A 57,671-nucleotide genomic window follows, 5' to 3' on the forward strand; every position below is an offset into this window, starting at 1 on the left:
GACCGACAGCGGGAACATGCACAGCAGGTTGAGCGCGGCGAACTTGAGCGTGTTCACCAGCGCGGGGGCGAAGTACGGGTCGGCGAAGAGCCGCTCGAACCACGCGAAGCCCACGAACGGGTTCTCCCAGAACGGCCGGTAGGGGCTGTAGTCCATGAACGCGATGATGTTCCAGGCCGTGGGCCAGTAATGGAACACCGAGAGGTGGGCGACCACGGGGAGCGCCAGCAGCAGCAGGGGCCAGTCGTGCCGCAGCCGCTGGAGCACGGTCCGCTTGCGCCTGACGATGGGGCGGTTCGCGGGCCGCTCGGTGTCCGGTGGCGCGGTGCTCTGGAGTGTTGCCATCGTTTGGGATTCCAGTCGTCGTAGATCCAGGGTGCCGGTGGGCGGCCGGGCGGCCTCCGCGTCGGGAGGGCCCGCCCGGCCGCAGCGCGCGTCCTATTCGCCGTGGAGGGCCTTGTACGCGTCGGTGTAGTACTGGCGGGCGGCCTCGCCGCCGTTGTTCATGTACGTCTCGACCATGTCCGGGATCGACGAGAGTTCGGCGCGCCCGTAGGCGATGTCCTGCTGCTGGTCCCACAGGGTCGAGCCGGCGGCCTTGGCCTCGGCCGGGGGCTCGATCCGGACGCCCTCGAAGGGGTTCTCCATGCGGTACTCCTGGATGGAGGCGTCGTACGCGAACCGCTCGGCGACCATGTCGGGGTCGCCGGTGAGGAACGTCTGCACCTGGCAGGCCAGCGCCTTGTAGTGCACGGGGCCCTGGACGACCTCGCTGCCCAGCGTGGTGTAGACGGGGGTGCCGTCGGAGCCGAGCTCGAAGTGCTCGCCCTCGACGCCGTAGTTGAGGAGCTCGTACTCCTTGGTGCCGTACGGCGAGGCGCACCAGTTCGCGATGTCGAGGATCTCCTCGACCTGCTCCCTGGAGAGGCTCTTGTTGAGGAAGGTCCAGCCGCCGCTGCCGGAGGCCATCGCGACGGTGGGCGTGCGGCCCTTCGCGGCCAGCGGCGGGAGCGGGGCGACCCGGCCCTCCACCTCGCCGCGCTTGACCTTGAGGTTGAAGTCGTTCCAGCGGACGAGGTTGTCCTGCGTGAACATGACCTGCCCGGCCTCCTGCATCGCGGCGGCGTCGAGCGTGCCGGTGGGGGCGTCGGGGTGGATGAGCTTCTCGTCCCACAGGGTGCGGCGGAACTCCATGAGCTCGGTGAACTCGGGACGCTCGATGTTGTTGACCATCTTCTTCTGGTCCGGGTCCCAGTTCCAGCCGTCGGTGCCGCCGAGGCCGAACCACTGGCCGATGAACCAGTCGAGGCCGGTGGTGGCCCACCGGCCGGCGGCGTCGTCGGACCAGGCGCGGGCGACCTCGAGGAACTCCTCGACCGTGGTCGGCATCGCGAGGCCCTCGGCCTCCAGGAGGTCGACGCGGGCGAGGATGCCGTTGCCCTGGCCGCCGCTGTAGTTCATGGGGATGGCGTAGATGCCGGCGGTCTCGGGGTCGTCGGGGTCCTTCTGCCACACCGCGTACCCCCAGGCCTCCGACGGGATCGCGGCCAGCAGCGGCCAGCGCTCGGAGATGTCGCCCCGCACGATGTCGGTGAGGTCGTAGAAGCTGTTGACCACGGTCTCCTGGAAGTTGCTGAAGGAGCCGGTCATGTAGTTGAACAGCTGGATGCCGTGGCCGTACTCGTCGGCCTTGACCCACTGCACGGCCGTGTCGCCGTAGGTCATGCCGTCGCCTTGGCGCAGTTCGAGCTTCGTGCCGCCCCAGGCCTCGTACACGGCCGAGAAGTACGGGTCGTCCTTGGCGGGGGCGGGGCCCCAGCACGGCACGGTCAGCTCGTAGGTGCCGCTGCCCGAGGGCAGGTCGGTGATGGCCTGGACCGGCTCGGGGTAGGAGGTGAAGCCGGAGGGGTGGTGCGGCGGTTCGCCGACCAGGTCGGGCTCGACCGGCAGCGGCCACTCCTCGTGGGTCGGGAGGAAGTCGTAGCCGGTCGTGGCCTGCGTGCTGCCGTTGTTGGACTCGATGTCGGAGCAGGCGGCGATGACCGGGAGGCCCGCGGCCCCGGCGGCGCCGAGCCCGGCGGCCTTGAACAGTGAACGGCGCTTGAAGGGCGCCCGATCGGAGGGAGTAGCCATGTCGCTGACCTCGTCGTTGCGAAGGGATGGAGCGTGGGGCAGATCAGCTGCATCGAGGGATGTGGATACCTGACCTGGTGCGATGTACCGTACGCAGAACCGCGCAACTTTGTCAACACATGAAACCAACTTCGTTTCCAAACGGTGGCCCAGAATCGCGATGAAACGCCCGTATGGGGGCAGACATCAGTGCGGGCCGGTCCGGATACCGTGAACGGTGAACAAACCGAGGAGATCGCCATGGACAAGACCCCGTCGGCCGAGGGCCGCCCGCCGCGGGCCGCGCTCACCGGGCTGGAGCGCAGCACCCTGCGCGAACTGCTCATCCACGGCCCCAAGTCGCGCGCCGAGATCGCCCGCGACCTCGGCCTGTCCCGAGCGAGCCTCACCAGGGTCACGCGGGCGCTCCTGGCGGAGGGCCTGATCACCGACGGCGCGGTCGAGCTGCGCGGCGCCACCGGCCGGCCCAGCGAGGTCCTCCACCTCCGCCCCGAAGGCGCCCGGTTCCTCGGCGTGAAGCTGACCGGCGACCGCGTCTTCGCCGTCGTCACCGACCTCGCCGCGCGCGCCCTCGCCGAGTACGACGAGCCGCTGTCCTCCACACGCCCCGAGGACGTCGTCGCGCAGATCGGCGGCGCCTACGACCGCCTCGCGGCCGAGCACCCCGGCATCACCGCGGCCGGCGTCGGCGTCGCCGGCGACGTGGTGGCGGCCGGCGGCAGCCAGGTCGTCCGGGAGTCGCCCTTCCTCGGCTGGAGCGGGGTCCCCCTGGCCGACCTCGTCAGCGAGCGCCTCGGCATCCCCGCCACCGCCGAGAACGACATGCGCGCCCTGACCGCGGCCGAGCACTGGTTCGGCGTCGGCGCCGGGTACGAGTCCATGGTCCTCATCAGCGTCGGCGCCGGGATCGGCGTCGGCATCGTCGTCGACGGCAAGCTCGTGACGGGCGCCGGCGGCAGGGCCGGCCGCCTCGAGCACCTGCCCGTCGACCCCTCCGGGCCCCGATGCGAGCGCGGCCACCGCGGCTGCCTGGCCGCGTACGTCCCCAACTCGGCGATCGTCGGCGCGCTGCGCACGCCCGGCCTCGACTACGGGCAGGTCGTCGCGCTCGCCCGCGGCGGCGACCCCGCCGCCCGCCAGGCGTTCCGCGAGGCCGGCCACGCGCTCGGCCTCCTCACCGCGACGCTGGCGAACACCATCGACCCCGAGCGGATCGTCATCACCGGCGACGGCATCGCGGTGACCGAGCTGGCGCGCGACGAGCTCGACGCGGCGATCGCGCTCCACCGCGACCCGCCCGGCGCGCCCCTGCCCCTCGACATCCAGCCGTTCGAGTTCGACGAGTGGGCCCGGGCCGGGGCCGTCCTCGCGATCCGCGACTTCCTCCGGTTCTGAACCCCGTTCGTTTCCTCCGTTGACAAAGGCGGGAGCGTTGCCGATACTTGGACGGCCCCGCACCGCCCCAGTCCGACGAGGAGACCCCATGAACGACCCGAGCGCCGCCGTCGCCGAAGCCCCGCACTTCCGGCGGCCCGACCCCGAGCCGGTCGGGGACCCCGGCCCCCGCGCCGGCGGGAAGACCCGCATGCTCTGGGCCGGAGGCGTGTCCGTGGTCGTCCACCTCCCCGAGCGCGGCCTCCCCGAGGTCCTGCACTGGGGCCGCGATCTCGGCGACCTCGGCCACTCGGACTTCGAGCAGCTGCACCGGGCCCGGATGCGCTCGGTCTCGCCCAGCGCCCTCGACGCCCCCTGGCCCCTCACCCTCGTCCCCGGCGAACCCGACGGCTGGGAGGGCCGCCCCGGCTTCGCCGCGCACCGCGCCGGCCGGGCCGAGTACCCGCGCTGGACCGTCGCCGACGCCGACTTCGAGACCGACGCCGAGACCGGCACGCTCCACGTGCGCGCCGAGGCCCCCGGACTCCTCCTCCGCAGCGAACTGCGCCTCGACGACGCCGGCGTCCTGCGCGTGTCGCACGAGCTCGTCAACACCGCCGACGAGCCGCTCGCGCTCGCCGCGCTCGAAGCCGTCATGCCCGTCGACGACCGGGCCGCGGAGGTCCTCGACTTCACCGGCCGCTGGACCCGCGAGCGCGTCCCGCAGCGCGGCCCGCTCGCCCAGGGCAGCCGCGTCCGCGAGACCCGCCGCGGGCGCACCGGCCACGACTCGCCCTTCGCCCTCGTCCTGGGCACCCCCGGGTTCGACGCCGCCGCCGGGGAGCTGTGGGCGGTCCACCTCGCGTGGAGCGGCGACGCCGTCTACCGCCACGACGCCCTCCCCGAGGCGCGCACCCTCCTCGGGGCCGGGCCGCTCCTGCGCCCCGGCGAGATCGAGCTCGCCCCCGGCGAGTCCTTCCGCGCCCCCGACGCCGTGTTCGTCTGGAGCGACGGCGGCCTCGACGGTCTAGGGGAGCGTTTCCACCGTTCGCTGCGCGCCCGGCCCTCGCACCCGCGCGGCCCCCGCCCGGTGGTCCTCAACACGTGGGAGGCCGTCTACTTCCAACACGACCTCGGCCGCCTGGAGGCGCTGGCGCGCACGGCCGCCGGGATCGGCGTCGAGCGGTTCGTGCTCGACGACGGCTGGTTCCGCGGCCGCCGCGACGACCGCGCCGGACTCGGCGACTGGACCGTCGACCCCGCGGTCTGGCCGCAGGGCCTGCACCCGATCGTGCGCACCGTCCGCTCCCTCGGCATGGAGTTCGGCCTCTGGTTCGAGCCCGAGATGGTCAACCCCGACTCCGACCTCGCCCGCGAGCACCCCGACTGGCTGCTCCAGCCGGCCGCCGCCCGCGAATGGCGCGGCCAGTACGTGCTCGACCTCACCAACCCCGAGGCGTTCCGGTACCTGCTCGAGTCGATCTCGGCGCTCGTCGCCGAATACTCGCTCGACTACCTCAAATGGGACCAGAACCGCGACCTCATCGAGGCCGTGCACGACGGCCGCGCGAACGTCCACCGGCACACCGAGGCCGTGTACCGGCTCCTGGACCGGCTGCGGGCCCGCCACCCCGCGCTGGAGATCGAGTCGTGCGCCTCCGGCGGCGCCCGCGTCGACCTCGGCATCCTCGAACGCACCGACCGGGTGTGGGCCTCCGACACCAACGACCCGGTCGAGCGGCTCGCGATCCAGCGCTGGACCGAGCTGCTGCTGCCGCTCGAACTCATCGGCTCGCACATCGGCCCGCCGACCGCCCACACCACGCGCCGGGCGGCGAGCCTCGACTTCCGGATCGCCACGGCGCTGTTCGGGTCCGCGGGCGTCGAATGGGACGTCACCTCGTGCACGCCCGCCGAACTCGACCGGCTCCGCGAGGGGATCGCCTGCTACCGCCGCCTGCGCGGCCTCCTCCACACCGGGACGGTCGGGCACCCCGACACCGGCGACGACGGCGCGACCGCCACGTCCGTGGTCAGCGGCGACCGCGACCGCGCGGTCGTGCGCGTCGCCCGCCACGCCACCGGGGACCGCGCCCTGGCGACCGCGCTCCGCATCCCGGGCCTCGACCCCGAGGCCCGCTACCGGATCGCGCCGGTGCCCGAGCTCGCGGTGCCGCGCGGGCTCGACGAGGCGCCCCCGCCGTGGCTCGCGCACGGCCTGCGGCTGCCCGGCTCGGTGATCGCCGACGTCGGCGTCCAGCTGCCGCTGCTCGCGCCCGGCGAGGCGCTCGTCCTCGAACTCGCGCGCGAGCAGCGGGCCGGGTGACCGGCGGTCTAGCCCAGGCGCAGGAGCCGGGCGCCGTGGGCCGGCACCCGCAGCCGGATCCGGCCGTCCTCGACCGGGACGTCGGCGCCCTGCCACAGGTCGCGCGCGCCCGCGGCGCCCGCCTCGCCGACGTCGGCCAGGTGCAGGTCGACGTCGGCGTCCTCGTCGCCGAGCCAGAACACCGCGACCGCCGCGCCCTCGTCCAGGTCGGCCTTCCAGACCGCCAGCGAGTGGTCGCGGACGAGCTCGCGGCTGCCCCGGTTGCCGAGCACCGCCAGGACCTCGCGGTTGCGCAGCAGTTCGAGCGTGTCCGCCGGCGTGTCCGGGAGGTGCCCGCCGAACATGAGCGGCGAGCGCATCATGCACCAGAGCGTCATCATCGTCCGCTGCTCCTCGAGCGTCAGGCGCGAGACCCGGTCCTGGCCGACGTGGGCCCGGATGCCGATGCGCCCCAGCGGCAGCATGTCGGCGTCGCCCCACGCGCCCGGCACCTGGTGCGGCGCCCAGCGCGCCGCGCGCTGGAACATCTCGTGCAGGGCGCTCCAGTCGTCCCACAGGTCGTCGGAGATGCGCCACATCTCCGCGTGCTCGCGCAGGTGCTCGAGATGCGCGAAGGACAGCGCCTTGCCCGGCGAGAGGCTGAGCACGATCGGGCGCCCGCACTTGTCGATCGCGCGCGAGTACGCGGCGATGTCGGTGCTCTGGGTCGGCGGGTGGAGCACGTCGTCGAGCTTGACGAAGTCCACGCCCCACTCGGCGAACTGCGCCACCTGGGAGTCGTAGTACGCCTGCGCGCCGGGCGCGGTGTGGTCGATCCCGTAGTTGTCCGGGTTCCATTCGCACGCGTTGGCGCGGTCGGCGATCTGCGCCGCCGTCGTGCCGCCGCCGAGGACCGGGAGGTCGAGCTCGACGGCCTTCTTCGGGATGCCGCGCATCATGTGCACGCCGAACCGCAGGCCGAGCGCGTGCACGCGGTCGGCGAGCGCCTTGAACGAGCCGTCCGACGCGGACGGGAACCGGTTCGGCGCCGGGAGCTGGCGCCCCCACGCGTCGAGCACCGGGTCGGCGACCGCGTTGTACGCGTGCCGGCCCGGGTCCGGCTCGTACCACTGGATGTCGACGACCACGGTGTCCCAGCCGAACGGCTTGAGCTCGGCGGCCATGAACTCGGCGTTGGCGACCACCTCGTCCTCGGTCACCGAACCGCCGAAGCAGTCCCAGCTGTTCCAGCCCATCGGCGGGCGCTGTGCGGCGTGCTTTCTCGCAGAAGTCGTCATGCGACCACCGTAGGCCCCGCCGCCCGCCCGCGAATCCTGCCCGCTTGGCGGTTCTTCCGGGATCCTTCGCTCGGATACGATCGCCCCTCGTGAACCACGAAGCGGTAGCCGAGCTGGCGAACGCCCGGATCTGGGTCGCGCGCGGGAGCGCCCCGGCGATGCCCCGCGCCCACAGCCACGACGACATCGAGCTGAACGTCGTCACCAGCGGCGCCATCGAGTACCTGATGGGGGAGCGGCGCCTGCGCGTCGAGCAGGGCCGGGCGGCCCTGTTCTGGGCCAGCCTGCCGCACCGGCTGCTCGAGCCCGAGGGCGAGCCCGCCCAGGTCTGCTGGGTGCACGTGCCGCTCTCGACGGTGCTCACCTGGGACCTGCCCGCGCCCGACCTGCGCCCGCTCCTCGAAGGCCGGCCGGCCCTCGCCCCCCTGCCCGCCGACGTGGACGCCACCGGGGTGTGGCGGCGCTGGGAGGCCGACCTCCTCCGCGGCGACGCGGCCACCGCGCTCCTGGAGGTCCACGCCCTCATGCGCCGGACCCTGTCCGCCGCCCGGAACCCGGCCGCCGGCCGCGGCCCGGACTCGCGCCCCCTCGAGATGGCCGCGTTCATCATGGAGCGGTTCCGCGACCCGATCTCCGCCGCGGACGTCGCCGCCGTCGCCCACCTGAACACCGAGTACGCCATGACCGTGTTCCGCCGCACCTGGGAGATGACGATCGGCGACTTCCTGCTGCGCCGGCGCGTCGCCGAGGCCCAGCGGCTCCTCGCCACCACCGACCTCGACTGCTCGGCGGTCGGCTACGCGGCCGGATTCGGATCGGGCAGCAGCTTCTACGCCCAGTTCGCGAAGGCCACCGGCACCAGCCCCGGCCAGTACCGCACCGCCCTGCGCACCACGCGGGACGCGCACCTCGCCGGGAGATAGGACCGGGGCCCCCGGCCGGCGTCGCACCCTCGCATGACCGGCCGGAGACCCCGCGGTGTCCGGGCACCTGCTAGGCCCAGTCGCGAATCCTCATCTCTGTTCCTTTCCGCCGGAACGTGAAAGGGAACGCGCGCTCCGGCCCCCTGATCGTGCCCGCGCCCCCGGCGCCCGTGCCGTTCCCGAACGAAACCGAACGGCGGCGCGCGGGAGTGTCGCCGGGCCGGGCTACCGTTCCCACAGAGGAGGTGCCGTGCCCCAGCCGCCAAGCGACCCGCGAACGTTCCAGGTCCTCGACGACCTGGCCGGATACCTGCGCGAACTGCGCGCCGCGGCCGGCGGCACCCCATTCCGGGCCATCCGCGCCGGCATCCGCGACCTCCACCGGCAGCGCTCCGCGCCGGAGGAGCCCCCGTCCCTGTCCGCGCTCCACGGCTACTTCCAGAACGGCCGCACCCGCATGGACCCCGGCACCGTCCTCGACATCGCCCGCGTCCTCGGCCTCGGACCCGACGGGCTGCAAGCGCTCGACCAGGCCTGCCGCCGCGTCCTCGACCGCGCCAACCGCGCCCTCATCGTCGCCACCCGCGACGCCGTCCCCGCCCCCACCGCCCACTTCACCGGGCGCCGCGCCGAACGCGACCGCATCGGCGCCCTCGTCGCCGCCGCCCACGCGGCCGGACGGGCCGCCGTCGTCGCCGTCGAAGGCATGCCCGGCATCGGCAAGACCGAACTCGTCCACCAGGCCGCCCGCGACCTCGCCGACGCCGGCCGCACCGACGGCACCCACCTGTACGCCGACCTGCGCGGCCACGACCCCCTCGACCCGCCCGCCGCCCCCGACGCCGTCGTCCGCGGCTTCCTGCGCCACCTCGGCGTGCCCGGCCGCCGCATCGACGCCCTCACGCCCGCCGCCCGCGCCGCCCTCCTCCACGCCGAACTCGCCCCCCGCCGCGCCCTCCTCGTCCTCGACAACGCCGCCGACGCCGCCCAGCTGCGCCCCCTCCTGCCCCGCGGCCCCGGCGCCACCGCCCTGATCACCAGCCGCCGCCGCCTCGCCGACCTCGACGCCGACCGGCTCCACCTCGACGCCGTCGACCTCGAGGCCGCCCTCGACCTGCTCCGCCGCCACGACCCCACCGGCCGCCTCGACCGCGCCCCCCGCGAGGCCGCCGCCCTCGTCGACCTCTGCCGCCACCTGCCCCTCGACCTCGCCGCCCTCGGACGCCAACTCGCCGGCAAACCCGACTGGGACCTCGCCGACCACGTCGAGCGCCTCCGCCGCATCCCGCCGCACGAGCACAGCGGCCCCGCCCTCGCCCTCTCCTACGACGGCCTCCCCGCCCCCGCCCAGCGCCTCTTCCGCCTCCTCGCCGTCCACCCCGGACACCGCATCACCCCCGCCGGCGCCGCCGCGCTCGCCGCCGGCGCCGTGCCCGACGTCCCCGCCGCCCTCGCCCGCCTCTACGACGAGAGCCTCCTCCTGCGCCGCGGCGACGGCCCCTACGAGTTCCACGACACCGTCCGCGCCTACGCCACCGACCTCGCCCACCGCGAGGACCCCGCCAGCCGCCAGCGCGCCGCGATCGGCCGCCTCCTCCGCCACTACCGCGACCGCCTCGCCGACCCCGCGAACGCCTGGCTCGAAGCCGAGCGCGACGAACTCCTCGCCTGCCTCCACCTCGGCGGCCACGACGACGCCGTCGCCGACCTCGCGCGGCTCCTCAACCGGCGCCTGCGCCTCCTCGGCCACTACGGCGACGCCCGCATCTGCAACCGCCAGCTCCTGCGCCTCGCCCACCGCACCGGGAACCTCGCCTGGGAGGCCGACGCCCTCGCCGGCCTCGCCGAGATCGACCGCCTCACCGGCCGGTTCCGCACCGCCACCGCGGGATTCGAGGAGGCGCTGCGCCTGCGCCGCCTGACCGGCGACCGCGCCGGCGAGGCCGACGCCCTCCGCGGCCTCGCCCAGACCGCCTCCAACCACGACTACCCGACCGCCGCCCGCCGCTACCGGGCCGCCCTCCGGATCCACCGCGACCTCGGCAACCGCACCGGCGAAGCCGAGACCCTCTGGGGCCTCGCCGAGATCGCCATGTCCCTCGGCCGCCACACCGAGGCCGCCACCCACGCCGCCGCCGTCGCCGCCATCTGCCGCGGCATCGGCAACCGCGTCGGCGAAGCCTACGGCCTGCGCGCCCTCGGCGACGTCGCCGCCGCCCGCGGCCGCCTCGACGACGCGCGCGCCCACTACCGGCGGTCCCTCGCGCTCTGCCGCCGCACCGGCAACCGGCGCGGCGCCGCCAACGCCTGGCGCGGCCTCGCCGACACCGCGCTGCGCGCCGGACGCCTCGACCGCTCCGAACGCCTCCACCGGCGCGCCCTCGACGGCTCCCGCGCCATCGGCGACATCGCCGGGGAGGCCGACGCGCTCCGCGGCCTCGCCGAGACCGCCGCCGCCCGCGGCGACCTCGCCGCCGCGGCCGACCGCTTCCGCCGCGCCCTGGAGATCTACCGCTCCACCGACGACCGCCACGGCCAGGTCCACTGCCTCGAGGGCCTCGCCCGCGCCGCCGACCGCCCCGCCCGCGCCCGCCGCCACCGGCAGCAGGCCCTCGCGCTCGCCGAGGCCGCCGGCATCCCGCTCGCGGCCGACCTGCGGCGCGCCCTCGCCGCCCCCGAACTGTCCACCATAGACTGAACGCGCCCGCCGCCGCGGCTCACGACGAGCCGCGGCGGCGGGCGCGCCGGATCAGCCCAGCGTCCACCGCTGGTTCGCGCCGCCGTTGCACGACCACAGCACGATCTTCGTGCCGTTCACCGTGGCCGCCCCGGACACGTCGAGGCACAGCCCCGACGCCGCGTTCGTGATCGTCCCGTCCGCGTTCCGGTTCCAGCGCTGGTTCGCCCCGCCGTGGCAGGTCCAGATGATCACCTGGGTGCCGTTCGCGCTGCCGCCGCCCGAGGCGTCCAGGCACTTGCGGGTCGTCCCCGAGTACACGGTGAGTTCGCCTGCGGCCGTTGCGGTCCACTGCTGGTTCGCGCCGGTCCAGCAGTCCCAGATCTGGAGCTGCGTCCCGTTCGTCGTGGACTGGTTCGGCACGTCCAGGCACCGGTTCGACGCCGCCGACCGCAGCGCCCCGGTGGCCGGCGCGGGACCGCCGCCGTCCGGGCCGGCGGCCTCCATGATCGCCGCGGCCCCGGCCGGGACGCTGCTCGCGGAGAACACGGTGTTGTTGCGGACCACGTTGCCGCGCTGGCCGTCCGGGATGCCGGTGATCTGGGAGCTGGTGGAGTAGTTCCCGGTCAGCGTCAGGTTCCCGGTGTTGTGCCCGCCGGCGATGTTCGCGTGGGCCCACTGCCCGGCGGTGTTCATCATGACGTTCCCGGTCACGGTGAGGTACCGGGAGCCCTCGTCGAAGTACATGCCGAGCTGGCCGGTGCGGTCGCAGAAGTTCCCGCTCACGGTGCTGTTCGGCTGGGCCGAGAGCGTGTAGATGCACCCGGCGTCCCACAGCGTGTTCACGGTGTCGACGAGGTGGTTGCCGGTGATGCGCACGTCGGTGAGCGTCGTCGGCGTGCTGTAGACCGGCTGGAAGTCGTAGAGCCCGCGGTCGCGGTACTCCTGGCTGCCGCCGGGGTCGTTGGCGCCCCAGCCGTACCCGACGCCGATGCCGCTGTAGGGCATGTCGGCGATGTAGTTGTGGTCGATCGTGAGCCGGGTGGCGTAGGTGGCGAGGATCGCGTCGTTGTCGAGGTAGTCGAGCGCCGTGCTGTAGATGCTGTTGTCCGCGATCGTGATGTCGCGGTTGATCATCCGCGTGTCGGAGGGGTGGTGCGCGTCGGGCCGCACCCCGCCGACGGCGATCGCGCCCCCGGCGCTCTCGGTGAAGGTGTTGCCGAGGACGTCGATGTCGTGCGCGCCCAGGCCGGTGCCGGTGCCGTGCGCGTTGGCGTCGTTGCCGATGCCGAGCGCGATCGAGCCGAGGTTCCGGAACGTGTTGTCCTGGAACACGATTCGTTCGGCGGCCGAGACCTGGACGGCCCCGGGGGTCTGCGACCAGCCGTTGCGCGAGCCCTCGAAGCCGCGGCAGCCGCGGGAGCAGCTGGTGAACGCGTCGGACGGCCGGTGCGCCTGGACGCCGGTCATGAACGTGCCGGTCTGCTGGTTCGCGTACCCGTCGGAGGAGTTGGGGTGCAGCCACGAGGTGCCGGTGAAGGTGAGCCCCTCGAAGCGGAGGTCGTGCACCGGCTGGGCGTACGTGCCGCCGACCTGCACGAGCGACTCCAGCCGCGGCATCTCGACGCGCGCGTTCGCGAGGTTCTGGCCCTGGAGCGGCTTGTAGTAGAGCCGTCCGGCGCCCGCGTCGAGGTACCACTCGCCGGGCTGGTCGAGGAAGCGCTTCGCGTTCGCGAGGAAGAACCGCGGGCCCACGAACGGGTTCTGGACGGTGTCCCACCCGTACGTGTTGTTGTTCCACGCGGGCTGGCGCATCGTCACCGTGGTCCCGGAGATCGAGTCCACGGGCGTGATCCGGGTGGTCCACGTCAGGTTCGCGCGCAGCTCGATCCGGCGCTGGTCGGGCAGGGTCGAGAGCCAGTTCAGGCTCGAGTTGCGGATGGTGAACCCGCTCGCGGTCAGCGTGATGTCGCTGGGGGCCAGGCTCATCTCGGCGCGCCGGGCGAGGACGCCGTCCACATAGAGCTGCCGGGTGTCGAAGCCGGTGCCGACGTCGGCCCGGTAGATCCCGGTCGCGGCGTCGTCGAGCACCCAGCCGGTGACGGCCTGGGCGCCGGTGACGACGGGGGCGGCGCCGTCGGCGGCCCGCCAGGTGACGGTGTGGCCGTTCCGCCCGGAGTCGGCGGCGTCGAACCGCAGCGGCGCCGTCAGCCGGTAGGTGCCGTCGAGGAGGATGACGGCGACGTCGCCGTCGCCCGCGGCGGCGGCCTGGCGGGCGCGCCGCTGCGCCTCGGGGAGGGTCCGGAGCGGCTGGGCCGCGGTGCCGGCGCCGCTGTCGCTGCCGGTGGGGGAGACGTGGATCTGGTACTGGGCCTGCGCGTGTGCCGGGGACGCGCCCAGTCCGGCGAGGGCGCCGGCGGCCGCGATGAGGAGGGCCGCCGCGAGGGCGCGCAGGCGCCCGGGGGGTGAGTGCCGCATGTCGAGTCCTTTCTCGATTCGATGAGGCGGGTCAGGGGTCGGCGGGCACCCGTCCGGCGGCGTTCGCCGCCTCGGTCTCGAACGGCTCCGGGCGGGTGCGGGATCGGTCGGTGGCGGGATCGGTCTCGGTGGCGTGCAGGCGGAGTCCGGCGCGGGCCGGGCGCACGCCGGGGCCGGCGGGGTCGGGCGGGCCGGGCCGCAGGCCGAGGTCGGCGACGGCCTGCTCGCAGACCTTCAGGCCCAGGCCGGGGGCGTCGCCGAGGACGAACGCGCCGTCCTCGATGTCGAGGTCGGCGGTGACGCCGACCGGCGGCCACAGGTCCTGGAGCTCGCTGACGAGGTGGTTCGGCACGGCGGTCGCGGCGTGCAGCAGCCCGACCGGGACGTTCCCGATCGGGCTGACCGGCAGGTCGTGGGCGTGCGCGAGCGCGGCCACGCGCAGGAAGTGCGTGACGCCGTGGACGGCGGCGGTCTGGACGATGTCCACGGCCCCGGCGTGCAGGAGCGGGCGGAACTGCTCCAGACCGGTGAGGTTCTCGCCGGTCGCGACGGCCGCGCGCACGCCCCGCTGGACGACGGCCAGGCCCTCGGCGTCCCAGCGGCGCACCGGCTCCTCGATCCACGCGAGGTCGAGGGTGCGCTCGAGTTCGCGCACGTGCCGCACGGCCTGCTTGCGGCTCCAGGTCTCGTTCGCGTCGAGCATGAGGCCCGGCCGGGCCCCGCCGCCGGCGTCGGCGAGCACGTCCCGCACCAGGGTCAGCCGGCGACGGTCGGCCTCGACGTCGAGGCCGCCCTTGAGCTTGGCCGCGCGCAGGCCGCGCCCGGCGTAGACGCCGTAGGCCGCGGCGAGCTCCTCGTCCCCGAGGCCGATGTCGAGCCCGGACGCGTAGGCCGGCACGACCCGGTCGCGGCCGCCGAGGAGCCGCCACAGCGGCTCGTCCGCGAACTGCGCCTTGAGGTCCCACAGCGCGGTGTCGAGCGCGCCGATCGTCCCGAACACGGCCCCGGCGTGGCCGGCCTTGAACGCCGACCGGAGCATCCGGTCGTACAGCGCGGCGGTGCTCCGCGGGTCCTCGCCGTCGATGGCGGAGAAGACGTCGGCGATCCCGGCGTGCGAGCCGAGCCCGACGCCGGTGGCGCCTTCGTCGGTGTCCACCAGGACGATCGGGAGGACGGTGACGCCGTCGGCGAAGACGCCGTTGGCGTCCCCGACGGGCCGCGCCCACTCCTGGACCGTCGTCAGCGTGCGGTAGCCGGTGATCCGCATGTCATCCCTTCGTGGAGCCGGCGGTGACGCCGGAGGCGATCTGGCGCTGGAAGAACAGGTAGAGCAGCAGGACGGGGACGGCGGCGATGAGGACGCCGCCGGCGAACGTCGGGATGTCCGCGGAGTACTGGCCGCGGAGCGCGGTGACGCCGGTCATGAGGGTGCGGTGCTCGGGCGAGGGCATGAGCAGCAGGGCGATGAGGACGTCGTTCCAGCAGAACAGCGCGTCCAGGATGCCCACCGACAGGAGCGCGGGGCGCCCCAGCGGCAGCATGATCCGCGCGTACACCCCGTACGTCGAGTTCCCGTCGATGCGGGCGGCGTCGGTGATCTCGCCCGGGATGCCGCTGTAGTAGCTGGTCATGAGGAAGACCGTGAACGGCAGGAACTGCGCGGTGTAGGCGAGGATCAGCCCGGGGTAGGTGTCGACGAGCCCGGCCTGCCCCATGGTGCGCGCGAGCGGGACCATGATCACCTGGAAGGGGATGAACAGGGCCGCAAGGCAGCCCAGGAACAGCACCCGGGAGCCGCGGAACCGCAACTGGCTCAACGCGAATCCGGCCATCGAACCGAACAGCAGCAGGAGCGCCACCGAGCCGGCCACGACGATGAGCGAGTTCGCGAGGTAGCGGCCCATGTCGGCGCTGCCCCACGCGGTGGCGAACGCGTCCCAGCGCAGCGCCTCGGCGGGGGAGAAGCGGTCGAGGACGTACTCGTGGCGGGTCTTCATGGCGACGTTCGCGGTGAACACCAGCGGGTACACCGTGGCGGCCGCGAGGGCGGCCATCGGCAGGGCGACGAGCCAGCGGCCGGCGCGGAGCGGGGCCATCAGTCCTCCCTCCCGGAGCGCCGCAGGATCGCGAGCTGGGCGAGCCCGACCGCGAGCATCACGACGAAGAGCACTGTGGACGCGGCGGAGGCGAGCGCGGGGCGGCTCATCTGGCCCTGCTGGAACCAGATGTAGTACTCCGGCAGGTACGTCGAGCCCTCCGGGCCGCCGCCGGTCATGACGTACAGGAGCCCGAACATCGAGGTGAGCATCCCGATCATGGTGGTGACGACGACGAACTGGATCGTGCGGGCGAGCCCGGGGACGATCACGTGCCGGATCACCAGCGGCAGCGAGGCGCCGTCGACGCGGGCGGCGTCGATGAGCGAGGTGTCCAGGGTGGCGAACCCGGCGAGGAACACGACCAGGGCCATCCCGAACGTCGCCCAGACGTGGACGCCGACGACGGCGTAGATCGCCACATCGGGGTCGCCGAGCCAGTCGACCGGCCCGAGCCCGACGGCCCCGAGGAGGGCGTTCGCCGGGCCGTCGTAGGCGAGCAGGAGGTTGAAGATCGCGCCGATGATGACCGGGGAGAGCACCGCGGGGAAGAAGTAGACGCTCCGGTAGAGCCGGTGCCCGGGCACCCGCAGGTAGATGAAGGTCGCCAGGAGCCCCGGGATCGCCACCGCCACGGGGAGCAGCAGCACGAGCAGGCCCGTGTTCCGCATGGCCTCGGCGAACAGCGGGTCGCCGAACAGGGTCCGGTAGTTGTCCCATCCGACGTTCTGGCCGTTGCGGTCGCCGTCGCCGGTGAACGAGAAGTTGACGCCCAGCGCGAGCGGGTACAGCCGCAGCCCGGCGATGACGAGGACCGCGGGCGCGACGAGGACGTAAGGGGCGAGGCGTTCGGCGCGGGGGAATCGCAGGTTCCCGCGCCGAGGCCCCCGCACCGTTCGGGGTGCCGCCGCGCGTGCAGTCTCCCCGGCGGGGCCCGCCGCGGCGGGCCTGACGGAGGTCGGCGGCGTTCCGATCGGCATGTCTCAGCTCGCCTGGTCGCTCGCGGCGAGTTCGCCCAGCGCCTCGTCCACTGTGGTCGAGCCGCTCAGGAGCTCCTGGGACAGCCGCCCCATGAGCTCGAGGGTCTCGGCCGACAGCGCGACGTGCAGCGCCGGCTTCCCGGTCGGGATCTGGGCGACGATCGCGGCCGCGGCCGGCCCGGCCCCGGAGGCGTCGATGGTGGTGTCGGCGGCGATCGCGCCGGCGTCGGCGTAGAACGCCTCCAGCGCGGCGGTGGAGGTGAGCGACCGGACGAGGTCGGCGGCGAGCTCCGGATCGGCGGTCCACTCGGCGACGCCGTACCCGATGCCGCCGTCGTACGGCAGGGCCGGCGCGGCGCCCGCGGCGGCGACCGGGGCCGGCATGACGCCGACGTTCTCCGCGCCGATGAACTCCCCGAACTCCTTCCAGTGCCCCACGTCCGACATCAGGCCGACGACGTGGGCGGCCTCCCCGGCGTCGAAGAGCGCGAACTCGTCGTTGAACATCGCGGTGGAGTTGACGCCGTCGTTGTTGAGCCCGGCCTGCTCGGCCTCGACCCACAGCTCGAAGACCCGCCGGACGCCCGGCGAGGTCCAGTCGCGGTCCCCGGCGATCCACGCGTCGTACTCCTCGGGGCTGAGCACGCCCGGCCCGATCCCGGACAGGAAGAACTGGATGCCGTAGCCCTCCTTGTTGCCCATGGCGAAGCAGTCGGCGCCGGTGGCCTCGGTGATGGCGGCGCAGTCGGCGAGGAACTCCTCCCACGTGGCGGCCGGCGCCTCCGGGTCGAGCCCGGCCTCCTCGTACAGCGCCTTGTTGTAGTACAGCGGGTGGCCCTGGAGGGTGACCGGCGCGGCGTAGACCTGCCCGTCGGCGGTGAACGCCTCCCAGCCGGCGAGCCGGTCCATGTCCTCGGCGAGGAGGTCGTCCAGCGGCAGCAGGGCGTCGGCGCGGTCGCGCAGCTGGCCGCCGCCGTTGAAGAGCATGACGTCGGGTCCCTCGCCGGACTGGATCGCGGTCCCCAGCAGGTTGTAGTACTGGTCGAAGGGCTGGGCCACGAACTCGACCTCGACGTCGGGGTGCCGCTCGGCGAAGTCGGCCTTCGCGGCCTCGATGTAGGAGGCGGCGGTCGCGTCCCCGGACTTCCAGTCCCAGACCACGAGCGTCCCGTCGCCGCCCTCCGAGCCGGAGTCCGGGGCCGCGGCGCTGCCGCAGCCGTACAGCGCCAGCGGCGCGATGAGGGCGGTCGACCACAGTGCTCGTCGCTTCATTGCAGATCACTCTCCGTGGGGGTGGCCGGGGGCCCGGCGCGAAGGTCGCTCGTAAACATAACTCGTATGACGTCTTACGTCAATGGAGTGACGTATACTCGGCCGCGAACCGCGCCCGACCGGCGCCCGGGGCAGACGGAGGTCCGATGACGACAGTGCAGCGACCTGGCGCCGACCCGGCGCCCCCCGCCTGGTCCCGCCGCCCCGCCAACCTCGCCAAGGCCGTCACCGCCGAGCTCGTCCAGCGCATCGTCCGCGGCGACTACCCCTCCGGCGCCGCCCTCCCGGCCGAGCACGCCCTGTGCGACGCGTTCTCGGTGAGCCGCACCGTGGTCCGCGAGGCCGTCAAGGTGCTCCAGGAGAAGGGCCTGGTCCAGATCCGGCAGGGCTCGGGCACCCAGGTGCTCCCGCCGACCTCCTGGAACCTGCTCGACGAGCAGGTGCTGGCCGCGACCATCGACGAGGACGGGACCCTCGGCGTGCTCGACGACCTCGTCGTCACCCGCCGCCTCCTGGAGGCCGACATGGCGCACGTGGCCGCCCGCACCGCCGACCGGGACGCGCTCGACCGCATGCGGGACCTCGTCGACCGCATGGACGCGCTGGTGGACGACCCGGAGTCCTACCACGAGCACGACCGGGCCTTCCACGACGCCGTCATGCGCGCCTCCGGCAACCGCATCGCCCGCGCCGTCGTGCGCTCGCTCGAGAGCCAGGTCATCAACACCGCCAGGTACATGGGCCGCACCGAGCGGGCGCTGTGCGAGGCGTCGAACCGCGGGCACCGGCGCGTCTGCGAGCGCATCGCGGCCGGCGACGCCGAGGGCGCGGCCGCGGCGATGTTCGCCCACATCACCGAGGCCTGGCTGGTGCGGCGCGGCGCCGAGGGCGATCCGGACCGCCTCGCGCGCTGACGCAGGCCGCAAAGATCTGATGTCTGTGCCTGGACGGCAAGGACATTCAGGGGCGAACTTCGGATAACACTCGGGTCTTGACGGCATACATCCAATCTATATAGACTGACGTCGATATTCAAGGCGTTGCACGGCCCGTTCCCCCGACCCGTTCTGGGAGCGATTCCAGACTTCGGTGGGCCGCATCCTCCTTCATGGACCTCTCATGCGGCGCCGGTCCACAGTGCAGTCTCCACCGAGCCTGACCTCAAGGAGTAGCTTCCGATGTCGAGATTCAGATCCGCGTTCGCCTGTCTCGCGGCGGCGGCCGTCCTGGCGCTGGCCGGCGCCGCGACGGCGCAGGCCGCCGAGGCGCCCGCGGCCCCCGCCGCGGCCGACGTGAGCGCGACGGCGAGCTCGGGGTGCGGCAAGGCCCCCACGCTCACCAGCGGCACCCACACCATCCAGAGCAGCGGCCAGAACCGCTCCTTCATCCTCAAGATCCCCGCCGGCTACGACCGCAACAAGCCCCACAAGCTGATCTTCGGCAACCACTGGTGGGGCGGCACCGCCAACGACGTCGCCTCCGGCGGCAGCGACGGCGCCGTCTACGCCCACTACGGCCTCGACGCCCTCTCGGGCGGCTCGGCGATCTTCGTGGCCCCGCAGGGCCAGAACAACGCCTGGGCCAACTCGAACGGCATCGACGTCGTGTTCTTCGACGACATGATCCGCCGCATCGAGGCCGACCTCTGCGTCGACGAGTCGCAGCGGTTCTCCCTGGGCTTCAGCTACGGCGGCGCGATGAGCTACGCGCTCGCCTGCGCCCGCCCGAACGTGTTCCGCGCGGTCATCGCCATCGCCGTCCCGGGCCCGGTCAGCGGGTGCAGCGGCGGCTCGGGCGCCGTGGCCTACTTCGGCATCCAGGGCGTCACCGACAGCATGCCGAACGCCCGCGCGATGCGCGACCGGTTCGTGGCCAACAACGGCTGCGCCCAGCAGAGCCCGCGCGAGCCGGCCTCCGGCAGCGGCACCCACATCACCACCAACTACTCGTGCCGCGCCGGCTACCCGGTCCGCTGGGCCGCGTTCGACGGCGGCCACCAGCAGGGCCCGGTCGACGGCTGCACCGGCTGCGAGAGCGGCGCCCGCAGCTGGGTCAAGAACGAGGTCTGGAACTTCATCAGCCAGTTCTCCTCGACCCCGCCCGCCGAGACCGACCAGGTCCGCAACAACGCCGCGAACCGCTGCCTCGACGTCTCGGCCCAGTCCACCGCGAACGGCGCCACCACCCAGCTGTGGGACTGCCACACCGGTTCGAACCAGCAGTGGACCCGCACCGCCTCGCGGCAGCTGACCGTCTACGGCGGCAAGTGCCTCGACGCCGAGGGCGCCGCCACCGCACCCGGCACGCGGGTGATCATCTGGGACTGCCACAGCGGCGCCAACCAGCAGTGGAACGTGAACGCCGACGGCTCGATCACCGGCGTCGCCTCGGGCCTGTGCCTGGCGACGACCAACGGCGGCACCGCCAACGGCACCGGCGTGGTCCTGGCGAGCTGCAACGGCTCGGCCGCCCAGAAGTGGACCTTCGTCTGACCGACCGGCCGGCGCGTCCTCGACGCCGGCACTGAGAGGACGGGCCTCCCTCGCGGGAGGCCCGTTCCGTTGCGCCGCTAGGCGGTGAACTGCCATGAGTTCACGTTGAACAGGTAACCGCCGCCGCCGGTGAACTTCAGGTGCAGGTCCCGCGTCCCGGTCGCGCCGCTCACCGGGCACGACACGTTCGTCCAGACCTGCCATCCGCCGGTGCCCGGGACGGTGCAGGTGCCCACGAGCGGCCCGTTGGGCCCGTCGAGCCGCACCTCGATCCGCCCGCCCGCGGTCGCCGAGGCCACCCGCGCGGTGAACGTCCGCGCCCCGGACCCGAAGGCCGCGCCCTCGACCTTGATCCAGTCGCCGTTCTCGATCCAGCCGACGTTCATGCCGCCCTCGGAGGAGCGCTCGGTCTCCACCCCGTTCGCCCACGCGATCGTCTCGGCCTCCTGGCGCGTGAACGGGTTGAGCGTCCCGACCTGCGGCGGTCCGGCCGTGGTCATGTTGATGATCGGGATCGTCCCGTCGGCGTTGTACGTGAACCGCTCGACGGCCACCGACCTGGTGAAGCCGCCGCCGCCCGGCAGCGCGCCGTTGTGGTAGAAGAAGTACGACGATCCCTTGTAGTCGATCACCCCCGGGTGGTTCGTGAAGCTCGACCCCTGCGTCGGCATCACCGTCCCGCGGTACGTCCACGGCCCGGTCGGCCCCGGCGCGGTCGAGTACGCGATGTGCTCCGAGCAGCACTGCGCCGCGAAGACCATGTAGTACAGCGAGCCGCGCTTGTACACCCACGGCCCCTCCTCGTAGAGCGTCGGCCGGTCCGTCCCGCCCGGCCGGACCCCGAACCCCTGCGTGGTCAGCGGGATGCGGTTGACGCCGCCCGAGTACGAGGTCATGTCGGCGTTGAGCTTGACGTACCACAGGTTCGGGTTGCCCCAGTACAGGTACGCCTGGCCGTCGGTGTCGATGAACACCGAGGGGTCGATCTCGCCGTTCTCGACCAGCGGCCGCCCGAGCGCGTCCCGGAACGGGCCGGTCGGGTTGTCGGCGACGGCCACGCCGATCGCCATCCGCCCGGTCGCGTCGTTGACGACCGGGACGTACCAGTAGAACTTCCCGTTGCGCTCCACCGCCTGGCCGGCCCAGGCGTCCTGGCGCGCCCAGCTGAAGGTGTCGATGTTCAGCGGCGAGCCGTGGTCGGTCCAGTTGACCATGTCCTCGGACGACCAGACCCGCCACTCGCGCATGGTGAACCAGGTCGAGCCGTCCTCGTCGTGCCCGGTGTACAGGTACACCCGTCCGTTGTGGACCAGCGGGGCGGGGTCGGCGGTGTAGATGGTCTGGATGATCGGGTTGTCGGCCTGCGCCGGGGAGGGCGACGGTTCGGCGGCCGGGCTCAGCGCGGCCGCCGCGAACGCGAAGGCGACCGCGAGCACCGCCGTCCGCCTCCGATGGGATGTCTGCATGGGGAACCTCGTCTTCGAAACGTTCGGAAGTCTCCTCGAAAGTTGCGGAGGGTGCTCTCAGGGTAGCGACGGCGCCATCACATGTAAATAGATCGATTTCGATGTGACCGTGCGCTGCGCGTCGAAAGGTTCGATCAATGCGATCGACGACTCAGAAATCACAGGACAAAACCGCGAAAACTTCAGCCTCAGTCACCCGTGAGCGACCTTTACCGGTAAAAAAATCTGATGTTTAACCGCTTCAAGTGTTGACGGCGACGAGCGCGCGGTCCTAGCGTGAACAACATTCCTGGAACCGAACGCAAAGGAGCGGGCGTGAGCATCTGGAACGGGGAGCGCCGCCGCGCGGCGCACCGGACGCAAGGACCACCGCGGTGACCGCCGCCGCAGCCCCGCCGCGGGCCGCCCTCCGCGAACGCCGCCGCCGCACCCGCAGGCGCAACCTCCGCCGCCACTGGCAGCTGTACGTCCTGCTGGTCCTCCCGGTCGCCTACTTCGTGGTCTTCCACTACATCCCCATGGCCAACAACGTCATCGCCTTCAAGGACTACAACGTCGTCCAGGGCATCTGGGGCTCGCCGTGGGCCGGGTTCGACCACTTCGAACGCTTCTTCGCCAACCCCGTCGCCTGGGACCTCATCCGCAACACGCTGATGCTCAGCCTCTACGGCTTCCTCGCCGGGTTCCCCGTCCCGATCATCCTCGCCCTCGCCCTCAACGAGGTCCGCGCCCGCTTCTTCAAGCGCACGGTCCAGATGGTCACCTACGCGCCCCACTTCATCTCCACGGTCATCGTCGTCTCCATGCTCATCCTGATCTTCTCCCCGCGGATCGGCTTCATGGCCGACGTCCTCGGCTTCTTCGGGATGAACGCGAACCTCCTGGCCGACCCGGACGCGTTCCGCAGCGTCTACGTCTGGAGCGACGTCTGGCAGACCGCCGGCTACTCCGCGATCATCTACATGGCCGCGCTGGCGGGCATCGACCCGAGCCTGTACGAGGCCGCCCGCCTCGACGGCGCCTCGCGCCTGCGCAAGATCTGGCACGTCGACCTGCCCGGCATCGCGCCCACGGTCGTGGTCGTCATGGTCCTGAGCGTCGGCAACATCATGGCGGTCGGCTTCGAGAAGGCGTTCCTGCTCCAGAACCCGCTGAACCTCTCGACCTCCGAGATCATCGCGACCTACACGTACAAGATCGGCCTGCTCAACGCCGACTTCAGCCTCGCGACCGCGGTCGGGCTGTTCAACTCCGTCATCAACCTCATCCTGCTGCTGGTCGTGAACCAGGTCGCCAAGCGCGTCACGGGCAACGGACTGTGGTGAAGGGAGCCCCTGCAATGACCCTCGAGACCGCGACCCGCCCGGCGCCCGGCGCCGAGCCGGAACCCAAGGCCCGCAAGCCCAAGCGCCGCTCCACCACCGTCCAGGACACCCGCGTCGACCGCGTCTTCATGGCCGGCGTGTACGTCCTGCTGTCGACGTTCCTGCTCATCGTGCTGGTCCCGCTCGTCAACATCGTCGCGAGCTCGTTCTCGAGCCCGGCGGCGGTCTCGGGCGGCCGGGTGTTCCTGTGGCCGGTCGACTTCTCGCTCATCGGCTACGAGGCGGTCCTCACCAGCGACGCGATCCTCACCGGCTTCGGCAACTCGATCTTCTACGCCGTCGTCGGGACGCTCGTGAGCCTCGCCCTCACCGTGATGATCGCCTACCCGCTCTCGCGCGCGGAGCTGGTGGGCCGCAAGGTGCTCATCGGCGGCGTCCTGTTCACGATGCTGTTCTCCGGCGGCCTCATCCCCACCTACATGGTCGTGCGGGCCCTCGGCCTGCTCGACACCCGCTGGGCGATCATCCTGCCCGCCGCGATCGGCGCCTGGCAGGTGCTCATCGCCATGACGTACTTCCGCACCTCGATCCCGGGGGAGCTGTACGAGGCCGCGCAGCTCGACGGCGCCTCCGACCTGCGCTACCTGTGGTCGGTGGTGCTGCCGCTGTCGAAGCCGCTCCTGGCCGTCATCGCCCTCATGTACGGCATCGGCCAGTGGAACTCGTACTTCTCCGCCCTGATCTACCTGCGCAGCGAGGAGCTCTACCCCCTCCAGCTGGTGCTGCGGAACGTCCTGATCGTCAACAACACCGGCGGCACCAACCTCGCCGACCAGATGGCGGCCGAGCAGCTGGCCGACCTGATGAAGTTCTCCCTCATCGTCGTGTCGACCGTGCCCGTCCTCCTCGTCTACCCGTTCGTCGCACGCCACTTCACCAAGGGCGTGATGCTCGGCTCCGTCAAGGGCTGAGCCGCCGACCCCGCCGCGGCCGGCCGACCCGCGGCGCGCCCCTCCTCCACCCAACTCCTCTTCGAAAGGCAGTCAACGATGACCAGCAGAGTCCTTCGAGCGGCAGCGGCCGGTGCGGCCCTGGCCGTCGCGGCGACCGCGTTCGCCGCGTGCTCCTCCGGCCCGGAGACCACTCCGGACGACGTGATCACCATCTTCGCCCCCCAGGGCACCGACGTGGACCTGGAGGAGAACGCCTTCACCAAGGTCCTCGAGGAGAAGTTCGACGTCGAACTCGACTTCGAGACCACCACCTGGGACGGCGCCGCGGCGGCCGAGAAGCGGCAGATCTCCCTCGCCAGCGGCGACTACCCCGACGCGTACATGCTCATCCCGTGGGTCGACCAGTTCTCCGCCGAGGAGCTGGTGAAGCTCGGCGGCCAGGGCGTGATCGTGCCCCTCGACGACCTCATCGGCGAGGACACCCCGCACCTCACCGCCGCGTTCGAGAAGGAGCCCGGCTTCAAGGAGCTCGCGACCGCCCCGGACGGGAAGATCTGGGGCATCCCGGCGTGGAACGACTGTTACCACTGCTCGTACCCGTCGAAGCTGTGGATGAACTCCGCCTGGCTCGACACGCTCGGCCTGGAGCAGCCCACCACGCCCGACGAGCTGCGGACCGTGCTGGAGGCCTTCAAGAACGAGGACCCCAACGGCAACGGCCAGGCCGACGAGATCCCCCTCTCCGCAGCGGGCGGGAGCTCGCTCCTGTCGTACCTGATGAACCCGTTCGTCTACACCGCGGAGATGTACTCGAACGCGGAGGGCGTCACCCCGGCCGCCCTCGGCGCCGTCGACGGCACCGTGACCCTGCAACCGACGCGTGACGAATGGCGCGAGGCGATCTCGTACGTCGCCTCCCTGTACGAGGACGGCCTGATCGACGAGGGCGCCTTCACGCAGAACGGCGAGGCGCTCAACGCCAAGGGCAACAGCGCCGACGGCGTCATCCTCGGCTCGGTCGCCGTCATGCACCCGTGGTTCGTCACCAACGACCACGAGGACGGCCGCTACACGCAGTACGACGCGGTCCCGCCGCTGACCGGCCCCGCCGGCAGCGACACGTTCTGGAGCGCCGGCGGCGCGGGCGCGGCCCCGGGCGCGACCTTCGTCATCACCAACCGCTCCAGCGAGGCCAAGCAGCAGAAGCTCATGCAGATCCTCGACTACATGGTGTCCTACGAGGGCCACCTCCAGGGAGAGTTCGGCGTCGAGGGCGTCAACTGGGCCCGGCCCGAGGCGGGCGAGGTCGCCCTCGACGAGACCCTGGAGCCGAGCTTCAAGACCCTCACCCCGCCCGAGGGCGAGGGACTGAACAACTCCTGGGGCCCGATCGCCCAGTTCTTCAGCGACGCCGAGTTCCGCAACAGCCAGGTCACCGACACGGACGTCTACACGCCCGAAGGCTACGAGCGCCGCCTCTTCGAGGCCACGCAGCTCTACGAGGGCCACGAGTCCGACGAGCGCTTCCCGTACTGGGAGGTCGCCGTGACCGGCGAGACCGCGACCGAGCTCGCCACGATCCAGACCAATGTGGAGAACTTCGTCGTCCAGGCCAGCGCCGAGTTCGTCACCGGCGTGCGCGACATCGACAGCGACGAGGACTGGGCCGAGTTCCAACAGAACCTCACCGACCTCGGCGCCGAACGGTACGTCGAGATCTACCAGGAGGCATGGGACGCCGCTCAGTAACACGGTCCCCGCTCCGGCGGGCCGCCTCGGGGTCAAGACGACGAGGCGGCCCGCCCCCCTGCCATCCGGCTGACGGCGGACGCCGCCCCCGCACCGGATTCGACACCGAACCGCGTTCGCAATCCGCATCGCCTTCCCCGACCGCCCCACCCCCTCCAGGAAAGCGAGCCGCCGACCTCCACCCGTCTCGCGGCCGGACCGAACTGAACAGAGCAAGGCGCCCGTGTCCTCTTTCGAGGGACACGGGCGCCGTGCGCCCGGTGTTCTGTCGGACCCGTCGGCAAGGATCGTGCCTACGGTTCCCCTCTGGGTGGGTGGGGGTTTGGGACGGTATACACGCTTAGGTCTTCAGCGGGTTTCGCGGAGGATCTTCACGTCCCAGGGGCCCAAGGGGAGTGCGGCGCCCTGGTCGTAGGTCGTGTCGTCGAGGAGGTCGACCGCCGCGGCCGGGAGGGGCACCTCCGTCTGGTCCCAGGACCAGTTGTGCACGAAGCGGATCGTGTCGCCCGCGGGCGTGGTGGCGCTGGTGGCCGTCACGGTCTGATGCTCGGGGCGCCAGGCGCCCGCGGGGGCGATCCAGGTGAAGAGGGCCGAGCCGAAGGCGTCGTTCGGGATTGTGCCGACACAGGTCACCCGGCCGCGACCGTGCTCCTTCGTCGTCGCCGCCGGGAAGCGGCCGTAGTGCGGGTGCCAGTATTCGGCCAGCGCCTGCGCGCCGTCGAGGATCAGGCCGTCGGCCCAGTGCACGCCCGCCGCGTCCGCGCCCAGCTCCAGACCGGAGCCTTCGACGGCGTGGACGGGGATTGCTTCGGCGAGGTTCGCGAACTCGTCGTACCAGACTCCGGCCGCTTCGGCGAGGCGTGCGGGTTTGACTTCGAGGCGGGCCCGGGCCTCTTGGTCGGCGTAGGCGGTGCGCGGGCCGAGGACGAGGTGTCCGCCTGCGGCGGCGTACTGGTCGAGCCAGTCCAGGAGGTCGTCGTCGGCGGTGTAGATTCCGGCTGCCACGAGCACCGGGTACTGCGTGGCCGCGTCCTCGGGTGAGCCCAGTTGCTCGGTGTGGATGATGCGGGCTTGGAGTCCGGCGTCGAAGGCGCCCTTGTAGAACGGTGCGGCGATCGAGTGGAAGGAGTCGCGGTCGGGGCCGCCGTCCGGCTTCGCCAGGGCCGGCTGCGCCGCGAGGGCCCACTCGCTCTCCTTGGAGTACAGGACGGCCACGTCGGCGTGGGGGACCAGCCCGTCGAGCACGGGGCCGGCCTTCCGCAGTTCGGCGCCGAGCTGCGCGAGTTCGCGGTAGACGCGGCCGGGGCGCTGGCTGTGGGGGAGGATGCCGCCCCAGTACGTCTCGGTGCCGTAGTGCAGGCTCTGCCAGTGCCAGTACTCGATCATCCTGGCCCCGCGCGAGACCAGCGCCCACGCGGCCTGCCGCCACTGCCCCTCGTACGCGGGCATGTTGTGCCAGGACTCGCCGATGGCCTGGGCGTTCGTCTCGGTGACCAGGAACGGCTCCTGGCGCGAGCCGTACATCGCGTCGGCCGCCCGGTACAGCGCCGCCACCCCAGGCTGCGACCAGTGCCCGCCGACCGGCTCCTGCCCCAGCGCGAAGCCGTCCTGCATGCGGTAGTACGGGTTCCCGGCGGTGATCGACATGCGCTCGGCCACGGCGCGCTCGTCGATGCCGGGCCGGCCGTAGGAGATGCAGGTGGTCACGAACTGGTCGTCGCGGGCGTACTCGCGTGCGATGTCGGCCTGCCAGGCGATGAACTCGGTGGTCAGCTCGGTCTGGAAGCGCCGCCACGCCTGCTCGTACTGCGGTTGCGCGTTCCCGTCGGGGCGCCACAGGTCGGCCCAGGTGGAGAGCCGGTGGGACCAGTAGACCAGGCCCCATTCGCGGTTCAGCGTCGCCACGTCCCCGTATGCGTGTCGGAGGTGGTCGGTGAAGCGCTGGAACACGCCCTCGTTGTGGAACAGCTGGAGCCCGGGCTCGTTGTCGACCTGGAAGCCGATCACCGCGGGGTGGTCGGCGTAGCGGTCGAGGATCTTCCGGATGACGCGTTCGGCGTGGAAGCGGAAGGCCGGGTGGGTGTAGTCGACCTCCTGGCGTCCGCCCCAGGCGATCCGCTGCCCTGTGCGGTGTTCGCCGGCGATCTCGGGGTACAGGCGCGCCAGCCACGGCGGCACCGCGTACGTCGGGGTCCCGAGGATCACGCCGATGCCGTGCTCCAGGGCCCCGTCCAGGACCGGCTGGAGCCAGTCGAGGTCGAAGCGCCCGTTCTCCGGCTCCCACGTGCTCCAGACCGACTCGCCGACCCGGATCACGGAGAACCCGGCCTCGGCCATGAGGTCGAGGTCCTCCTCGAGGCGGCGCTTCGCGCGCTCGGTGTCGAAGCCGTCCAGGACGTCGGGCTGGTACTCGTAGTAGTAGGCGGCGCCGAACAAGATCGGCTGGGGCCACTCGGACATCAAGATTCCTTCGTCAATCGGTGCAGTGCGGATCAGTGAGGGGTGACGTCGAAGACGCGGGCGCAGGTCCCCGGAGGGACGTCGAGGACCGGGACGCCGTCGCGCTCCCGGACCGTCCACTTCGGCAGCGAGGCCGGGTACACCTGCCGCACCGCGCGCCCGCGCAGGTCCGGCAGGGCGAGCTCGGCCGCGTCGCCGCGCGACCAGACCGCCAGCAGCGAGCCGCCGTCGGCCTCCAGGAGCAGCGCGATCACCTCGTCGTTCCACCCCGGCAGGCCCAGCGGCCACACCGGGTGCGCGGCCGCGATGCCGCCGCGCCGCTCCCGGTGGAGCGCCACCGCCTCGTGGACCAGGGCCGTCTGCTCCGCGCCGAGCTCGTGCAGGAACCCCGAGAGGTACATGCGTCCCATGACGCCCGAGACCATCGCGAACGCGGTCTCCTCGGGCGTCATATCCGCGGCCGGGTAGGCCCAATTCCCGGCCTGCTCGGGCAGGACGCTCGCGGGCGCCGCGGCCGCGACGGCCGGGTACATCCGGTAGTCCTGCTGGTCGCTCGTGGACTGGAGGTGGACGGCCGACAGCAGGTGGTAGTCCATCCGCATCGCCCCCGACGAGCAGCTCTCGATCAGCAGCCGCGGATGCCGCTCCTGCACGTCGAGCAGCCAGTCCCGCAGCGCGCGGGTGTGCCCCAGCAGCCCGGCGCCGGGCGCCGCGACGCCGACGTCCGTGCCCGCCCCGATGTTGACGTTGTAGTCGAGCTTGAAGTACCCGACGCCGAACTCCTCCACCAGCCGGTCCACGGTCTCGTCCAGGTGCGCGCGCGCCGCCGGGTGCCGCAGGTCGAGCTGGTAGTGGTTCCCCTCCACGACGCGCTCGCCATACCGGCAGAAGAACGCCTCGTCCGGCAGCCGCGCGGCCACCGGCGACTTGACGCCGACGCCCTCCGGCTCCAGCCACAGCCCCGGCCGCATCCCCGCGCGGTGGATCGCGTCGGTGACCGCCAGGAGCCCGCCGGTGAACCGGTCGGGGCCCTCGCGCCACTCGCCCGCGCCCGCCCACCAGCCCTCCGGCCCCGCGAACCAGCCCGCGTCGATGCAAAAGCACTCCGCGCCGGCCGCCGCCGCGGACTCGATGAGCGGCAGCAGCTTCTCGGTAGACGGGTCGCCCATGAGCGTGTTCATGTAGTCGTTGTAGACGACCGGCAGCCGCCCGTCGGCCGTGCGCGGCACCCGGATCGCCCGCCGGTAGCCCGTCAGCGCCGCGAACGCCGCGTCCCGGCCCCCGTCGGCCACCACCAGGCCCGCGGGCACGCTCGTGAACTCACCGCCCGGCGCCAGCCGCTCCACGAACTGGTGCTCCAGGTCGGTCGGGCCGAGCACGCCGAGGGTCACCGAGTCGGCCCCGCGCGACAGCTCCCAGTGCCAGCCCGCGCTCGTCTCGACCTGCCACGCCACCGACGGGCCCTCCGCGGCGGCGAGCACGCCCGTGGGCAGGACCTCGCCGCTGGACCACGAGCCGTGGCTCGTCACCGCGAAGTGCCCGCGCCCGGTGAAGCCGAACCGCCCGAACGCCAGGTCCGGCAGGAGCTCGGTGAGCGGCCGCTGCTCCCACCGGTTCTCGCCGAGCCACTCGCTGCGGCCCCACAGCACGTCGTACCCGGTCCCCGCGACCGAGACGACCGCTGACGCGACCATCGTGAGCATGAGGTCGCGCGACCCCGTGTTCCGCACCGTCTGCGTGATCTGGAGGCCCGGGCCCGCCGCCCGGAAGACGCTGACGACCTCGATCCCGGACGCCTCCTCGCGCTGTCGGACGCGCAGCTCGTCCCCGTCCGACTCGTGGCCCGCGTACCGCAGCCGCACCCCCGCGACCGACCGCACGTAGATCTGGGTGTTGTGCTCGCGGTTGCGGCCCGCGGTGTGCAGCTCGACGATCGGGCACGGCACGACCGCCGAGCGCGCCTCCGGGCCGGTGGCGAGGCGCACGAGCCGCACCGGCCCGTCCCCGTGCGCGAACCGCAGGTGCAGTCCGGGACGGTGCCATTCGAACTCGATGTCGGCGTTGGTCATCGGTCTTCCTCTCAACCTCGCGCGGGACGGCGGCGGACGGACGTCCGGGAGGGGCCGCGGGACCCGGCGCACCGGACATCATTAAATATGGATGTTTGAATAAACAAACTCGTGGCGCGTGGGGACGGATCGACGGTCACTCCTGTGCTCGAAAATCAGATGTTTGCGATCATCGATGGTTCATCGTGCCGCTGTCAAGCGAGGTATGTCGGATACGTGCCGTTCAAACGTAACAACCCGTCAAAAAAGTTCCGCTCGCTCCGCGGAAAGATCGAATGAATGAGGCGTCGGACCTCAATCCGCCGCGCCGACCGGCGGCGCCTCGTCGCCCAGATCCAACAGTGACTCCTCCACGCCCAGCAGATGGTTCGCCATCCGCACCCGCGCCACGTCCGGGTCCCGGTCGCGCAGCGCCCGCCAGATCGCCAGGTGCTCCTCATGGGTGCGCCGGTCCGCGCCGGCCTCCCGCAGGCTCCGCCACAGCCGCTCGCGCACCGTGCGGCCCGCCAGGGCCTCGATCATCCCGGCCAGCACCGGGTTGCCGGTGTGGGAGGCGATGATGCGGTGGAACGCGATGTCGATCTCGATGATCCGCTCGTGCTCGTCCGGGGCGGTGTCGAGCAGCGCCGCGGCCTCGTCCAGCAGCGCCCGCGCCTCCGCCACGGCCTCGTCCGGGATGCGGGAGGCCGCGAGGCGCACCGCCTCGGTCTCCAGCAGGCGCCGGATGGCGTGGACGTGCCGCGCCTGGCCCTCGCCCTGGAGCTCGACCACGAACCCCATCGGCGCCAGCAGCCGGGAGACGTCGAGCCCGGTCACGTACGTGCCGTCCCCCTGCCGGGTGTCGAGCACGCCCAGGATCGACAGCGCCCGGACCCCTTCGCGCAGCGACCCGCGCGAGACCCCGAGCCGCTCGGCGAGGTCCTTCTCGACGGGCAGCCGCTCGCCGGGGCTCAGCTCGCCGCTGAGGATCATGTGCCTGATGCCGTTGACGACGTCGTCGGTGCGTGACATGGGAGCAAGTATGTCTGAGCCGGGAGGCCCGCCATCGCCGGTCCCGACCGCACCCGCGCTCAGCGCCCCCTCGGGGGAGCGGTGCTGTCGCGCACCACGAGCTCGGTGGCGAGCTCCACCCGCTGCTGCGGCAGCGCCCCGCCCTCCGCGAGCCGGACGATCATGCGCGCCGCGGCCGCGCCCATCTCCTTGAGCGGCTGCCGGACCGTGGTCAGCGGCGGGATCATCCACTTCGCCATCGGCAGGTCGTCGAAGCCGACCACGCTGAGGTCCTCCGGAATGCGCACGCCCAGCTGCGCGGCGGCGTGGTAGACCCCGACCGCCGACGAGTCGTTGCACGCGAAGACCGCCGTCGGCGGCTCGTCCAGCCGCAGCAGGTCCAGGGCGTGGACGCGGCCCGTCTCGATGCTGAAGTCGCCGGGCCGCACGAGCCCCGGATCGGCCTCCACGCCCGCCAGGTCCAGGGCCGACCGGAAGCCGTCCAGCCGTGCCCGCGCCGCCTCCATGTTCTCCGGCCCGCTCACCACGCCGATGCGGCGGTGCCCCAGCGCGGCCAGATGCCTGGCGGCGCTGAGGCCCCCGCTCCAGTTCCCGGCCCCCACCGACGGCGCGTCGTGCTCGGGGTCGCCGGTCGGGTCCAGCTGCACCAGCGGCACGTCGCGGCTGTACAGCCGGTCGCACTGGTCGGGCGCCAGCCCCGCGTACACCGAGACGACCCCGAGCGGGCGGCGCGCCAGGACGTCCTCGATCCAGTCCCCGCCCGGCACGCGCCGCCCCGCCAGTTCCGAGACCACCACACCGATCCGGTGCGCCCGCGCGACCTCGCGGATGCCGTTCAGGATCTCCATGACGTACGAGCTGCGCAGCTCGTGGAAGAGCACGTCGATGAGCGCCGCGGACTTCGCCGGGCGCCGCTGCCTGCGGTAGCCCCGCGTCCGGATGAGCTCCTCGATCTGGTCCCGGGTCGCCGCCGACACGTCCGAGCGGCCGTTCACCACCTTCGACACCGTCGCCGTGGAGACCCCGGCCAAGGCCGCGAGCTGCGCGATCGTCAACGGTCCGTCCGGCGTCTCAGTGCCGGCGCCTGCTTGGGAGGGGCTCATCGCGGCAGTCTAACGCCATGCGCCTCAGACGTTCCCCCTCGCGCCGCGCCCCCTCCCGAACCGCACCGGTCTCGCCGGACGCCGCCGCCCCGGTGGACCCGACCCGCGACCCCGAACCCGACCAGCACGCCTCAGCCCGGGCCGGTGCGATCCGGGCGACACGACGGAATGCGCTCCGCGGCAACGGCGTTGCCAGGCACATGTGGAACAGTGAGGAACTCGATCTCGACGCCTATCTCGCCTTCCTGCACTACGAGGGCGACCGGGCCCCGACGCTGGCGACCCTGCGCGCCCTCCAGCGCGCGCACGTGCTGAACGTCAGGTGGGACACCCTCGACAGCTTCCTGTACCGCAAGGTCAGACTCGACCTGCCCTCCTTGCAGGACAAGCTGATCCGCCGCGGCCGCGGCGGCTACTGCTTCGAGCACGTCACCCTGTTCGCCGCGGTCCTCGAGAAGCTCGGCTTCGACTTCACCGCCGTCTCCGGCCGGGTGCAGCTCGGCGCCGACCAGCACCGCCCGCGCCCCGCCACCCACGCGATGCTCCTGGTCGACCTCGACGGGACCCGCCGCCTCGTCGACGTCGGCTTCGGCCACAGCCCCTTGGAGCCCATCGACCTCGTCGACGGCGCCACCAGCGACGCCGGCCCCTGGCCGTACCTGCTGCGCTGGCAGGAGATCACGCACGGCTCCCCGGGCTGGGCCGTGCACCAGCGCGACGGCGAGGACGCCTGGCAGGTGCGGCAGGTCTTCACCGAGAACCCGCAGTACGCCGTCGACTACGCGGTCGGCAACCACTACGTGGCCTCGAACGACCGCTCGCCGTTCGCCATCCGCCCGTACGTGCAGCGGCTGCGCACCGACCGGTACGACACGCTCGACGCGCTCACCTGGACCACCGAGCGCCCCGGCGCGGCCCCCGCGAAGCAGGCCGTCGAGCCGCACGAGGTGCCGAAGCTCCTCGACGACGTCTTCGGCATCCGCACCGACCCCGAGGAGGCCGCGCTGCTGGTGCGCCGCCTGACCGACCTGGCCGCGGAGCCGCCTACGCGACCGTGACCCGCACGGTGTGCAGGCCGGTGGCCCCGTCGGGGACGACGCCCCGGACCTCGCTGGTCTGGACCTCGCCCTCGCCGTCGGTGGCGCGCACGGTCAGCGTGTGGTCGCCGGACGGCGCGTCCCACTCGTACTTCCACTGCCGCCAGGTGTCGCCGGTGGCGACGTCCGAGAGGTCGCACGGCCGCCACTCGCCGCCGTCGACCTGGAGCTCGACCGCCGAGACGCCGCGGTGCTGCGCCCACGCGACGCCGGCCACGACGACCGCGCCCGCGTCGGCCTTCGACCGCGGCGTGTCGATGCGCGACTGCGTCTTGATCGGCCGCGGCGTCGACCAGCCGCGGGTGATCCAGTACGCGTCGTAGGCGTCGAACGTGGTCAGCTCGAGCTCGGTGAGCCACTTCGTGGCCGACACGTACCCGTACAGGCCGGGGATCACCAGGCGGGCCGGCCAGCCGTGGTCGACCGGCAGCGGCTCCCCGTTCATGCCGACGGCGATCATGGCGTCGCGGCCGTCGAAGACGAGCTCGGTCGGCGACCCGGCGGTCCAGCCGTCGCTGGAGCGGGAGACGAGCTGGTCCGCGGCCGGGTCCACGCCGGCCTCGGCGAGGAGGTCGGCGAGCGAGACGCCGAGCCACCGGGCGTTGCCGATGAGGTCGCCGCCGACCTGGTTCGACACGCAGCACAGCGTGATGTCGCGTTCGATGAGCTCGCGGCCGAGCAGGTCGTCGAACGTGTAGGTGCGCTCGCGGTCGACCATGCCGTGCACGCGCAGGCGCCAGGCGTCCACATCGATCCGGGGGACGGTGATCGCGGTGTCGATGCGGTAGAACTCGCCGTTCGGCGTCCGGTACGGCGCCAGGCCGTCCACCTCGAAGTCCGCCACCGGCCCCGGTTCGACCGCGGGCGCGTCCGCCTCGGGGAGCGCCACCGCCTCCCGGTCGGCCTCGACCCCGGCCGGGCCCACGCGGCCCGCCCACCACGAGCCGGCGAGCGCGGCGGCGCCGACGCCGCCCGCGACGGCCAGGAACCGGCGCCGCCCTTCGGCCTCGCGGGCCCCGAACCGGCGGTCCCACCACTCGATCCCGCCGAGCGCGACCGCCGCGGCCAGCAGCGACGGCCCGGCCGCCGCCGCGCCCAGCCCCGGCAGCGCCACGGCCGCCGCGGCCCCGACCAGGCCGAGCGCCGCGACCGCGGCCCGGGCGAGCCACGGCCGTGTCCGCCACAGCACCCCGGTCCCCGCGCCCACGGCGGCGACGCCGATGCCCAGTCCCAGGATGAGCAGGGGCTTGTCGAGCGTCCCCACCAGTTCGATGAACCAGTGCGAGACCTCCAGGGGCACGATCGCGATCACGGTGTCGGCCAGCGCCGACAGCGGCGCGGCGCGCGGTGCGGTGAGCGCGGCGGCCAGATGCCCGACGGCGAGGCCGGCGAGCGCGGCGACGAGCCCGGCCGCGGCCCAGGCGCGCGGCGGAGCGGGGTGCACGGTGTCCATGACCCCATGATCGCGCTTCTCGCCCTGCGGAACCGCTGCCGGCGCTTACGATCCGCTAAACTTCGCGCCCGCCCGCCTCAGCGGGCGCCGTCGAGCGCCTGCGCGAAGTCCTCGACCAGGTCGGCGGGGGCCTCGATCCCGGCCGAGAACCGCACCAGGCCGTGCGGTCCGAGGCGCGTCACCAGCGACTCGACGCCGCCGAGGCTCGAGGCGTCGTACGGCAGCCGCAGCGCCTTGACCACGACCTCGGCGGCGGGGCCGCCGCCGGCGGCGCGGAACGTGAGGACCGATCCGAACCCGTCGAACCAGGCCGCGGCCCGCCCGTGGTCCGGGTGCGCGGCCAGACCCGGGTACCGCACCTGCGCGACCGCCTCGTGCCCGGCGAGGAGTTCGGCTACGGCCTGCGCGTTCGCGTTCTGCTGCCGGACCCGCAGCGCGAGCGTCTTCAGTCCGCGGGAGAGCAGGAACGCCGCGTGCGGGTCGAGCGCGGACCCGTAGGCCCGCTGGACCGACCGGACCCGCTCGAGGCGCTCGCGCGTGCCGGTCACCACGCCGGCGGCGAGGTCGGAGTGGCCGTTGAGCGCCTTGGTCGCGGAGTGGCACACCAGGTCGAAGCCGACGGTGTGCGGCCGGAAGACCACCGGCGTCGCCAGCGTGTTGTCGATGACGGAGGTGAGGCCGTGCTCGCGGGCGAAGCGGGCGGCGCCGACGAGGTCGCCGACCCGGATGGTGGGGTTGGTGATCGTCTCGGTCAGGAACGCCCTCGTGCGCGGGCGCAGGGCCCGGCGCCACGCGGCCGCGTCGCCGGGGTCGACCAGGTCGAAGTCCCAGCCCAGGCGGGCGGCGTGCTCGGCGAGGAACCGGTGGGTCCCGCCGTAGAACGCGCCCGCGGCGATGAGGTGGCCGCCGCTGCCGAGGACACTGTGGAGCGCGGCGGTGATGGCGGCCATGCCCGAGCCGGTGGCGACGGCGGACTCGGCGCCTTCGAGGGCCGCGAGCCGGGCTTCGAGGTGCCGCTGGGTCGGGTTGGTGCCCAACCGGATGTAGGGCGCGTCGCCGCCGGAGCCGGCCTCGAAGACGGTCCCCTGGTAGAGGGGGAAGACCACCGAGCCGTCCGCGGCGGGCCGCGGCTCGCCGCCGTGCACCGCCAGGGTCTCGAAGCGGGTTCGCTTGTCGCTCATGGGGCTGACGCTACGGCGGGGGGCCGTCCGCGATCAACGGAATGTCCTTACATTTCGCTTACGTTCCCGCTGGTCCGGTGACCTGGGCGAGCCGCGGGACCGCGGCGTGCAGGAGTTCGCGCACCTTGTGGAGGTTCGCCTCGAACACCGCGAAGACCGCCGCGTCGGTCACGGGCGGGACGTCGGGGTCCTCGTCGAGTCCGGCGTCGTAGTCGGTCACGAGCGCGATCCCCGCGAACGGGATGCCGGCCTCCATGGCGAGGGGCGCCTCGGGCGACTGCGTCATGTTGACGACGTGCCAACCGGATTCGCGGTGCCAGCGCGATTCGGCGCGGGTGGAGAAGCGGGGCCCGTTGACGACCACGACCGTGCCGCCGTCGTGCGCGGTCACGCCGGTCTCGGCCGCGGCGTCGAGCAGGACGCGGCGCAGGCGCGGATCGTACGGCTCGGCGAACGGCACGTGCACCGGACCGTCGTCGAAGGCGTCGTAGAACGTGGAGGGGCGGCCCCAGGTGCGGTCGACGAGCTGGTCGCAGACGACGAACTCGCCGGGCCTGATCTCGGGCCGCAGCGATCCGGCCGCGAACGGCGAGACCAGGGCCCGCACCCCGAGGCTGCGCATGGCGTCCACATTGGCCCGGTAGTTGACCCGGTGCGGCGGGTACCGGTGGTCGACGCCGTGCCGGGGGAGGAACGCCACCCGGACGCCCCCGACGTCGGCGATGGTGACCGGCGCCGAGGGCGGCCCCCACGGCGTGTCGGCCTCCCAGGTCTCGGCGCCGTCGGCGAGGGCGTAGAACCCCGAGCCGCCGAACACGCCGACGTCCGCTCGCGGTGACGTCTGCACTGCCTGCTCCTTCATCCTCGTTCGAAGCGCGCCAACTGGGCCCGCATGTCCTTGACGGCCCGGAGGGTCCCGCCGATCGTGCCGGTGACCTTGCTCTTGCCGGTGCGCAGGCGGTAGGGGACGGGCAGCTCGGCGATCCGCCAGCCCTCCCGTCCGGCGCGCAGCACCATCTCCAGCGGCCACCCGGAGCGGCGGTCGGCGATCCCGAGGCCGAGCAGCGCCTCGCGCCGGGCGGCGCGCATCGGCCCGAGGTCGGTCACGTCCGCGCCGCAGCGGCGCCGCACCTGGCGCGCGAGGTACCGGTTGGCGAGGCGGTTGCGCAGCGGCTGCGCGCCCGCCTCGGCGTCGCGCGCGCCGAGCACCAGGTCGGCCTCGCCGGCCAGGACCGGCGCGCACACCCGCGGCAGGTCGGCCGGGTCGAGGGTCGCGTCGCAGTCCATGAAGGCCACCACCGGCGCGGTGGCGGCGGCGAGCCCGGCGTGACACGCCGCGCCGAAGCCGCGGCGCGCCTCCGTCACGACCCGGGCGCCCAGCCGGGCGGCCACCTCGCCCGACCCGTCCGCGGAGCCGTTGTCGACCACGATCGGGCGGTAGCCCGCGGGCATGCGCGACAGGACCCACGGGATCGCCTCCCGCTCGTCGAGCACCGGCAGCACCACGTCCACGGCGGCCGGCTCCGACAGCTCGCGCACGCGGCGCGCCGTGCGCGTCTCCGGGGCGAGGGCGGCCACGGCGCGGGCGTCCCCGATGTCGTTGACGTCGCGCAGCACCGGCAGGTCCGCCACCGCCAGTCCGAGTGCCTCCAACCGCTTCCGTTGCAGCAGACCGGTGTCGCCGCGGCTCATCGGCACGCCCCGGAACGCGTCCGGGTGCGGCCGGGCCAGGCCCAGCGCCCACCAGCCGCCGTCCTCGGCGAGGCCCAGCGCCGCGTCCGCGCCGTCGAGCACGACGCCCAGCGCCGCGTCGAGCAGGCCCGGCGTCACCTGCGGGGTGTCCATGCCGATCTGGAGGCCCGGCCCGCCAGCGACCGCCCAGGCCGCGGCCAGCCGCTCCCCGAACCCGCCCTGGACCTGCGGGACGACCGTGAACCCCTCCGGCAGCCACGGTCCCGGCTCGCCCTCGAGCGCGAGGATCCGCCGGTCCGCGCCGCACGCCGCGACCGCCTCGAGGGTGTCGGCGAGCGCGGCCTCGGCCACCGAGGCGGCCTCCGCGGGCGTGAGCGGCGGCGAGAGGCGGGTCTTGGACCGGCCCGGGACCGGGGCCTTCGCCATGACGAGGAGATGGGTCCGCTGCATGCGTCCGATGCTACGGAGGAAACCGGCGCCGCAGCGGCGGAGGATTCTTACGGTATGCGAAAGTCTCGGCCGGTCGGGTGACGCGGGCGCGCGCGATCGGGCATCGTTGGGCCATGAGCTCCGAAGCCGACGCGCGCGTCCTGGTCGTCGACGACGACCCCGCGCTCGCCGAGGTCGTCGCCCGGTACCTGCGCCGCGACGGCTACGACGTCGACTACGCGCCCGACGGCGAGTCCGGGCTCCGCCAGGCCCTCGCGACCCTCCCCGACCTCGTCGTCCTCGACCTGATGATGCCCGGCATGGACGGCTTCGAGGTCTGCCGGCGCCTGCGCGAGGCCACCGCGATCCCCGTCGTCATGCTGACCGCCCGCGGCGAGGAGAACGACCGCATCGCCGGCCTCGACCTCGGCGCCGACGACTACGTCACCAAGCCGTTCTCCCCGGGCGAGCTCGCCGCCCGCGTCCGGGCCGTCCTGCGCCGCGCCTCGGCCCCGCCCGCCCCCGCCGCGCTCCTCACCGGCGGCGACGTCGAGATCGACACCCGCGCCCACACCGTGCGCCGCAAGGGCGAGCCGATCACGCTCACCACCAAGGAGTACGACCTCCTCGTGTGCTTCATGACCCACCCCGGCCGCGCCTTCCGCCGCGAGGAGCTCCTGGAGACCGTGTGGGGCTGGAGCATCGGCGACACGTCCACCGTGACCGTCCACGTGCGGCGGCTGCGCGAGAAGGTCGAGACCGACGCCTCCGCGCCCCGCCACCTGACGACCGTGCGCGGCGTCGGCTACCGGTGGGAGCCGTGATGGCCCACCCGCGCCGCCTCGCAGGCTCCCTCGTGATCCTCGCCGTCGCCCTCGCCGCGGCCACCGTCCTCGCCGTCGCGTTCGACTTCCCGCCCAGGGACATCGCGATCCTCGTCGCCGTCGCCGGGGTCGCCTCCTCGGCCGCGGGCGTCGCCGGCGGCCTCGTCCTGCGCCGCCTGCGCAGCCGGCCCGCCCGCGTCCAGACCATGACCGTCGCCCTCTCCTCGGTCCTGGTCGCCGCCACCGGCGTCGTCACCGCAGCGCTCGCCATGTTCATCTCCTTCCACGACCTCGTCCTCCTCTTCGTCGTCCTCATCGTCGCCTCCGGGGTCGCCTTCGGCGCCGCCTGGCAGCTCGGCGACGACATCGGCGCGGGCGCCCAGCAGGTCGGCGCCTACGCGCGCACCATGGTCGGCGGCGACGGCCGCATCGCCGCCGCGATCGCCCCGCCCGTGACCGGCCCGGGCGAACTGGCCGCGCTCGCGGGCGAACTCGCCGACGTCTCCCGCCGCCTCGAGGAGTCCCGCCGCCGCGAGCGCGCCCTCGAAGCCTCGCGCCGCGAACTCATCGCCTGGGTCTCCCACGACCTGCGCGCGCCCCTCGCCACCATCCGCGCCATGGCCGAGGCCCTCGACGACGCCGTCGTGGACGACGACGCGGCCGTCAAGCGGTACCACTCCCAGATCCGCACCGACGCCGAACGCCTCACCGCGCTCGTCGACGACCTGTTCGAGCTCTCCCGCATCAACAGCGGCTCCCTGCGGCTCGGCCGCGAGAAGGTCGAGGTCTGCGACGCCCTCGCCGACGCCCTCGCCGGCGCCGGCGCCGCCGCCGAGGTCAAGGGCGTCACCCTGGTCGAGCGGGTCGCGCCGCTCCCGCCGATCGACGTCGCCGCCCGCGAGTTCTGCCGCGCCCTCGACAACCTCATCGACAACGCGATCCGGCACACGCCGCCGGGCCGCGCGGTCGCCGTCGAGGCCGCCGCGACCGCCGGCGGCGCGGTCGTGCACGTCACCGACGCGTGCGGCGGCATCCCCGAGGCCGACCTGCCCCGCGTGTTCGACATCGCCTTCCGCGGCGACCAGGCCCGCGGCCGCGACGACCGCGGCGGCGGCCTCGGCCTCGCCATCAGCCGCGGCCTCGTCGAAGCCCACGGCGGCACCGTCACCGTCGCCAACCACGGGGACGGCTGCCGTTTCACCGTGACCCTCCCCAGTGGAGCCCGCGCGTGACGGACCGCCGCCCGGCGCTCCAGGCCGCCGCCGTCCTCGCCGCCTGGGCACTGCTCCTGGCCCTCGCGTGGCTCCTCGGGCAGCACAAGCTCGCCACCGCGGCCGCCGACCTCAAACTCGACGCCATGCCGCTGTACGGCTCCTGGGAATGGCACCTCCACCCCGGGCTCCTCGCCCCCGTCGCGGTGGGCGCCTTGACCATCGGGTACCTGCCGCGGATCTGCGAACGGTGGCGCTGGCGGTACGCGGCGGTCGCCACCGCCGTCGCGGGTGCCGCCTTCAGCGCGGCGATGGCGCTCGCGCACTCCCACCCGCGCACCTGGACCGACCTCGACCACCACTACGCGCGCCACACCGCGCTCGTCGACGCGGCCGGCGGACCCGGGGCCTTCCTGGAGACCTACACCGCCGTCCAGCTCACCGGCGAGTTCCCCGTCCACCTCCAGTCCCACCCGCCCGGCCTGGTCCTGTGCCTCTGGGCCGCCGAGCAGCTCGGGCTCGAAGGACTCGTGTTCCAGAACGCCGTCGTCAAGCTCGGCGTCGCCGCCGCGGTCGCCGCGGCCCTGGCGATCGGCCGCGAGGTCGCCGGTGAACGCCAGGCCCGCCGGGCCGCGCCGTTCCTCGTCATCGCGCCGGCCGCGTTCTGGCAGAACAACGCCGACCTCGTCTTCGCCGGCGCCGCGCTCGCGGCCCTCGCCTGCCTCGTGCTGGCGACCGGCCGCACCGGCGTCCGGGCCGCGGCGCTGACCGCCGCGGGCGGCCTCCTCGCCGGCGCGGCCCTGATGCTCTCGTTCTCGGCCGCGCTCCTGGCGGTCCCGCTGCTCGCCGTCGCCGTCCGCCGCCGCCGCTGGGGCGTCCTCCTCGGCGGCGGCGCGCTCGCCGCCGCGGTGGTGCTCCTGCCGCTCCTGTGGGGCTACTGGTGGCTCGACGGCCTCGCGGCGACCCGCGAGCGGTACGCCGCCGGAGTGGCCGCCGCCCGCGGCTACTGGTACTTCCTGCTCGCGAACCTCGCGGTGTTCGCGCTCGCGCTCGGCCCGGCCCTCGCGGTCGCGCTGGCGCGCCTGCGCGACCGCCGCATGTGGATCGTGGTCGGCTCGTGCCTGGCGGCCGTGGCCGCCGCGGACCTCTCCGGCCTGTCCTCCTCCGAAGTGGAGCGGATCTGGCAGCCGTTCATGCCGCTCGTGCTCCTGGCCGGGGCCGCCCTCACCCGCCCCCGGGCGTGGCTCGGGCTCCAACTGGCCGCCGCCCTCGTCCTCGCCGCCGCGCTCCGCGTGCAGTGGTGAACTCCAGAAAGGACCGAACCATGCGCGTACTCGTCACCGGCGGCGCCGGCTTCATCGGCGGGGCCGTCGTCGACCGGCTCGCCGCCCGCGGCGACGACGTCGTCGTCCTCGACTCCCTCGCCGCCCACCCCGAGGCCCCCGACCTGCCGGACGCGGTCGACCTCGTCGTCGGCGACCTCAACGACGAGGACGCCGTCGACCGCGCGGTCGCGGGCGTCGACGCCGTCTGCCACCAGGCCGCCCGCGTCGGCCTCGGCGTCGACTTCGACGACGTGACCGGCTACGTCGCCGACAACGACGCCGGCACCGCGGCGCTCCTGCGGGCCCTGTGGCGCCGCGGCTTCACCGGCCGCCTCGTCGTCGCCTCCTCCATGGTCGTCTACGGCGAGGGCCGCTACCGGTGCCCCGACCACGGCGACGTCCGCGCCGCCCCGCGCCGACGCGCCGACCTCGACGCGGGCCGCTTCGAACCCCGCTGCCACCGCTGCGGCACCGCCCTCGCCTGGGCCCCGGTCACCGAGGACGCCCCGCTCGACCCCCGGAACGTCTACGCCGCCACCAAGGTCCACACCGAGCACCTCGCGTCCCTGTACGGGCGCGAATCGGGCGCCCGCGTCTGCGCCCTGCGCTACCACAACGTCTACGGTCCCCGCATGCCCCGCGACACCCCCTACGCCGGCGTCGCGAGCATCTTCCGCAGCGCCCTCGAACACGGAACCGCCCCGCGCGTGTTCGAGGACGGCGCCCAGGTCCGCGACTTCGTCCACGTCCACGACGTCGCCCGCGCCAACCTCCTCGCCCTCGACAGCCCCTGGGAGGGCGCCTGCAACATCGCCAGCGGCGAACCGCACAGCATCGCCGACATGGCCCGCGCCCTCGCCGCCGCCCACCCCGGCGCACCCGAACCGGTCGTCACCGGCGAGTACCGCCTCGGCGACGTCCGGCACGTCGTCGCCGCCCCCGACCTCGCCGCCGACGCCCTCGGCTTCCGCGCCGAGACCGCCTTCGCCGACGGCATGCGCGCCTTCGCCCGCGACCCGCTCCGCTGACCCGGGCTCAGGCCCGCCAGCTCCGGCGCGGCCTGAGCTCCAGGTCCGGCACCGCCGGCGGGAACGGCGGGTACCGCACGACCAGGTCCTCCCAGACCTCGTTCGGGATCGCCAGGCCCGCGTCGATCATCGCCGCCCCCTGCCACAGCCCCAGCGACTTCAGGGCCGCCGCGGTGCTGCGGCAGATCTCCTCGTTCAGGCTCGCGAACCGCTCTCCGGCCGCCTCCCGCTCCGCGATCCCGGCCGGATCGGCCGCGTCCTCCAGGCGCTCCAGCACCGCCCCCAGCCGCTCGCACTCCTCCGTCAGCTCCAGCACCGGCCGGAACGCCGCCGCGATCCGCCCGTCGGTCACCTCGTCCACGACCCACCCCTTTCCGGCACGAACCCTAGTGCAGGGCCCGGCGGTCGGCACGGCGCCGTCCCCGGCCCCCCGACCTGCGCCCGAGCCGGGAATGATGAGTTTTCCGGCCCCTGACCGTCATACCGGTGACAACGATCGACGAGAGGGAAGGACGAGGCGATGCGCACCGACACGCTGCTGGAGGAACTGGGCGTCAGCGACCTGGGGGAGGTGGACGAGCAGACCTTCGCCGGCCTCGCCGAACGGCACCGGCGGGAGCTGCACGTGCACTGCTACCGGATGCTCGGGTCGTTCGAGGACGCCGAGGACGCCGTGCAGGACGCGCTCCTGAGCGCCTGGCGCCGCCGCGAGACCTACGAAGGCAGGTCCACGTTCCGGGCCTGGCTCTACCGGATCGCCACCAACGCCTGCCTCGACCTGCTCGCCAAGCACCGCCCCAAGCCCGCCGCCGGCGGCGAGGTCCTGTGGCTCCAGCCCTACCCGGACCGGCTCCTCGACGAACTCCCCGCGGTCGGCGCCGACGAACCGGAGGCGCTCGCCGTCGCCCGCGAGACCATCGAGCTCGCCTACGTCGTCGCCGTCCAGCACCTCGCGCCCCGCCCGCGCGCCGTGCTCATTCTGCGCGACGTGCTCGGCTGGCGCGCCAAGGACACCGCCGACCTCCTCGGCGTCACCGTCAACGCCGTGAACAGCGCCCTCCAGCGCGCCCGCGCCGGCATGCGCGAGCACCTCCCCGCCGAACGCCAGGACTGGACCGGCGGCGCCGAGGACCCCGAGACGCGCGAACTCGTGCGCCGCTACACCGAATCCTGCGTCGCCACCGACGTCCAAGGCGTCGCCGCGCTCCTGCGCGAGGACGTGCGCTGCTCCATGCCGCCCACCCCCGGACTCCACATCGGACGCGACGCGGTCGTGCGCGACTGGACCGAGAGCGGCTTCGGCGACATGGAGCCCCTGCGCGCCGTCCGCACCTCCGCGAACCGGCAGCCCGCGATCGGCTTCTACAGCAAGGACACCGCCACGGGGGACTACCTGCCGCTGACGCTCGACGTCCTGCGCGTCGCCGGCGGCGCCGTCGCCGAGATCACCACCTTCCACGCCGACCGGTTCGCGCGCTTCGGCCTGCCCGAACGCCTCGCGGCGTAAGGAGCCGATCCCGTGAACGCGTCCCGCACCGCGGCGCCCCGCCGCGCCCGCCGACTCGCCGCTGCCGGCCTCCTCGCCGTCCCCGCGGCGGTCGCGGCCACCGTCCTCACCGCCGCGCTCGCCCGCGCCGCCGGCGCCGACTTCGCGATCCCGGCCGGCGGCGAGACGATCCCGCTGCCCGGCTTCGCCGTCGTCACCGGCTGCTGCTGCCTCGTCGGCCTCGCCCTCGCCGGGGCCCTGCTCCGCTGGAGCGCCCGCCCCGCCGAGCGCTTCGTCCAGACGGCCCTGGCCCTCACCGCGGTCTCGCTCGTCCCGCCGCTCCTCTCCGGAGGCAGCGGACCCACGATCGCCGCGCTCCTCGTCCTCCACCTCGTCCCCGCGGCGGTGATGATCCCCGCGCTGGCGGTGCGGCTGCGCCGTCTCGCGGGGAGCTGACCGACGCGCCGCGGCGTCAGCGCTCGGCGGTGCGCCGCGGCGGCTCGGCGGGCTCGTCCGCGCCGGTCCAGCTCGCGAGGAGCTGGAGGCGCTCGAAGGAGGGCGAGGCGGGCTCGGCGGTGTACACCAGGAGGACCAGGCCGGGGTCGGCGGTGAACTCGAGCTCCTCGTAGACCATGTCGAGGTCGCCGACGACCGGGTGGCACACGTGCTTGCGCCCGGTGCCGTGGATGCGGACGTTCCTTGCGGCCCACCGGGTCCGGAACTCCTCGGAGCGGGTCGAGAGCTCCCCGACGAGGTCCTGGAGCCCCTTGTCGTGCGGGTCGCGGCCGGCCTCGGCGCGGAGCATCGCGACGTTGATGTCGGCGGCGAGCTGCCAGTCGGGGTAGAACCGCTGCGAGCGCTCGGTGTCGAGGTAGCAGAACCGCGCGAAGTTCGGGAGCTGCTCGGCGCCTTCGTACACGTCGGCGTAGAAGGCCCGCCCGAGCCGGTTGGCGGCGAGGATGTCGAGGCGGCCGTTGCGGATGATCGCGGGCGCGCCGATCGTGTCGAGCAGCTGCACCAGGCTCTGCCGCGGCGTCCAGTTCTTCGCGCCGCGCCGCCGCGGGCGGGCCTGCGGGGCGCGCCCGGCCGCCTTCGCGAGGTCGAACAGGTAGGACCGCTCGGCCTCGTCGAGTTGGAGGGCCTTCGCGAGGGCGTCCAGGACGATGTCGGAGGCACCCGCGATCCCGCCGCGCTCAAGGCGCGCGTAGTACTCGACGCTCACGTTCGCCAGGACCGCGACCTCGGCGCGGCGCAGCCCCGGCACGCGGCGGTTCGCGCCGGCGGGCAGGCCCGCCCGCTCGGGGGTCAGTCGCGCGCGGCGCGAGGTCAGGAACTCGCGCACCTCGTCCCGGTAGTCCACGCTTCGACGCTACGCCGCCCGGCGCGTCCGAGGGGTGCCCTGGCAGTACACCCCTCGACAGTGCGTTCCACCGGGCGCGGAGGCGCGCTTTGATCGAAGACGTGCGGGTCGGCGCGGCCGACCCGGCAGGACCGAGACCGGCCCGCGGCCGAGACCAGGGAGAGCATCATGTTCGGCACCGTCATCCACGCCCCCGGCGACATCCGCCTCGAAGAGCGGCCCGACGCCGCCCTCACCGCGCCCACCGACGCGGTCGTCCGCCTGGCCGCGACCTGCATCTGCGGGTCCGACCTGTGGCCCTACCGCGGCATCGAGTCCGTGGACGAACCGCGCCCGATGGGCCACGAGTACGCCGGCGTCGTCGAGCAGGTCGGCGCGGACGTGCGCGACATCAAGGTCGGCGACTTCGTTGTCGGCTCCTTCGCGACCTCCGACAACACCTGCGAGATCTGCCGCGCCGGGTACCAGTCCCACTGCGTGCACCGCGAGTTCATGGGCACCGCGCAGGCCGAGCTGACGCGCGTCCCGCACGCCGACGGCACCCTCGTCGCCACGCCCGGGCAGCCCGACCCCGACCTCGTCCCGCACCTGCTGGCCGCCTCCGACGTCCTGGGCACCGGCTGGTACGCCGCCGACGCCGCCCAGGCCGGGCCCGGCAGGACGGTCGCGGTCGTCGGCGACGGCGCGGTCGGCCTCCTCGGCATCCTCTCCGCGAAGCAGATGGGCGCCGAGCGGATCATCGCCATGTCCCGCCACGCCGACCGCCAGAAGCTCGCGATCGAGTTCGGCGCCAGCGACATCGTCACCGAACGCGGGGAGGAGGGCGTCGCCCGCGTCAAGGAGCTCACCGGCGGCCTCGGCGCGCACTCCGTGATCGAGGCCGTCGGCACCCAGGAGTCGATGATGCAGGCGATCCGCTCCACCCGCGCCGGCGGGCACGTCGGCTACGTCGGCGTCGCCCACGGCGTCAGCCTCCCCGGCGAGGAGCTGTTCTTCTCCGGCACCCACCTCCACGGCGGCCCCGCCCCCGTCCGCAAGTACCTGCCGCACCTCATCGACCTCATCTGGCGGCGCGAGATCGAGCCCGGCAAGGTCTTCGACCTCACGCTCCCGCTCGCCGAGGTCGCCGAGGGCTACAAGGCGATGGACGAGCGCCGCGCCGTCAAGGTCCTCCTCCAGCCCTAGCCGGACCCGAAGGGCCGCAAGGCGCGTCGCGACCACCGGCCCCGCGGGCCGCTTCGGCCCCGCCGCGCAGGCCGTCTCCAGTGGACGGCCTGCGCCTCCGCGTCTAGAGCCCGTGGCGGTCCAGGAAGTCCAGGACCGCGCGGTGCCAGTCCTCGGGCCGCTCGGCCATGAAGACGTGCCCGGCCTCGATCCTGACGTGCTCGGCGCCCGGGATGGCCTCGGCGAGGGCCCGGTGGTTCGCCGGATCGACCAGCAGGTCCTCGCTCGCCTCGACCACGAGGGTCGGCACGGCGAGGCCCGCGAGGTCCGCGCCCGTGTCGACCCGCCCGACCAGCGCCGCCTGCGCGGCCGCGCCGCCGGGCACCGACGCGGCGATCTCCGCGACGGTCGCGGCGAACGCCGGGGCTGGCAGGGCGTTCGTGTACGCGGGGCTGAAGGCCGTGCCGAGCGTGAAGCGCGCGAAGGCGTCGCGGTCGCCCGCGGCCAGGAGCGCCGCCCACAGGTCGAGCGCGAGCCGCAGCCGGTTGTCGGGCCGCACGAGTCCGGCGGCGAGCACGAGGCCCGCGACCCGCTCCGGGTGGCGGGCGGCCGCCCGGACGGCGACCGCCGTGCCGAGCGAGTAGCCGATGAGCGTGAACCGCTCGGTGGCGGCCGCGGCCACGAGCGCGTCGGCGAGCGCGTCGAGTTCCAGGGGCGTGTCGTCGGCGGGGTAGTCGGAGCCGGTGACGGTGTGGCCCTCGGCGAGCAGCGGGATCAGGCTGCCGAAGTTCGCCTCGATCCCGCCGCCCGCACCGTGCGCGAGGACGATGCCGGGGCCGGAGCCGACGACCTTGGTGGTGAGTGAAATGTTCTCCATGCCCGCGACGTTATGGCTTCACATCGATGTGAAGGTCCAACGTTTGTGTCGGAGGTCATGGTGCTGATCGGTGAGCTGTCGCGACGCACGGGCGTGAGCGCCCGCCTGCTGCGCTACTACGAGGAGCAGGAGCTGCTCGTGCCCGACCGCGACGCCAACGGCTACCGCACGTACGGCGACGACGCCCCGGCCGTCGTCGAGCGCATCCGCGAACTCCTCGACTCCGGGCTGTCCACCAAGGCGATCCGCGAGATCCTGCCGTGCTCGGTCGCGGACGGCATCCGCCACTGCGACCACTCCCGCGCCGTCCTCGGCGACGGCCTCTCCCGCCTCGAGGAGGAGATCGCCGCCCTCGAAGCGAAGCGCCGCCTCCTCGCCGGCCAGGTCGCCGCCGCGGCGAGCCGCCCCCGCGAAGCCGGACCCGGGCACGACTGAACCGCGCCCGGCCGAACGCCGGAAGCAGCGGACGCGGCCGCGACCCCCACCGGGCCCCGGCCGCGCCCCGCTCAGCCGTGCAGGGACGGCCGGTACACCAGCTCCTGGGTGCGGCCGTCCATCGTGCGGTGACCCACCAGGTCGAGATCGAAGTCCGCGGCGCCCGCGAACACCGGGAACGCCCCGGTCCTCCCGCTGATCACGGGGAACACCGTGACCTGCACGAAGTCCACGAGCCCGGCCGCCAGCAGCGACCGGTTCAGCGACAGGCTCCCGTGCGAGCGCAGCGGCACCGCCGACTCCTCCTTCAGCCGGGCCACGACCTCGACGGCGTCGCCAGCGGCGACCGTCGCGTCCGGCCAGCCGAGGGTCTCGGTCAGCGAGTTCGACACCACGGTCGTCGGCGTGCCCCGCATCCGCGAGTTCACCGGGTCGAGGTCGCGGATCGGCCCCAGCAGCTTCGCGAACAACCGGAACGTGTTCGCCCCCAGCACCATCCGCTGCTCCTCCCGGTTCACCTCCAGCCGCCGGTCCAGGAACTCCGGACCCTGCTTGCCCCAGTAGCCGCCCCAGTCCCCGTCCGGCCCGTACGAGCCGAAGCCGTCGAGGGTGGCGAAGACGTCCCAGGTGTAGGTCGCGGTCATGTGCATGCTCCAAGCGGGCGGTGGTCGGTTCGCACATGCAGACGAGACCCGGCCCCGAAACTCATCGCACGCACCGCGAACCGGCACGCGGCGGCCCCGGCGCCGGTACCCTACTGGGCACCGTCCCGGCCGCGGCCGGGCACACCTGGAGGTCGATCATGGGGGAGCCGGCCGAGCGCTACGCGGAGGTCAAGACGCGGGCCGGGCTGCTGCGCGGGCGCTGGCGGGGCGAGCCGGGCGCGCCCGGCGCCAGCGCGGCCTTCCTCGGCATCCCCTTCGCCGAACCGCCCGTCGGCGAGCGCCGCTACGCCCCGCCGGTGCCGAAGGCCCCCTGGGACGGCGTGCGCGACGCGCTCGAACGCGGCGCCACGCCCTACCGCAAGGGCGGCACGCCCGCGCTCATCCCCGAGGCCGCCGTCCCCGGCGACTCGACCCTGAACATCGACGTCTTCACCCCCGACCCCGGCCCGGACGCACGCCTGCCGGTCCTGGTGTGGATCCACGGCGGCGGCTTCACCGCCGGGTCGCCGGCCTGCCCGTGGTACGACGGGGACGCGTTCTGCCGCGACGGCGTCGTCACCGCGAACCTCTCCTACCGGCTCGGCTTCGACGGTTTCGGCTGGATCGACGGCGCCCCCGCCAACCGCGGCGCCCTCGACTGGCTCGCGGCCCTGACCTGGGTGCAGGACAACATCGCCGCGTTCGGCGGCGACCCCGCCCGCGTCACCGTCGCCGGCCAGTCCGCCGGCGGCGCCGCCGTCCTCGCCCTGCTCGCCATGCCCCGCGCCAACGGCCTGTTCTCGCGCGCCTGGGCGCTCTCGCCCGCGCCCGCGTACGGCTCCATGGCCCGCGCCGAGGCGTTCGCGCGGCGCATCACCGACCAGGTCGGCGTCCCGCCCACCCGCGAGGCGCTGCTGGCCGTCCCCGAGTCGAAGCTGCTGAAGATCCAGCGCAAGGAGGTCGGCCGCCACTCCGGGAACGTCGCCGCCGCCGTCACCGCCGCGCTCGCCGAGGGCCTGCCGTACGGGCCGCTCGTCGACGGGGACCTCCTCCCGCGGCCGGTGCCCGAGATGATCGCCGCCGGACGCGGGGCGGCCGTCCCGCTCGTGGTCGGCACCTGCGACGACGAGCTCGCCCCCGCGCTCAAGGACGCGCACCGGCTCCTGCGCTACCTCCCGCCCTGGCTCGTGCTCGGCCGGATCGGCCTCACCGGGAGGACCCGCCGCGCCTGGCTGGCCGCCAACCGGGACGCGCGCCGCCGCGGCACCAAGGCCGTCCTCGCCCGGTACGCCACCGACCGGGCCTTCCGCGCCGGCGTGCCCGCGCTCCTCGCCGCCCGCGACCGCGGCGGCGCGACCGGCACCTGGCTGTACCGGTTCGCTTGGCGCTCACCGGTGTACGACGCGGCGATCCACTGCCTCGACGTGCCGTTCTTCTTCGACCACCTCGCCGCCGCCAGCGTCGCCCGCATCGCGGGGGACGCCCCGCCGCAACCGCTCGCCGCCGAAATCCACGGCGCCGCGACCCGCTTCGCCCGCACCGGCGACCCCGGCTGGACCCCGGCGACGCCTGCGTCCCCGGCCGCCCGCGTCTTCGACACCCCCTCGACCACCGACCCGGACGGCTACGCGAGCGCCCGAATCCTCACGCCGTCCGCGTAGCCCGCCCGGCTCCGGGCCGTCGGCGACGGCCCGGGGCAGCTCGCGGCCGCGGAGATCGCACCGGTCCTCGCCGCCTGGTCCGTCCGCCTCACCGACCCAGGTGCGCGCGGATGCCCGCGACCACGAGCTCATGATCGTCCATCGAGGACAATCCCGAGACGGTGACGGCCGCGACGACACCGATGCCGCGGACGCGGACCGGGAACGACCCGCCCGTCACCGCGTAGTCGGCCGCGTCGAGCCACCCCGTGGCCGCGGCGTCGACGCCCTTGGCCTGATGCCGCTCCTTGGCGAGCGCGCTGCTCGACTCGAGCCGCAGCACCACCGCGGACTTGCGGGCGATCCACGACTCCTGGTCCGGTGTGCTCCCGGGCAGGGCCGCGCGGAACAGGATCAGGCCGGGACGGCGGATGTCGATGCCGACCGGGTGCCCCGCCTCGGAGGCCATGGCGGCGAGCCGCGAGCCGAGCCGCCACGCGTCCGCGTGGTCGAAGGCGTCGAAGACGAGGTCCCGCTCCTGCTGCTCCAGCACGCTGATGATGTCGGTCATGAACGGTCCCTTCAGGTTCGCTGATCGGCGCGCGGGCTCGGACGCCCGGCGGCCGGGGCCCGGGGGCCCCGTCGAGTGTAGGAACGCCGGCCCGCCTCCCGCCCCAGCACCTCCCGGTCCGAGCCCTGTGGCGCACGTCATGGTTGACCTTGACCCGAGGTCAAGGTGGAAGGTTCACGCGTCGGCAGGACGCCGACGGAACCAGAAGGAGCGAACCGCCATGGACGCCAAGCACCTCCAGCAGACCATCGAGTCGATCATCGACTCCGGCATCATCGGGGTCACCGCCCGCGTCACCGACGCGCACGGCGAGTGGACCGGCAGCGCCGGCGCCGCCGCCCTCGGCGCCGACGCGAAGCCGCCGGTCGACGGCCACATCCGGATCGGCAGCAACACCAAGACCTTCACCGCGACGATGGTGCTCCAGCTCGTCGCCGAAGGCCGGCTCGGCCTCGACGACCCGGTCGCCGCGCACCTGCCCGAGTTCGGCGTCGACGCGCGGATCACCGTGCGCATGCTGCTCCAGCAGACCAGCGGCCTGTTCAACTTCACCGGCGAGGTCTACGAGGACGGCTCGATCGTGCTCGGCGTGCCCGTCCCGTACGGTCCCGGCGGGGAGGCATGGCTGGACGACCGGTTCAAGTCCTACCGGCCGCAGGAGCTGGCCGAGCTCGCGCTCGCCAGGCCCCCGCGCTTCGCGCCCGGTGAGGGCTGGAGCTACTCGAACACGAACTACGTCCTCGCCCGCCTGCTCATCGAGCGGGTCACCGGCCGCAGCGTCCAAGCGGAGCTGGAGCGCCTCGTCCTCGCCCCGCTCGGCATGGCGCACACCGTCGTCCCGACCGACGCGGAGATCGCCGAGCCCCACGCCCGCGCGTACTACCGGAACGGGGAGGACACGGTCGACGTCACCCGCCAGAACCCCTCCTGGGTCTCCGCCGGCGGCGACATGATCTCCACGACCGCGGACCTCCGCACGTTCATCGCCGCGCTCACCGGCGGCGACCTCCTCCCGGCCGAGCTGCGCGAGGAGATGTTCACCCCGCGCCCCACCGGCATCCCCGGCATGGACTACGGACTCGGCGTGTTCGTGCTGACCACCGCCGACGGCGCCACCGTCATCTCCCACAACGGCGCCTCGGTCGGCCACGCGGCCCTCATGTACGCCGCCCCCGACGGGTCCAAGACCCTGACCGCGGCCTTGAACTGCGTCGACGACGCGAACCTCACCGTGGCCGCGGCCTTCAAAGGCGCGCAGCAGCGCCTGCTCGAGACCGTCTTCGGCGCCGCCTAGCCCGCCGCCGCGCCGGGCCGACCGGGCCCGGCGCGGCCGACGCCCAGGCAGGATGGATCCCATGCGCAACGGAGTCACGATCGGCCAGGCGGCCGCGTTCGCCGGCGTCACGATCAAGACGGTCCGCCACTACCACAAGCTCGGCCTGGTCGCCGAGCCCGAGCGCGACGCCTCCGGCTACCGCCGGTACGGCTCCGGCGACCTGCTCCGCCTGGTCCGCGTCCGCAGCCTCGCCGCCGCCGGCGTGCCCCTCGCCGAGATCGGCCCCCTCCTCGACGCCGACCCCGCGCTCCTCAAGACCGCCCTGACCGGCGTCGAGCAGCGGCTCGACGAGCAGATCGCCGAACTCACCGCCCGCCGCGCCATGCTGCACCGCCTCGCCGACGGCGACCGCGCCCTCCTCCCGGACCGCGCCGCCGCGATGCTCGACCGGATGCGCGACCTCGGCTACACCCCGGCGGAGGTCGAATCCACCAGGGACGGATGGGTGCTCGCGCGCGCCCTCGTCCCCGACGGCTTCGACGACTACCTCGACCAGTTCGAGCACGCCCTCGAAGACCCGAGCCTCCTCGAACTCGCCCGGCGCGTCGCCGAAGCCGCGACCTGGGACCCCCACGACCCGCGCATCGACCGGCTCGCCGCCGACGCCGCCGACCGCTACCTCGCCGACCCCGCGCTGCTCAAGACCGTCACCGGCATGCAGGCCCGCACCGACACCGCCGTCCGCTACTCGCTCATCGCCCGCCACGGCGACGAGCCGACCCCGGCCATGGCGCGCCTGTCCGCCCTCTTCGAAGCCCGCCTCCGCGCCGCCGGCGTCCGCATCCCCGACCCCGGCCTGCGCTGATCACGCCAGGATCCGCGCCAGCGCCGCCTCGGCGGCGGGCATCCACGTCGGCTTCCCGCCGACCCGGCCCTGCTCGCCCGCGATCCCGATCTCCAGCAGCGCCACCGTCTTCGCCAGCGCCCGCCCCCTGGCGCGCCGCACCACCGGCTCGTCGGCCCCGTACGCGTCGAGGCACGCCTCGGCCGCGCCGTCCGGCAGCAAGATCCACGCCGCCGCCAGATCGACCGCCGGATCGCCCACGAACAGATCCCCGAAGTCGACCACGCCCGCCAGCCCGCCGGCCTCCACGACCACGTTCGCCGGGTGCAGGTCCCCGTGCAGCCACACCCCGGGCCCCTCGTGATCGGGCGCCGCGAGCGCGTCCTTCCACACCGTGCGGGCGCGCTCGCCGTCCACTTGAGGCAGCCGCCCGAGCGCCTCCTCCAGGTGCGCGCTCATCGCCGCCAGCGGCGCACCGCGACCGTCGTTCGCGGGATGCCCCGCCGGTCCCTCCACGTGCAGTGCGCGCAGGAACGACGCCAGCGCCACCCCCGCCGCCGGATCGGCGACCGGCTCGACGTCCGCCGGAGTGCCGTGCACCCACGTCGTCACCAGCCACGTGCGCGGAAACCGCTCGGACGGCCCGCTCAACCGCACGGGCACCGGCACCGGCAGCGGCAACCGCGACGCCAGCTCCGGCACCAGCCGGTACTCCCGCTCCAGCAGCGCAGGCGCCCGCTCCGACCGCGGCAGCCGCACCGCCAGATCGGCCCCGAGCCGCCACATCTGGTTGTCCCAGCCGCCGTCCACGGCCTTGAGCTCGAGCCCCGCCAAGTCCGGATGCCGCTCCTGGAGCAGTTCCCGCAGCTCCCGCTCGCCCATCACCGAATCGCTCACCGTGCACCCTCTCGCCGCGGAGGTGCCACTCTACAACCCCCGGCTCCGCAGTAGCGGTGGCGAGGATGAAGGGGCGCAGAGGCATCGGCGTCTCCGATCGACTGGGTCTGCCCCAGATTCGCTCAACCGAAGTGGGAGGGGTTCCGGGTCGCCTCGCAGCCGGGAACAGGCGATCAGGCGAGAATACCCGCAACCGCAACCAAAGATCACCTTGCGGGACATCGTTTACCCAAGACCAGGACCTGTGACTGAATCACGACATCGACTGCACAGCACCAAACTCAGTCAGGTTGAAACAGCCTCACTGAACGGCTGAAACCGAACCGCATTCCGAACCGCCGTTTCTGCCTTGAGAGGCTTGCTGATCATATCTGAATATAACTGGTCACAGCTTGGGCAGAAGACCGCCACCGGGGGATCATTAACCGGGATATTTTCTGTCCCATACTGTCCGGCCAATAAGCTGTAAGCGGCGCCGCTTCTTCCTACGAGCCTGGTGCTTCAGAAGGTAATCCAGGCTCTGCTGAACGCTGAGCGTGATCGAGTGCCGAGGGCCGAGAGCTTGGCGGCACTGGTTCTTGAGCTGCAGGAGCGCGACCTTGGCGGCATTCAAGTTTCCACTTGAGGCCCTGCTGTTGGCGAGGCAACGACGGGTCTTGAGGGTCTCGGGGTGGTCAGGGCCGAGTACACGTTGTTGATCCGCCACGATGCCTTCAAGCTCGGAAATAGTGCCTTGAATATCTCCATTCCTTCCGCGCAGGTGTGCAAGGTTGTGGCGAGTGTCGAGAGTGTCAGTGTGGTCAGGGCCAAAGACGCGTTGCTGATCGGACAGATTGGCCTCGAACTCTGCTACGGCGCCTTCTGTATCTCCAATTTCGGCGCGATGCTTCGCGAGGCAATGACGAGTCTCTAGCGTGCTGGGGTGGTCGGGCCCTAGCACGCGCTGCTGGTCGGAAAGGACAGCTTCGAACTCGGCAATGGCGCCAAGCGAATCCTCGGCCCAAACGCGCAGATCGGCGAGATTATGGCGAGTGTGAAGAACGTCGGGGTGGTCGGGGCCCAACATACGTTGTTTATCTGCCACGACGGCCTGGAACTCGACAACGGCGCCTGGCGCGTCCTTAGCCACCACGCGCAGTTCCGCCAAGCAGTGACGGGTTTCAAGCGTGCCATGATGGTCGGGTCCGAGGATGCGCTGCTGGTCGGAAAGGACAGATTCGAACTCAGCAATGGCGCCGGGCACATTTCCTGCGTTCGCTCGCAAATGCGCGAGGTTGTGACGTGTGCGGAATACATCGGGGTGGTTGGGGCCGAAGACGCGTTGCTGATCGGATAGTACGGCTTCGATTTCGGCGATGGCGCTAATTGTATCTCCGGATTTTCCTCGCAGATCAGCGAGGCAGCGACTTGTCCGAAGCGTATCGGGGTGGTCGGGGCCGAGGACATACTGCTCTCCGGCCAGGACAGTCTCGATTTCAGTAATGGCCCCCTTCGTATCTCCGGTTCTTTCGCGTAGATGTGCGAGATTATGGAGGGTGTCAAGGGTGTCGGGATGGTCTGGGCCAAAGACGCGCTGCTGGTCGGACAGGATGGACTCGAACTCTGCGATGGCCTCTTCCGGATTTCCTGCTCTTCCGTGCAGCTGTGCGAGGTGGTGACGCAACTGAAGTGTGTTGGGGTGGTCAGGGCCGAAGACGCGCTGCTGGTCGGATAGGACGGCGTCGAACTCTGCAATGGCTGCTTCGGTCTTGCCAGCTCTCCCACGCACGTCCGCTAGGCATCGGCGAGAATCGAGTGTATCGGTGTGGTCAGGACCGAGGACGCGCTGGCGGGCTTTGGTGACGTGTTCCAAGATTTCGATGGCGGTGGCAAGATTCCCAGTTTCAGCCGTCCAGAAGCCCAGGTAGTGCTGTGCTTCAAGCGTGTCGGCGTGGTTGGCGCCCAGCACCCTGAGGTAATCCTGAATCAATGTTGTATAGCCTTGTGCAGCTGTATTGGCTTCGCCGGCGATACCAGTGGCGTTCAAGTGTTCGCGGCGAGCAGTGAGAGTATCAGGATGGTCAGGGCCGAGCAGTTCCTGGCAGTCGCGAGCGAGCGATTGTTGATATCTCTGGGAGGCAGAAGCAGGGTCACGTTCCCGATAACCTAGTGCGGCATGGAATAGGATTGGGTGTGCGCGATCAGAAATCAGGGCAGATTTAGCATGGCCGAAAAGTGCGAGAACATTCGTCTGCAAGACCGAACCGTTTATGAAACCTGTCCTAGGCCATGTCTCCAGAAGCCCGTCGGCAGCAGTCCGGGCAGCCTTGGCAAGCTGTTCGTTTGTCAGTTGGTCGCGAATTGCGTGTTGGGCAAGAGCATGAAGGCGAACTTGGCCTCTGTCGAAGTCGAGCAGATTAAGCCCATGCAACTGTTTTAGGAGGGATTCAATTGCAACGTCGGTCACGGGTGTGGATGACTGTAGATTAAGCCAGGTTCGGACTACTTGACTCGTGAAGAGTTTAGACGGGATCCCGTTGGGGTCAAGTACGCTTGCTATCTGCAGAAGGAGCTCAGCTGCGCCCTCGGGGTAATAGGTGTTTGCCAAATCAATCGATATCGACCAGGTCGTAGCGAGACTGCGGTTGTAGTCGTCGGTCGAGGTGTCTGGACTTGGGAGAAGGTCAGCGAGTCGGTTTTGTCGATCTGCGAGCGCGCGGCGATAGTCCTCACAGGACATTAGGTGGAAGCGGTCCTCTCCGCCCAAGGCACGACCGCTAAGGGTGCCGATATGGTCGTTTGCGATGAAGGCAGCGGCCTGTGCGAGCGCGAACGGCAGGTAACCCAAGTCTGCTGCGAGTTCAGCTGCACCGATGAGCCGCTCGGGATTGGCCCCGAGCCGTTGTGAGAGAAAGGCATTGGCTTCATCTACGCTAAAGCTGTCAATGATGACGTGTTGGTCGGCCGGAACTTGGAGGTCGCGACGTCGGGTGGTGACTACGGTGGCTCCGCGCTTGGATTCAGGCGGCCATAGACCCTGCAGGTCACTAGCCTTAGCGAGGTCGTCGAATACGATCAGCCAGCGTAGCCTTGTCGAGGGCGTGGCGAGCCAGGCGAGGAACTGGCGGGCGCCCTGTTCGGGGTCGTGGGATTCCATGCCTGTGATATCAGCATTAGCCTGGGCAAGAGCACTCAGAATCGATTTGCGGGTCTCGGCCGTCACCCAGACCAGCAAGTCCACCTTTCGCGATCTCCAAAGTCGGTTTGCAAGTGCCGCTGCCATCTGGGTCTTGCCCACTCCACCCATGCCTGAAAGGACATATCGTGGTTGCGAGCGTCTGGCGCCGGGTTTTGGCAACATCGCAGCGAGCTTGCGATCAATATCTCGGTCAAGCCGTGCGGTGACCATTGTTGGAACGATCCCGACCATGTGCGGAAACGCTGCCTTGGGGCGCCGTTGCGGGACGCGTTGCTCGAACAGATTGTACTGCCTAGCGTGGTCACCGTGCAGGAGCCCTTGTGAGGACCGGTTGTCGAAGTGGCCGAACGCAGCCATGTCTGAATTGTAATGAGGCTCGAATGTGTCAGGGGTCGGCACAGCATGCTCCGGCGTGAGGAGGTCAGTTGAAGTGGTTGGTCTGGTTGCTGTGGTCGCCAATGAGGATTCCCTTGGCTCCCCGATTGTCCACGACGTACTTCCCGGCTGGCTCCTCCAGCTGCGCCAATAGTTCCCTGGCCTTCTCAAGAATTGTCTGATCGTCGGCGGCACCCGATTCGATGAGAGCAAAGGCGAGTGTGGATCGGAGGGTCTCAGCCTCAGTGTGGTCTGCGTCGATCACTGCGTTGGCTTCGAGGCGATCGCCAAGTTTCGTTCTTAGCAAGGTCTTCAGGCCCTGGTATGTGTCAGTGATTAGCGTGGATACCGCTTCTTTCGCGCCCAGGCCAGCCCCTGCGGCAGCGCCCGCTGCCAGGGCCGTGAGGATCAACTCGACACCAGTCATGGCTTGTACCCCTTCGCACGGCGAGAACTGCTCACTACGGTAGCAGCGGGTTGGTTTCAGTGCAGGCCACGTCGATACCGATACTGGATCGTG

At 72.6% G+C, this 57,671-nt stretch carries 45 protein-coding genes and 2 pseudogenes; 21 read left to right on the top strand and 26 right to left on the bottom strand.

The genetic code is table 11. From position 1 onward, the window contains the following. Positions 1–345: pseudogene (locus EIW28_RS14145) on the bottom strand (sugar ABC transporter permease); the annotation flags it as partial. 93 nt (positions 346–438) lie between these two features. Further along, positions 439–2,133: a type 2 periplasmic-binding domain-containing protein gene (locus EIW28_RS14150; RefSeq protein ID WP_125248376.1), complete on the bottom strand. Its 1,695-nt coding sequence runs from the start codon at positions 2,131–2,133 to the stop codon at positions 439–441. 240 nt (positions 2,134–2,373) lie between these two features. Between EIW28_RS14150 and EIW28_RS14155 the strand changes: the two genes are divergently transcribed. Beyond that, positions 2,374–3,528: an ROK family transcriptional regulator gene (locus EIW28_RS14155; RefSeq protein WP_125248377.1), complete on the top strand. Its 1,155-nt coding sequence runs from the start codon at positions 2,374–2,376 to the stop codon at positions 3,526–3,528. Positions 3,529–3,616: 88 nt separating this feature from the next. After that, positions 3,617–5,833 (top strand): alpha-galactosidase, encoded by a 2,217-nt coding sequence (locus EIW28_RS14160; protein WP_125248378.1) that lies wholly within the window; start codon positions 3,617–3,619, stop codon positions 5,831–5,833. A gap of 8 nt (positions 5,834–5,841) precedes the next feature. On the opposite strand, the gene EIW28_RS14165 is transcribed toward EIW28_RS14160, so the two are convergent. Next, positions 5,842–7,110: a glycoside hydrolase family 27 protein gene (locus EIW28_RS14165; protein ID WP_197717271.1), complete on the bottom strand. Its 1,269-nt coding sequence runs from the start codon at positions 7,108–7,110 to the stop codon at positions 5,842–5,844. 89 nt (positions 7,111–7,199) lie between these two features. Here EIW28_RS14165 and EIW28_RS14170 point away from each other — a divergent pair, with 89 nt between their 5' ends. Further along, the gene (locus EIW28_RS14170) at positions 7,200–8,033 is read left to right on the top strand and encodes a helix-turn-helix domain-containing protein (RefSeq protein WP_125248379.1); all 834 of its coding nucleotides are present in this window, start codon (positions 7,200–7,202) and stop codon (positions 8,031–8,033) included. Between the two features lie 250 nt (positions 8,034–8,283). Next, positions 8,284–10,731 carry a tetratricopeptide repeat protein gene (locus EIW28_RS14175; protein WP_125248380.1) on the top strand — a complete coding sequence of 816 codons (2,448 nt, stop codon included), beginning with the start codon at positions 8,284–8,286 and terminating at the stop codon, positions 10,729–10,731. Between the two features lie 51 nt (positions 10,732–10,782). Here the strand turns inward: EIW28_RS14175 and EIW28_RS14180 are convergent, their stop codons facing one another. The 5 genes from EIW28_RS14180 to EIW28_RS14200 are packed head-to-tail and all read right to left on the bottom strand — an operon-like array spanning position 10,783 to position 17,536. Next, entirely contained in the window at positions 10,783–13,188 is a 2,406-nt protein-coding gene (locus EIW28_RS14180) for an RICIN domain-containing protein (protein ID WP_125248381.1), read from the bottom strand. Positions 13,189–13,219: 31 nt separating this feature from the next. Beyond that, positions 13,220–14,455 (bottom strand): mandelate racemase/muconate lactonizing enzyme family protein, encoded by a 1,236-nt coding sequence (locus EIW28_RS14185; protein ID WP_125248382.1) that lies wholly within the window; start codon positions 14,453–14,455, stop codon positions 13,220–13,222. A 1-nt stretch (position 14,456) separates the two neighbouring features. Beyond that, on the bottom strand, positions 14,457–15,284 hold the full coding sequence (locus tag EIW28_RS14190; protein WP_125248383.1) for a carbohydrate ABC transporter permease: 828 nt from the start codon (positions 15,282–15,284) through the stop codon (positions 14,457–14,459). Further along, on the bottom strand, positions 15,284–16,264 hold the full coding sequence (locus tag EIW28_RS14195) for a carbohydrate ABC transporter permease (protein ID WP_125248384.1): 981 nt from the start codon (positions 16,262–16,264) through the stop codon (positions 15,284–15,286). Before EIW28_RS14195 ends, EIW28_RS14190 begins: the two co-directional genes overlap by 1 nt. Before the next feature lie 3 nt (positions 16,265–16,267). Next, entirely contained in the window at positions 16,268–17,536 is a 1,269-nt protein-coding gene (locus tag EIW28_RS14200) for an ABC transporter substrate-binding protein (RefSeq protein ID WP_125248385.1), read from the bottom strand. Between the two features lie 146 nt (positions 17,537–17,682). On the opposite strand from EIW28_RS14200, the gene EIW28_RS14205 reads away from it, so the two are divergent. Beyond that, complete coding sequence (locus EIW28_RS14205) at positions 17,683–18,450, top strand: FadR/GntR family transcriptional regulator (protein WP_125248386.1); 768 nt, start codon at positions 17,683–17,685, stop codon at positions 18,448–18,450. A gap of 264 nt (positions 18,451–18,714) precedes the next feature. Further along, positions 18,715–20,028, top strand: a complete 1,314-nt coding sequence (locus EIW28_RS14210) for a ricin-type beta-trefoil lectin domain protein (RefSeq protein WP_125248387.1) — start codon at positions 18,715–18,717, stop codon at positions 20,026–20,028. Positions 20,029–20,105: 77 nt separating this feature from the next. On the opposite strand, the gene EIW28_RS14215 is transcribed toward EIW28_RS14210, so the two are convergent. After that, on the bottom strand, positions 20,106–21,494 hold the full coding sequence (locus EIW28_RS14215) for a glycoside hydrolase family 43 protein (RefSeq protein ID WP_125248388.1): 1,389 nt from the start codon (positions 21,492–21,494) through the stop codon (positions 20,106–20,108). A 374-nt stretch (positions 21,495–21,868) separates the two neighbouring features. Between EIW28_RS14215 and EIW28_RS14220 the strand changes: the two genes are divergently transcribed. The 3 genes from EIW28_RS14220 to EIW28_RS14230 all read left to right on the top strand — a co-directional run bounded on the left by EIW28_RS14220 (position 21,869) and on the right by EIW28_RS14230 (position 25,521). After that, on the top strand, positions 21,869–22,819 hold the full coding sequence (locus EIW28_RS14220; RefSeq protein WP_197717273.1) for an ABC transporter permease: 951 nt from the start codon (positions 21,869–21,871) through the stop codon (positions 22,817–22,819). Between the two features lie 14 nt (positions 22,820–22,833). Further along, complete coding sequence (locus tag EIW28_RS14225; RefSeq protein ID WP_125248389.1) at positions 22,834–23,790, top strand: carbohydrate ABC transporter permease; 957 nt, start codon at positions 22,834–22,836, stop codon at positions 23,788–23,790. A gap of 78 nt (positions 23,791–23,868) precedes the next feature. Next, positions 23,869–25,521, top strand: coding sequence for a type 2 periplasmic-binding domain-containing protein (locus EIW28_RS14230; protein WP_125248390.1), 1,653 nt, complete (start codon positions 23,869–23,871; stop codon positions 25,519–25,521). Between the two features lie 348 nt (positions 25,522–25,869). Here EIW28_RS14230 and EIW28_RS14235 read toward each other — a convergent pair whose 3' ends face one another. The 4 genes from EIW28_RS14235 to EIW28_RS14250 form a co-directional block, all read right to left on the bottom strand. Beyond that, positions 25,870–27,981 carry a beta-galactosidase gene (locus EIW28_RS14235; protein ID WP_125248391.1) on the bottom strand — a complete coding sequence of 704 codons (2,112 nt, stop codon included), beginning with the start codon at positions 27,979–27,981 and terminating at the stop codon, positions 25,870–25,872. A gap of 32 nt (positions 27,982–28,013) precedes the next feature. Beyond that, a complete protein-coding gene (locus EIW28_RS14240) occupies positions 28,014–30,050 on the bottom strand; it encodes an alpha-galactosidase (protein ID WP_125248392.1) in 2,037 nt (678 codons plus the stop codon). A gap of 294 nt (positions 30,051–30,344) precedes the next feature. Beyond that, the gene (locus tag EIW28_RS14245; RefSeq protein ID WP_125248393.1) at positions 30,345–31,061 is read right to left on the bottom strand and encodes a FadR/GntR family transcriptional regulator; all 717 of its coding nucleotides are present in this window, start codon (positions 31,059–31,061) and stop codon (positions 30,345–30,347) included. Positions 31,062–31,120: 59 nt separating this feature from the next. Continuing rightward, complete coding sequence (locus EIW28_RS14250; protein WP_125248394.1) at positions 31,121–32,164, bottom strand: LacI family DNA-binding transcriptional regulator; 1,044 nt, start codon at positions 32,162–32,164, stop codon at positions 31,121–31,123. A gap of 200 nt (positions 32,165–32,364) precedes the next feature. Between EIW28_RS14250 and EIW28_RS14255 the strand changes: the two genes are divergently transcribed. Further along, entirely contained in the window at positions 32,365–33,222 is an 858-nt protein-coding gene (locus EIW28_RS14255) for an arylamine N-acetyltransferase family protein (protein ID WP_125248395.1), read from the top strand. Here EIW28_RS14255 and EIW28_RS14260 read toward each other — a convergent pair. The 5 genes and pseudogenes from EIW28_RS14260 to EIW28_RS25675 all read right to left on the bottom strand — a co-directional run. Beyond that, complete coding sequence (locus tag EIW28_RS14260; protein WP_125248396.1) at positions 33,209–34,714, bottom strand: molybdopterin-dependent oxidoreductase; 1,506 nt, start codon at positions 34,712–34,714, stop codon at positions 33,209–33,211. The two genes, EIW28_RS14255 and EIW28_RS14260, sit on opposite strands and share 14 nt — an antisense overlap. A 77-nt stretch (positions 34,715–34,791) precedes the next feature. Beyond that, a complete protein-coding gene (locus EIW28_RS14265; RefSeq protein ID WP_125248397.1) occupies positions 34,792–35,895 on the bottom strand; it encodes a trans-sulfuration enzyme family protein in 1,104 nt (367 codons plus the stop codon). Between the two features lie 58 nt (positions 35,896–35,953). After that, the gene (locus EIW28_RS14270; protein ID WP_197717274.1) at positions 35,954–36,742 is read right to left on the bottom strand and encodes an S-methyl-5'-thioadenosine phosphorylase; all 789 of its coding nucleotides are present in this window, start codon (positions 36,740–36,742) and stop codon (positions 35,954–35,956) included. 11 nt (positions 36,743–36,753) lie between these two features. Continuing rightward, complete coding sequence (locus EIW28_RS25670) at positions 36,754–37,407, bottom strand: glycosyltransferase family 2 protein (protein WP_408612221.1); 654 nt, start codon at positions 37,405–37,407, stop codon at positions 36,754–36,756. A 183-nt stretch (positions 37,408–37,590) separates the two neighbouring features. After that, positions 37,591–38,037: pseudogene (locus tag EIW28_RS25675) on the bottom strand (TIGR04282 family arsenosugar biosynthesis glycosyltransferase); the annotation flags it as partial. Positions 38,038–38,150: 113 nt separating this feature from the next. Between EIW28_RS25675 and EIW28_RS14280 the strand changes: the two are divergent. Genes EIW28_RS14280 through EIW28_RS14295 form a run of 4 tightly spaced genes read left to right on the top strand, consistent with a single transcriptional unit; the run spans position 38,151 to position 42,404 of the window. Next, positions 38,151–38,840, top strand: a complete 690-nt coding sequence (locus tag EIW28_RS14280; RefSeq protein WP_125248399.1) for a response regulator transcription factor — start codon at positions 38,151–38,153, stop codon at positions 38,838–38,840. Beyond that, positions 38,840–40,072, top strand: coding sequence for a sensor histidine kinase (locus EIW28_RS14285; RefSeq protein ID WP_125248400.1), 1,233 nt, complete (start codon positions 38,840–38,842; stop codon positions 40,070–40,072). Before EIW28_RS14280 ends, EIW28_RS14285 begins: the two co-directional genes overlap by 1 nt. Next, positions 40,069–41,355, top strand: a complete 1,287-nt coding sequence (locus EIW28_RS14290; protein ID WP_125248401.1) for a hypothetical protein — start codon at positions 40,069–40,071, stop codon at positions 41,353–41,355. The genes EIW28_RS14285 and EIW28_RS14290 overlap by 4 nt, the downstream gene beginning before the upstream one ends. Before the next feature lie 20 nt (positions 41,356–41,375). Further along, a complete protein-coding gene (locus EIW28_RS14295; RefSeq protein ID WP_125248402.1) occupies positions 41,376–42,404 on the top strand; it encodes an NAD-dependent epimerase/dehydratase family protein in 1,029 nt (342 codons plus the stop codon). A 7-nt stretch (positions 42,405–42,411) separates the two neighbouring features. On the opposite strand, the gene EIW28_RS14300 is transcribed toward EIW28_RS14295, so the two are convergent. Further along, positions 42,412–42,765, bottom strand: a complete 354-nt coding sequence (locus EIW28_RS14300; RefSeq protein WP_125248403.1) for a hypothetical protein — start codon at positions 42,763–42,765, stop codon at positions 42,412–42,414. Between the two features lie 159 nt (positions 42,766–42,924). On the opposite strand from EIW28_RS14300, the gene EIW28_RS14305 reads away from it, so the two are divergent. Continuing rightward, positions 42,925–43,911 (top strand): RNA polymerase subunit sigma-70, encoded by a 987-nt coding sequence (locus EIW28_RS14305; RefSeq protein ID WP_125248404.1) that lies wholly within the window; start codon positions 42,925–42,927, stop codon positions 43,909–43,911. A gap of 12 nt (positions 43,912–43,923) precedes the next feature. Beyond that, a complete protein-coding gene (locus tag EIW28_RS14310; protein WP_125248405.1) occupies positions 43,924–44,346 on the top strand; it encodes a DUF6069 family protein in 423 nt (140 codons plus the stop codon). Between the two features lie 16 nt (positions 44,347–44,362). Here EIW28_RS14310 and EIW28_RS14315 read toward each other — a convergent pair whose 3' ends face one another. Next, positions 44,363–45,250 carry a helix-turn-helix transcriptional regulator gene (locus EIW28_RS14315; protein ID WP_125248406.1) on the bottom strand — a complete coding sequence of 296 codons (888 nt, stop codon included), beginning with the start codon at positions 45,248–45,250 and terminating at the stop codon, positions 44,363–44,365. A 168-nt stretch (positions 45,251–45,418) separates the two neighbouring features. Between EIW28_RS14315 and EIW28_RS14320 the strand changes: the two genes are divergently transcribed. Next, a complete protein-coding gene (locus EIW28_RS14320) occupies positions 45,419–46,435 on the top strand; it encodes a zinc-dependent alcohol dehydrogenase family protein (protein ID WP_125248407.1) in 1,017 nt (338 codons plus the stop codon). Positions 46,436–46,538: 103 nt separating this feature from the next. On the opposite strand, the gene EIW28_RS14325 is transcribed toward EIW28_RS14320, so the two are convergent. Beyond that, on the bottom strand, positions 46,539–47,291 hold the full coding sequence (locus tag EIW28_RS14325; RefSeq protein WP_125248408.1) for an alpha/beta fold hydrolase: 753 nt from the start codon (positions 47,289–47,291) through the stop codon (positions 46,539–46,541). 57 nt (positions 47,292–47,348) lie between these two features. Here EIW28_RS14325 and EIW28_RS14330 point away from each other — a divergent pair, with 57 nt between their 5' ends. Further along, positions 47,349–47,726 (top strand): MerR family transcriptional regulator, encoded by a 378-nt coding sequence (locus EIW28_RS14330; RefSeq protein WP_197717275.1) that lies wholly within the window; start codon positions 47,349–47,351, stop codon positions 47,724–47,726. Positions 47,727–47,797: 71 nt separating this feature from the next. Here the strand turns inward: EIW28_RS14330 and EIW28_RS14335 are convergent, their stop codons facing one another. Then, positions 47,798–48,370, bottom strand: coding sequence for a dihydrofolate reductase family protein (locus EIW28_RS14335; RefSeq protein WP_125248409.1), 573 nt, complete (start codon positions 48,368–48,370; stop codon positions 47,798–47,800). 35 nt (positions 48,371–48,405) lie between these two features. On the opposite strand from EIW28_RS14335, the gene EIW28_RS14340 reads away from it, so the two are divergent. After that, complete coding sequence (locus EIW28_RS14340) at positions 48,406–50,031, top strand: carboxylesterase/lipase family protein (RefSeq protein WP_197717276.1); 1,626 nt, start codon at positions 48,406–48,408, stop codon at positions 50,029–50,031. Between the two features lie 88 nt (positions 50,032–50,119). On the opposite strand, the gene EIW28_RS14345 is transcribed toward EIW28_RS14340, so the two are convergent. Further along, on the bottom strand, positions 50,120–50,581 hold the full coding sequence (locus EIW28_RS14345) for a heme-degrading domain-containing protein (protein WP_125248410.1): 462 nt from the start codon (positions 50,579–50,581) through the stop codon (positions 50,120–50,122). 220 nt (positions 50,582–50,801) lie between these two features. Here EIW28_RS14345 and EIW28_RS14350 point away from each other — a divergent pair, with 220 nt between their 5' ends. Next, positions 50,802–51,875, top strand: a complete 1,074-nt coding sequence (locus EIW28_RS14350; RefSeq protein WP_187350609.1) for a serine hydrolase domain-containing protein — start codon at positions 50,802–50,804, stop codon at positions 51,873–51,875. A gap of 61 nt (positions 51,876–51,936) precedes the next feature. Continuing rightward, positions 51,937–52,722, top strand: coding sequence for a MerR family transcriptional regulator (locus tag EIW28_RS14355; protein WP_125248412.1), 786 nt, complete (start codon positions 51,937–51,939; stop codon positions 52,720–52,722). Here EIW28_RS14355 and EIW28_RS14360 read toward each other — a convergent pair whose 3' ends face one another. The 3 genes from EIW28_RS14360 to EIW28_RS14370 all read right to left on the bottom strand — a co-directional run bounded on the left by EIW28_RS14360 (position 52,723) and on the right by EIW28_RS14370 (position 57,578). Further along, entirely contained in the window at positions 52,723–53,598 is an 876-nt protein-coding gene (locus EIW28_RS14360) for an aminoglycoside phosphotransferase family protein (protein WP_197717277.1), read from the bottom strand. It abuts the gene before it with no gap. Between the two features lie 421 nt (positions 53,599–54,019). Beyond that, positions 54,020–56,986, bottom strand: a complete 2,967-nt coding sequence (locus EIW28_RS14365) for a tetratricopeptide repeat protein (protein ID WP_158630407.1) — start codon at positions 56,984–56,986, stop codon at positions 54,020–54,022. A gap of 211 nt (positions 56,987–57,197) precedes the next feature. Further along, positions 57,198–57,578 (bottom strand): hypothetical protein, encoded by a 381-nt coding sequence (locus tag EIW28_RS14370; protein WP_125248414.1) that lies wholly within the window; start codon positions 57,576–57,578, stop codon positions 57,198–57,200. Positions 57,579–57,671: the final 93 nt, after the last annotated feature.

Origin of the sequence: Glycomyces terrestris (assembly GCF_003933745.1) — a bacterium.
Taxonomy (GTDB): Bacteria; Actinomycetota; Actinomycetes; order Mycobacteriales; family Micromonosporaceae; genus Glycomyces; species Glycomyces terrestris.

Coding starts and splice junctions, on each gene's coding strand:
- EIW28_RS14150 (WP_125248376.1), bottom strand. CDS start 2,133: ATGGCTACTCCCTCCGATCGGGCGCCCTTCAAGCGCCGTTCACTGTTC.
- EIW28_RS14155 (WP_125248377.1), top strand. CDS start 2,374: ATGGACAAGACCCCGTCGGCCGAGGGCCGCCCGCCGCGGGCCGCGCTC.
- EIW28_RS14160 (WP_125248378.1), top strand. CDS start 3,617: ATGAACGACCCGAGCGCCGCCGTCGCCGAAGCCCCGCACTTCCGGCGG.
- EIW28_RS14165 (WP_197717271.1), bottom strand. CDS start 7,110: ATGACGACTTCTGCGAGAAAGCACGCCGCACAGCGCCCGCCGATGGGC.
- EIW28_RS14180 (WP_125248381.1), bottom strand. CDS start 13,188: ATGCGGCACTCACCCCCCGGGCGCCTGCGCGCCCTCGCGGCGGCCCTC.
- EIW28_RS14185 (WP_125248382.1), bottom strand. CDS start 14,455: ATGCGGATCACCGGCTACCGCACGCTGACGACGGTCCAGGAGTGGGCG.
- EIW28_RS14190 (WP_125248383.1), bottom strand. CDS start 15,284: ATGGCCCCGCTCCGCGCCGGCCGCTGGCTCGTCGCCCTGCCGATGGCC.
- EIW28_RS14195 (WP_125248384.1), bottom strand. CDS start 16,264: ATGCCGATCGGAACGCCGCCGACCTCCGTCAGGCCCGCCGCGGCGGGC.
- EIW28_RS14200 (WP_125248385.1), bottom strand. CDS start 17,536: ATGAAGCGACGAGCACTGTGGTCGACCGCCCTCATCGCGCCGCTGGCG.
- EIW28_RS14205 (WP_125248386.1), top strand. CDS start 17,683: ATGACGACAGTGCAGCGACCTGGCGCCGACCCGGCGCCCCCCGCCTGG.
- EIW28_RS14210 (WP_125248387.1), top strand. CDS start 18,715: ATGTCGAGATTCAGATCCGCGTTCGCCTGTCTCGCGGCGGCGGCCGTC.
- EIW28_RS14215 (WP_125248388.1), bottom strand. CDS start 21,494: ATGCAGACATCCCATCGGAGGCGGACGGCGGTGCTCGCGGTCGCCTTC.
- EIW28_RS14225 (WP_125248389.1), top strand. CDS start 22,834: ATGACCCTCGAGACCGCGACCCGCCCGGCGCCCGGCGCCGAGCCGGAA.
- EIW28_RS14230 (WP_125248390.1), top strand. CDS start 23,869: ATGACCAGCAGAGTCCTTCGAGCGGCAGCGGCCGGTGCGGCCCTGGCC.
- EIW28_RS14235 (WP_125248391.1), bottom strand. CDS start 27,981: ATGTCCGAGTGGCCCCAGCCGATCTTGTTCGGCGCCGCCTACTACTAC.
- EIW28_RS14240 (WP_125248392.1), bottom strand. CDS start 30,050: ATGACCAACGCCGACATCGAGTTCGAATGGCACCGTCCCGGACTGCAC.
- EIW28_RS14245 (WP_125248393.1), bottom strand. CDS start 31,061: ATGTCACGCACCGACGACGTCGTCAACGGCATCAGGCACATGATCCTC.
- EIW28_RS14250 (WP_125248394.1), bottom strand. CDS start 32,164: ATGAGCCCCTCCCAAGCAGGCGCCGGCACTGAGACGCCGGACGGACCG.
- EIW28_RS14255 (WP_125248395.1), top strand. CDS start 32,365: ATGTGGAACAGTGAGGAACTCGATCTCGACGCCTATCTCGCCTTCCTG.
- EIW28_RS14260 (WP_125248396.1), bottom strand. CDS start 34,714: ATGGACACCGTGCACCCCGCTCCGCCGCGCGCCTGGGCCGCGGCCGGG.
- EIW28_RS14265 (WP_125248397.1), bottom strand. CDS start 35,895: ATGAGCGACAAGCGAACCCGCTTCGAGACCCTGGCGGTGCACGGCGGC.
- EIW28_RS14280 (WP_125248399.1), top strand. CDS start 38,151: ATGAGCTCCGAAGCCGACGCGCGCGTCCTGGTCGTCGACGACGACCCC.
- EIW28_RS14285 (WP_125248400.1), top strand. CDS start 38,840: ATGGCCCACCCGCGCCGCCTCGCAGGCTCCCTCGTGATCCTCGCCGTC.
- EIW28_RS14295 (WP_125248402.1), top strand. CDS start 41,376: ATGCGCGTACTCGTCACCGGCGGCGCCGGCTTCATCGGCGGGGCCGTC.
- EIW28_RS14305 (WP_125248404.1), top strand. CDS start 42,925: ATGCGCACCGACACGCTGCTGGAGGAACTGGGCGTCAGCGACCTGGGG.
- EIW28_RS14320 (WP_125248407.1), top strand. CDS start 45,419: ATGTTCGGCACCGTCATCCACGCCCCCGGCGACATCCGCCTCGAAGAG.
- EIW28_RS14325 (WP_125248408.1), bottom strand. CDS start 47,291: ATGGAGAACATTTCACTCACCACCAAGGTCGTCGGCTCCGGCCCCGGC.
- EIW28_RS14330 (WP_197717275.1), top strand. CDS start 47,349: ATGGTGCTGATCGGTGAGCTGTCGCGACGCACGGGCGTGAGCGCCCGC.
- EIW28_RS14335 (WP_125248409.1), bottom strand. CDS start 48,370: ATGACCGCGACCTACACCTGGGACGTCTTCGCCACCCTCGACGGCTTC.
- EIW28_RS14340 (WP_197717276.1), top strand. CDS start 48,406: ATGCAGACGAGACCCGGCCCCGAAACTCATCGCACGCACCGCGAACCG.
- EIW28_RS14345 (WP_125248410.1), bottom strand. CDS start 50,581: ATGACCGACATCATCAGCGTGCTGGAGCAGCAGGAGCGGGACCTCGTC.
- EIW28_RS14350 (WP_187350609.1), top strand. CDS start 50,802: ATGGACGCCAAGCACCTCCAGCAGACCATCGAGTCGATCATCGACTCC.
- EIW28_RS14355 (WP_125248412.1), top strand. CDS start 51,937: ATGCGCAACGGAGTCACGATCGGCCAGGCGGCCGCGTTCGCCGGCGTC.
- EIW28_RS14365 (WP_158630407.1), bottom strand. CDS start 56,986: ATGGTCACCGCACGGCTTGACCGAGATATTGATCGCAAGCTCGCTGCG.
- EIW28_RS14370 (WP_125248414.1), bottom strand. CDS start 57,578: ATGACTGGTGTCGAGTTGATCCTCACGGCCCTGGCAGCGGGCGCTGCC.